At 70.0% G+C, this 56,941-nt stretch carries 51 protein-coding genes (1 of these 51 running past the window's edge); 26 read left to right on the top strand and 25 right to left on the bottom strand.

Translation table 11 applies throughout. From position 1 onward, the window contains the following. The first annotated feature begins 15 nt into the window (after nt 1-15). From RI211_RS00290 to RI211_RS00320, 7 genes are all read left to right on the top strand, one after another. Complete coding sequence (locus RI211_RS00290) at nt 16-2,988, top strand: Na+/H+ antiporter subunit A (RefSeq protein ID WP_315636803.1); 2,973 nt, start codon at nt 16-18, stop codon at nt 2,986-2,988. After that, nucleotides 2,988-3,578 (top strand): Na(+)/H(+) antiporter subunit C, encoded by a 591-nt coding sequence (locus RI211_RS00295; protein ID WP_232089137.1) that lies wholly within the window; start codon nt 2,988-2,990, stop codon nt 3,576-3,578. The genes RI211_RS00290 and RI211_RS00295 overlap by 1 nt, the downstream gene beginning before the upstream one ends. Then, on the top strand, nt 3,575-5,128 hold the full coding sequence (locus RI211_RS00300; RefSeq protein WP_259954137.1) for a Na+/H+ antiporter subunit D: 1,554 nt from the start codon (nt 3,575-3,577) through the stop codon (nt 5,126-5,128). The genes RI211_RS00295 and RI211_RS00300 overlap by 4 nt, the downstream gene beginning before the upstream one ends. Beyond that, nucleotides 5,125-5,718, top strand: coding sequence for a Na+/H+ antiporter subunit E (locus tag RI211_RS00305; protein ID WP_315636804.1), 594 nt, complete (start codon nt 5,125-5,127; stop codon nt 5,716-5,718). Before RI211_RS00300 ends, RI211_RS00305 begins: the two co-directional genes overlap by 4 nt. Beyond that, nucleotides 5,715-5,984: an MrpF/PhaF family protein gene (locus RI211_RS00310; protein WP_187662839.1), complete on the top strand. Its 270-nt coding sequence runs from the start codon at nt 5,715-5,717 to the stop codon at nt 5,982-5,984. The genes RI211_RS00305 and RI211_RS00310 overlap by 4 nt, the downstream gene beginning before the upstream one ends. Then, entirely contained in the window at nt 5,981-6,370 is a 390-nt protein-coding gene (gene mnhG, locus RI211_RS00315; RefSeq protein WP_071328007.1) for a monovalent cation/H(+) antiporter subunit G, read from the top strand. Before RI211_RS00310 ends, mnhG begins: the two co-directional genes overlap by 4 nt. 397 nt (nt 6,371-6,767) lie before the next feature. Then, nucleotides 6,768-7,550: an endonuclease domain-containing protein gene (locus tag RI211_RS00320; protein WP_315714461.1), complete on the top strand. Its 783-nt coding sequence runs from the start codon at nt 6,768-6,770 to the stop codon at nt 7,548-7,550. Nucleotides 7,551-7,591: 41 nt separating this feature from the next. Here the strand turns inward: RI211_RS00320 and RI211_RS00325 are convergent, their stop codons facing one another. The 5 genes from RI211_RS00325 to RI211_RS00345 all read right to left on the bottom strand — a co-directional run bounded on the left by RI211_RS00325 (nt 7,592) and on the right by RI211_RS00345 (nt 14,398). Next, complete coding sequence (locus tag RI211_RS00325; RefSeq protein WP_315636806.1) at nt 7,592-8,353, bottom strand: alpha/beta fold hydrolase; 762 nt, start codon at nt 8,351-8,353, stop codon at nt 7,592-7,594. Between the two features lie 35 nt (nt 8,354-8,388). Beyond that, nucleotides 8,389-11,028 (bottom strand): penicillin acylase family protein, encoded by a 2,640-nt coding sequence (locus RI211_RS00330; RefSeq protein ID WP_410505982.1) that lies wholly within the window; start codon nt 11,026-11,028, stop codon nt 8,389-8,391. A gap of 135 nt (nt 11,029-11,163) precedes the next feature. Further along, nucleotides 11,164-12,999: a YhgE/Pip family protein gene (locus RI211_RS00335; protein WP_187662843.1), complete on the bottom strand. Its 1,836-nt coding sequence runs from the start codon at nt 12,997-12,999 to the stop codon at nt 11,164-11,166. After that, on the bottom strand, nt 12,996-13,775 hold the full coding sequence (locus RI211_RS00340) for a hypothetical protein (protein WP_315636808.1): 780 nt from the start codon (nt 13,773-13,775) through the stop codon (nt 12,996-12,998). Before RI211_RS00340 ends, RI211_RS00335 begins: the two co-directional genes overlap by 4 nt. Beyond that, nucleotides 13,772-14,398 carry a TetR/AcrR family transcriptional regulator gene (locus tag RI211_RS00345; RefSeq protein ID WP_315636809.1) on the bottom strand — a complete coding sequence of 209 codons (627 nt, stop codon included), beginning with the start codon at nt 14,396-14,398 and terminating at the stop codon, nt 13,772-13,774. The genes RI211_RS00340 and RI211_RS00345 overlap by 4 nt, the downstream gene beginning before the upstream one ends. Before the next feature lie 202 nt (nt 14,399-14,600). Here RI211_RS00345 and RI211_RS00350 point away from each other — a divergent pair, with 202 nt between their 5' ends. Next, nucleotides 14,601-15,308 (top strand): GntR family transcriptional regulator, encoded by a 708-nt coding sequence (locus RI211_RS00350; protein ID WP_315636810.1) that lies wholly within the window; start codon nt 14,601-14,603, stop codon nt 15,306-15,308. Between the two features lie 42 nt (nt 15,309-15,350). Here RI211_RS00350 and argG read toward each other — a convergent pair whose 3' ends face one another. Next, nucleotides 15,351-16,796, bottom strand: a complete 1,446-nt coding sequence (argG, locus tag RI211_RS00355) for an argininosuccinate synthase (RefSeq protein ID WP_025105204.1) — start codon at nt 16,794-16,796, stop codon at nt 15,351-15,353. Nucleotides 16,797-16,911: 115 nt separating this feature from the next. Here argG and RI211_RS00360 point away from each other — a divergent pair, with 115 nt between their 5' ends. Then, on the top strand, nt 16,912-17,619 hold the full coding sequence (locus tag RI211_RS00360; protein WP_259954122.1) for a ZIP family metal transporter: 708 nt from the start codon (nt 16,912-16,914) through the stop codon (nt 17,617-17,619). 18 nt (nt 17,620-17,637) lie between these two features. Here RI211_RS00360 and RI211_RS00365 read toward each other — a convergent pair whose 3' ends face one another. The 10 genes from RI211_RS00365 to RI211_RS00410 all read right to left on the bottom strand — a co-directional run bounded on the left by RI211_RS00365 (nt 17,638) and on the right by RI211_RS00410 (nt 29,053). After that, nucleotides 17,638-18,045, bottom strand: coding sequence for a pyridoxamine 5'-phosphate oxidase family protein (locus RI211_RS00365; RefSeq protein ID WP_187662849.1), 408 nt, complete (start codon nt 18,043-18,045; stop codon nt 17,638-17,640). An 87-nt stretch (nt 18,046-18,132) separates the two neighbouring features. After that, on the bottom strand, nt 18,133-18,831 hold the full coding sequence (locus RI211_RS00370; RefSeq protein WP_315636811.1) for a phosphotransferase family protein: 699 nt from the start codon (nt 18,829-18,831) through the stop codon (nt 18,133-18,135). A 24-nt stretch (nt 18,832-18,855) separates the two neighbouring features. Beyond that, nucleotides 18,856-19,959 carry a DUF4064 domain-containing protein gene (locus RI211_RS00375; RefSeq protein WP_315636812.1) on the bottom strand — a complete coding sequence of 368 codons (1,104 nt, stop codon included), beginning with the start codon at nt 19,957-19,959 and terminating at the stop codon, nt 18,856-18,858. After that, nucleotides 19,953-20,702 (bottom strand): hypothetical protein, encoded by a 750-nt coding sequence (locus tag RI211_RS00380; protein WP_315636844.1) that lies wholly within the window; start codon nt 20,700-20,702, stop codon nt 19,953-19,955. Before RI211_RS00380 ends, RI211_RS00375 begins: the two co-directional genes overlap by 7 nt. 131 nt (nt 20,703-20,833) lie before the next feature. Beyond that, complete coding sequence (locus RI211_RS00385; RefSeq protein WP_315636813.1) at nt 20,834-24,337, bottom strand: PKD domain-containing protein; 3,504 nt, start codon at nt 24,335-24,337, stop codon at nt 20,834-20,836. 216 nt (nt 24,338-24,553) lie between these two features. Further along, entirely contained in the window at nt 24,554-25,606 is a 1,053-nt protein-coding gene (locus tag RI211_RS00390) for a vWA domain-containing protein (RefSeq protein WP_315636814.1), read from the bottom strand. Continuing rightward, complete coding sequence (locus RI211_RS00395; RefSeq protein WP_280565864.1) at nt 25,603-26,589, bottom strand: VWA domain-containing protein; 987 nt, start codon at nt 26,587-26,589, stop codon at nt 25,603-25,605. Before RI211_RS00395 ends, RI211_RS00390 begins: the two co-directional genes overlap by 4 nt. Then, the gene (locus RI211_RS00400) at nt 26,580-27,017 is read right to left on the bottom strand and encodes a hypothetical protein (RefSeq protein WP_315636815.1); all 438 of its coding nucleotides are present in this window, start codon (nt 27,015-27,017) and stop codon (nt 26,580-26,582) included. The genes RI211_RS00395 and RI211_RS00400 overlap by 10 nt, the downstream gene beginning before the upstream one ends. A 37-nt stretch (nt 27,018-27,054) precedes the next feature. Beyond that, entirely contained in the window at nt 27,055-27,942 is an 888-nt protein-coding gene (locus RI211_RS00405; RefSeq protein ID WP_315636816.1) for a DUF58 domain-containing protein, read from the bottom strand. 31 nt (nt 27,943-27,973) lie between these two features. Further along, complete coding sequence (locus RI211_RS00410) at nt 27,974-29,053, bottom strand: AAA family ATPase (RefSeq protein WP_186326348.1); 1,080 nt, start codon at nt 29,051-29,053, stop codon at nt 27,974-27,976. 319 nt (nt 29,054-29,372) lie between these two features. Here RI211_RS00410 and RI211_RS00415 point away from each other — a divergent pair, with 319 nt between their 5' ends. Together RI211_RS00415 and RI211_RS00420 are read left to right on the top strand one after the other, a co-directional pair. Continuing rightward, on the top strand, nt 29,373-30,491 hold the full coding sequence (locus RI211_RS00415; RefSeq protein WP_268777566.1) for a HesA/MoeB/ThiF family protein: 1,119 nt from the start codon (nt 29,373-29,375) through the stop codon (nt 30,489-30,491). Continuing rightward, on the top strand, nt 30,488-31,753 hold the full coding sequence (locus tag RI211_RS00420) for an MFS transporter (RefSeq protein ID WP_105948988.1): 1,266 nt from the start codon (nt 30,488-30,490) through the stop codon (nt 31,751-31,753). Before RI211_RS00415 ends, RI211_RS00420 begins: the two co-directional genes overlap by 4 nt. On the opposite strand, the gene RI211_RS00425 is transcribed toward RI211_RS00420, so the two are convergent. Next, a complete protein-coding gene (locus tag RI211_RS00425; RefSeq protein WP_315636817.1) occupies nt 31,680-32,654 on the bottom strand; it encodes a DMT family transporter in 975 nt (324 codons plus the stop codon). The genes RI211_RS00420 and RI211_RS00425 overlap by 74 nt on opposite strands. 214 nt (nt 32,655-32,868) lie before the next feature. Between RI211_RS00425 and RI211_RS00430 the strand changes: the two genes are divergently transcribed. After that, complete coding sequence (locus tag RI211_RS00430) at nt 32,869-34,230, top strand: trimethylamine monooxygenase (RefSeq protein ID WP_315636818.1); 1,362 nt, start codon at nt 32,869-32,871, stop codon at nt 34,228-34,230. Nucleotides 34,231-34,309: 79 nt separating this feature from the next. On the opposite strand, the gene RI211_RS00435 is transcribed toward RI211_RS00430, so the two are convergent. Beyond that, a complete protein-coding gene (locus RI211_RS00435; protein ID WP_315636819.1) occupies nt 34,310-34,993 on the bottom strand; it encodes a Pr6Pr family membrane protein in 684 nt (227 codons plus the stop codon). A 219-nt stretch (nt 34,994-35,212) separates the two neighbouring features. Here RI211_RS00435 and RI211_RS00440 point away from each other — a divergent pair, with 219 nt between their 5' ends. The 12 genes from RI211_RS00440 to RI211_RS00495 all read left to right on the top strand — a co-directional run bounded on the left by RI211_RS00440 (nt 35,213) and on the right by RI211_RS00495 (nt 47,946). Then, on the top strand, nt 35,213-36,352 hold the full coding sequence (locus tag RI211_RS00440) for a hypothetical protein (protein WP_315636820.1): 1,140 nt from the start codon (nt 35,213-35,215) through the stop codon (nt 36,350-36,352). A gap of 129 nt (nt 36,353-36,481) precedes the next feature. Continuing rightward, nucleotides 36,482-37,597, top strand: coding sequence for a hypothetical protein (locus RI211_RS00445; protein WP_315636821.1), 1,116 nt, complete (start codon nt 36,482-36,484; stop codon nt 37,595-37,597). A 220-nt stretch (nt 37,598-37,817) separates the two neighbouring features. Further along, nucleotides 37,818-39,104: an adenylosuccinate synthase gene (locus tag RI211_RS00450; protein ID WP_060922320.1), complete on the top strand. Its 1,287-nt coding sequence runs from the start codon at nt 37,818-37,820 to the stop codon at nt 39,102-39,104. A gap of 5 nt (nt 39,105-39,109) precedes the next feature. Further along, entirely contained in the window at nt 39,110-40,213 is a 1,104-nt protein-coding gene (locus RI211_RS00455; protein ID WP_315636822.1) for a lactonase family protein, read from the top strand. 67 nt (nt 40,214-40,280) lie between these two features. Beyond that, nucleotides 40,281-41,672 (top strand): MFS transporter, encoded by a 1,392-nt coding sequence (locus RI211_RS00460; RefSeq protein ID WP_315636823.1) that lies wholly within the window; start codon nt 40,281-40,283, stop codon nt 41,670-41,672. A 75-nt stretch (nt 41,673-41,747) separates the two neighbouring features. Beyond that, on the top strand, nt 41,748-42,326 hold the full coding sequence (locus tag RI211_RS00465; protein ID WP_280565884.1) for a biotin transporter BioY: 579 nt from the start codon (nt 41,748-41,750) through the stop codon (nt 42,324-42,326). 481 nt (nt 42,327-42,807) lie between these two features. Next, complete coding sequence (locus RI211_RS00470; RefSeq protein WP_315636824.1) at nt 42,808-44,244, top strand: dihydrolipoyl dehydrogenase family protein; 1,437 nt, start codon at nt 42,808-42,810, stop codon at nt 44,242-44,244. 135 nt (nt 44,245-44,379) lie between these two features. Beyond that, nucleotides 44,380-44,682: a DUF427 domain-containing protein gene (locus RI211_RS00475; protein ID WP_060922325.1), complete on the top strand. Its 303-nt coding sequence runs from the start codon at nt 44,380-44,382 to the stop codon at nt 44,680-44,682. A gap of 52 nt (nt 44,683-44,734) precedes the next feature. Further along, entirely contained in the window at nt 44,735-45,595 is an 861-nt protein-coding gene (locus RI211_RS00480) for an ABC transporter ATP-binding protein (RefSeq protein ID WP_259954095.1), read from the top strand. Beyond that, on the top strand, nt 45,592-46,275 hold the full coding sequence (locus RI211_RS00485; RefSeq protein ID WP_259954094.1) for an ABC transporter permease: 684 nt from the start codon (nt 45,592-45,594) through the stop codon (nt 46,273-46,275). The genes RI211_RS00480 and RI211_RS00485 overlap by 4 nt, the downstream gene beginning before the upstream one ends. Next, nucleotides 46,272-46,991 carry an ABC transporter permease gene (locus RI211_RS00490; protein ID WP_025104209.1) on the top strand — a complete coding sequence of 240 codons (720 nt, stop codon included), beginning with the start codon at nt 46,272-46,274 and terminating at the stop codon, nt 46,989-46,991. The genes RI211_RS00485 and RI211_RS00490 overlap by 4 nt, the downstream gene beginning before the upstream one ends. A gap of 34 nt (nt 46,992-47,025) precedes the next feature. Then, the gene (locus RI211_RS00495; RefSeq protein WP_268777556.1) at nt 47,026-47,946 is read left to right on the top strand and encodes an ABC transporter substrate-binding protein; all 921 of its coding nucleotides are present in this window, start codon (nt 47,026-47,028) and stop codon (nt 47,944-47,946) included. A gap of 159 nt (nt 47,947-48,105) precedes the next feature. On the opposite strand, the gene RI211_RS00500 is transcribed toward RI211_RS00495, so the two are convergent. Beyond that, complete coding sequence (locus RI211_RS00500) at nt 48,106-49,341, bottom strand: AI-2E family transporter (RefSeq protein ID WP_315636825.1); 1,236 nt, start codon at nt 49,339-49,341, stop codon at nt 48,106-48,108. A gap of 62 nt (nt 49,342-49,403) precedes the next feature. On the opposite strand from RI211_RS00500, the gene RI211_RS00505 reads away from it, so the two are divergent. Next, nucleotides 49,404-49,703 carry a chorismate mutase gene (locus tag RI211_RS00505; protein ID WP_025104206.1) on the top strand — a complete coding sequence of 100 codons (300 nt, stop codon included), beginning with the start codon at nt 49,404-49,406 and terminating at the stop codon, nt 49,701-49,703. A 9-nt stretch (nt 49,704-49,712) separates the two neighbouring features. Here RI211_RS00505 and RI211_RS00510 read toward each other — a convergent pair whose 3' ends face one another. The 4 genes from RI211_RS00510 to RI211_RS00525 all read right to left on the bottom strand — a co-directional run bounded on the left by RI211_RS00510 (nt 49,713) and on the right by RI211_RS00525 (nt 53,825). Further along, complete coding sequence (locus RI211_RS00510) at nt 49,713-51,419, bottom strand: long-chain-fatty-acid--CoA ligase (protein ID WP_315636826.1); 1,707 nt, start codon at nt 51,417-51,419, stop codon at nt 49,713-49,715. A 67-nt stretch (nt 51,420-51,486) separates the two neighbouring features. Beyond that, nucleotides 51,487-52,029: a GNAT family N-acetyltransferase gene (locus RI211_RS00515; RefSeq protein WP_315636827.1), complete on the bottom strand. Its 543-nt coding sequence runs from the start codon at nt 52,027-52,029 to the stop codon at nt 51,487-51,489. Continuing rightward, nucleotides 52,029-52,622 (bottom strand): short chain dehydrogenase, encoded by a 594-nt coding sequence (locus tag RI211_RS00520; RefSeq protein WP_315636828.1) that lies wholly within the window; start codon nt 52,620-52,622, stop codon nt 52,029-52,031. Before RI211_RS00520 ends, RI211_RS00515 begins: the two co-directional genes overlap by 1 nt. 105 nt (nt 52,623-52,727) lie before the next feature. Then, a complete protein-coding gene (locus tag RI211_RS00525; protein ID WP_315636829.1) occupies nt 52,728-53,825 on the bottom strand; it encodes an ROK family transcriptional regulator in 1,098 nt (365 codons plus the stop codon). 122 nt (nt 53,826-53,947) lie between these two features. Between RI211_RS00525 and RI211_RS00530 the strand changes: the two genes are divergently transcribed. Then, entirely contained in the window at nt 53,948-55,111 is a 1,164-nt protein-coding gene (locus RI211_RS00530; RefSeq protein ID WP_315636830.1) for an ROK family protein, read from the top strand. Between the two features lie 150 nt (nt 55,112-55,261). Here RI211_RS00530 and RI211_RS00535 read toward each other — a convergent pair whose 3' ends face one another. After that, nucleotides 55,262-56,188 carry a carbohydrate ABC transporter permease gene (locus RI211_RS00535; protein ID WP_025104200.1) on the bottom strand — a complete coding sequence of 309 codons (927 nt, stop codon included), beginning with the start codon at nt 56,186-56,188 and terminating at the stop codon, nt 55,262-55,264. Between the two features lie 2 nt (nt 56,189-56,190). Next, nucleotides 56,191-56,941, bottom strand: the 3' portion of a protein-coding gene (locus tag RI211_RS00540) for a carbohydrate ABC transporter permease (protein WP_060923387.1). It continues 221 nt past the right edge of the window; only the last 751 of its 972 coding nucleotides appear in the window; the start codon falls outside the window, past its right edge — the gene reads right to left on this strand; the stop codon is at nt 56,191-56,193.

A 56,941-nucleotide genomic window follows, 5' to 3' on the forward strand; every position in this document is an offset into this window, starting at 1 on the left:
CGAGGAGCCGCGTATATGCTGATGCTCCTCGCAGTGTTCCTTCTCGGGTCGCTCTTGATGCCCGTTCTGGTGCGCTGGTTGGGAGCTCAGGCTTTCGCCGTCGCCGCCCTCGTCCCGGCCGCCGCGTTCGTGCACGCCCTCGTGCTCACGCCGCAGGTGCTCGACGGTCCGGTCCCGTTCGTCTCGGTGCCGTGGATCCCGCAGCTCGGGCTGAACCTGTCCATGAACATGGACGTCCTCGGGTGGGTGCTCACGCTCATCGTCACCGGCGTCGGCGCGCTCGTGCTGCTCTACTGCCGCTGGTACTTCCACGACGAGGCGGCCGGGATCGGGCAGTTCGCGGGCGTCCTCCTCGCCTTCGCCGGCGCGATGTACGGTCTCGTCCTCACCGACGACCTCGTGATGCTCGTGATGTTCTGGGAGGCCACGAGCATCCTCTCCTACCTCCTCATCGGCCACTACCGACGCCGCGCCGCCAGCCGACGTGCCGCGCTCCAGGCGCTCCTGGTGACTACGCTCGGCGGACTCGTCATGTTCGTCGGCGTCGTGCTCCTCGTCGTCGACGCGGGGACATCGAGCATCCGGGAGATCCTCGCGATCGCGCCGACCGGTCCGATCGTCGATGCGGCGATCGTCATGCTCCTGATCGGCGCCATCAGCAAATCGGCGCTCTTCCCCTTCCACTTCTGGCTCCCGGGCGCCATGGCGGCCCCGACGCCGGTCAGCGCCTACCTGCACGCCGCGGCCATGGTGAAGGCCGGCATCTACCTCATCGCCCGCTTCGCACCCATCTTCGCGTTCAGCCCGACGTGGCGGCCGATCGTGCTCACCCTCGGCATCCTCACGATGCTCCTCGGGGGCATCCAGGCGCTGCGGGAGACCGACCTCAAGCGTGTGCTCGCGTTCGGCACGGTGAGCCAGCTCGGTTTCTTCGCTGTCGTCGTCGGCTACGGCACGCAGGCGGCCGCCCTCGCCGGCATCGCGCTGGTGATCGGGCACGCGCTGTTCAAGTCGGCGCTGTTCCTCATCGTCGGCGTCATCGACCGCCAGCTCTCCACCCGTGACGTGACCGAACTTTCCGGCGTCGGCCGGCAGGCGCCAGTCATGGCCACGGCCGCGTTCATCGCCGTGGCCTCGATGGCCGGGGTGGCTCCGACCATCGGATTCGTGGCGAAGGAGTCGACGCTCACGGCGCTGCTGGATGATGCGCTGGGCGGCTCCGTGTGGGGTCTGGTCGCCCTGATCGGCGTCGCGCTCGGATCCATGCTCACCGCGGCATATGGTGTCCGCTTCCTCTGGGGCGCGTTCTGGACCAAGCGCGACGCCGATGGACAGCGGCAGCCCGACACGGTCTGGCCCGATCCGCCGGTCGGCTTCCTCTCGGCACCGATCATCCTCGCCGGGGTGACGCTCGCCGCGGGCATCGGCGCCCCGGCCCTCGACGTCGCCCTGCAGCCCTATGCGCTGACCGCCACCCCCGGACTCGACCACGAGGGCGCGGCCGTCGAGGGCCCGGGACACCTCGCGCTCTGGCACGGCCTCGAACCCGCTCTCGGCATCTCGATCCTGTCGATCCTGCTCGGCATCGGCCTCTTCCTCCTCACCCGCCGGACCGGGTGGGACCGTCGTCCGCGACTGCTGCCGTTCACGGCCGCCGACGCCTACTACGTGGTGATGCGCGGCATCGACCGGCTCTCGGTGCTGAGCACCACGCTCACCCAGCGGGGTTCGCTGCCCGTCTACGTGGGGACGATCTTCGTCGTCTTCGTCGCCGCCGAGGTCACCGCGCTGGTGGCGAGCGACATCGACCGCTATCAGCTCTCGCTCTGGCACACGCCGGCTCAGCTCGCCGTGGCCCCGATCATGGCCGTCGCCGGCGTCGTGGCCGTGCGGGCCCGCAAGCGCTACACCGGCGTCGTGCTCGCCTCCGTCACGGGCCTGGGCATGGTCGTCCTCTTCGCGACCAGCGGAGCACCGGACCTCGCGCTCACCCAGATCCTCGTCGAGACGGTGACCATGGTGACCTTCGCCCTGGTGCTGCGCCGCCTTCCTGCGCGGATGGGCGAGCACAACGCCTCCGTCAGCCGCATCCCGCGCGCCCTCCTCGGGGTCGGCGTCGGCCTGACCATGGCGTTCGTCGCCGTCGTCGCGACCCAGTCCCGCGTGGCCGACCCCATCTCGGCGATCTTCCCGGAGATCGCGTACGAGATCGGCCACGGCAAGAACGTCGTGAACGTGGCGCTGGTCGACCTCCGCGGTTGGGACACGATGGGCGAGCTGTCCGTGCTCGTGCTCGCCGCGACCGGTGTCGCCTCTCTCGTTTTCGTGACCCACCGCGCCGACCTGCTCGCCGCCACGAAGACCCTGCCCCGCTCGGTGCGGAAGTCGGCACGGAGCCGGCCGCTCGTGGAGACCACGGACGGTGTGCGCTTCCAGACCGCGGAGAACCGCTCGGCACCGCGCGCCTGGCTCGTCGGCGGCCAGAAGATGAAGCCGGAGAACCGGTCGATCCTGCTCGAGGTGATCGTCCGGATCCTGTTCCACACGATCATCGTGGTGTCGATCTTCCTGCTCTTCGCCGGGCACAACCTCCCCGGCGGAGGCTTCGCTGGCGGGCTCGTCGCGGGCATGGCCCTCGTGATGCGCTACATCGCGGGAGGCCGCTGGGAGTTGGGCGCCGCCGCGCCGACCGATGCCGGAAGACTCCTCGGCGCGGGCCTCATCCTCGCCGTGGGCACCGCCGTCGTGCCGCTGTTCTTCGGCATGGCGCCGCTCACCAGCACCTTCTGGGAGTGGGAGATCCCCGGTATCGGGCATATGGAGTTCGTCACCTCGACCATCTTCGACATCGGCGTCTACCTCGTCGTGATCGGACTCGTCCTCGACGTGCTCCGCAGCCTCGGCGCCGAGGTCGACCGGCAGGCGGCGCTCCGCCCCGGTGAGAGCACCGCCGTCGACTTCTCCTCGAGGACCGGGGGGAACGGCTGATGGACGTCTCGCTCGCCCTCATCGCGATCATGGCCGTGCTCTTCGCCTGCGGCGTCTACGCGATGCTGGAGCGCAGCCTCACCCGCGTCCTCATCGGCTTCCTCCTGCTCGGGAACGCTACGAACCTGCTCCTGCTCATCGTCATGGGCGTACCGGGGAACGCACCGTTCTTCGGCACGGAGGGCGACCTGAGCGACCCGCTGCCCCAGGCGCTGACGCTCACCGCGATCGTCATCACGTTCGCCGTCTCGGCCTTCCTGCTGGCGCTCATCTACCGCTCCTGGCAGCTCGGTCAGGCGGACACGGTCGAGGACGACGAGGCCGACATCGCGCTGCGGGAGCGCACCGACGAAGACGAAGACCTCATGGACGACGAGTCCGAGACGGACGACGACGACGCCACGACCGACTTCGTGGGCGTGCAGACCGCGCCCATCACCGTCCTGCACATGCGCGACAACCCGGCGATCCACGATGACGCGCCGTACGACGCGCCGTACGTGCCCGAGCCGGAGCCGGAACCCGACGGCGCGGACGAGGCCGACGCGGACCGGGACGACGACACGACAGACGGGGAGGGCAGGCCATGACCACGCTCGTCCCCCTCCTCGTCGCCCTGCCGCTCCTCGGTGCCGCGATCACCCTCGTCTTCGGTCGCAACGCGCGCCTGCAGGTGTTCGTCACGGTCGCCACGCTCGCGGTCGTGTCCGTCATCGCGGCCGTGCTGCTCGTCGTCGTCGATGCAGGCTCCCCCCTCGCGGTCTCCGTGGGCGGGTGGCCGGTGCCCTTCGGCATCGTCCTCTACGTCGACCGCCTCGCCGCCCTGCTGGTGCTCGTCTCCAGCATCGTGCTGCTCGCGGTCCTCCTCTTCTCCATCGGCCAGGGCGTCGCGGACGGTGCGGACGAGACCCCGATCTCGATCTTCAACCCCTCGTACCTGATCCTCGCCGCCGGCATCTTCAACGCCTTCATCGCCGGCGACCTGTTCAACCTGTACGTCGGGTTCGAGATCCTCCTGGTCGCCTCGTACGTGCTCATCACCCTGGGCGGCACCGAGTCCCGCATCCGCACCGGGGCGGTCTACATCGTCGTCTCGCTCGTGTCGTCGATCCTGTTCCTCGCGTCGATCGCGATGATCTACGGTGCCCTCGGCACGGTGAACATGGCCCAGATCGCCGAGCGCATGTCGGAGCTCCCACAGGACACGCAGCTCGTCCTGCACCTCATGCTCGTGGTCGCCTTCGGGATCAAGGCCGCGATCTTCCCCGTGTCGTTCTGGCTGCCCGACTCCTACCCGACGGCCCCCGCGCCGGTCACCGCCGTGTTCGCCGGCCTGCTGACCAAGGTCGGCGTGTACGCGCTGATCCGGACCGAGACGCAGCTGTTCGCCTCGAACAGCATCGACACCCTGCTGCTCATCATCGCGCTGGCGACCATGGTCGTCGGTGTCCTCGGCGCCGTCGCGCAGGCCGAGCTCAAGCGGATCCTGTCGTTCACGCTCGTCAGCCACGTCGGCTACATGATCTTCGGTCTGGCGATCGCGACCCCGGCCGCCATCGGCGCGACCGTGTACTACATCGTCCACCACATCGTCGTGCAGACCACCCTGTTCCTCGCGGTGGGACTCATCGAACGTCGGGCGGGCAGCACGTCGATCCTGAGGGTCAAGGGCCTGCTGAAGATCGCCCCCGTCATCGCGCTGCTGTACTTCATCCCCGCCATCAACCTGGGCGGTCTGCCGCCGTTCTCCGGGTTCATCGGCAAGTTCGCCCTGTTCGAGGCCGCGGCCTCCGTGGGCACGCCGCTCATGATCGTGCTCATCTTCGGCGGCATCATCACCTCGCTGCTCACCCTGTATGCGCTCATGCGCGCCTGGAACCTCGCCTTCTGGCGCGAGGAGGAGGACTCGACCGAGACCGAGGGCCGCATCTCCTACCTCACCGGAGCCCCCGCCGCGGATGAGCAGCAGGAGCGCCGGCACATCCCGAGGATCATGACCATGGCCACCGCCGGCATGGTCACCGTCACACTGGCCCTGACGATCTTCGCCGGACCGCTGTACGCTCTGTGCGACCGTATCGGGGCGGGCCTGTTGCAGCCGGTCAACCTCGTACAGCTGGAAGACGAGGTGGAGGGATGAGGCCCGAGACCAAGCGCGTCTGGCGGGACATCGGCATGCAGCTGCCGTTCCTCGCCTGGCTGATCGTGCTGTGGATGCTGCTGTGGGCCCAGTTCACGGTGCTGTCCTTCCTCACGGGACTCGTGGTGGCGATCTTCGTGACGCGGGTGTTCCGCCTCCCCACGGTCGAGCTCTCGGGGCGCGTCAACCTCTGGTACGGGGCCCTGTTCGTCGTGCAGTTCCTGTTCGCGATCCTCCGCGGCGCGCTCTCCGTGACGGCGCAGGTGTTCGACTTCCGTCGCCAGCCGGGTACCGCCATCGTCGCGGTACCCCTCCGCTACGCCGACGACCTCGTCATGACCCACGTCGCCGTGGTGTCGTCGCTCATCCCGGGCTCCCTCGTCGTCGAGGCCGACCGCGACCGCGGGATCCTCTATCTCCACGTGATCGGCGTGCGCAGCAAGGAGGACGTCGAGAAGCAGCGGCAGGGCGTCCTCGGCTGGGAGAAGCGCATCGTCCGGGCGCTCGGCAACCCGACCCAGTACCGTGCGCTCAAGGCGGACGAGCGCGTCGGCCGCATCGACCCCGCGACGATCGGCGGTGCCCGATGAACACCCTGCTCCTCATCATCCTCGCCGTGTTCGCCGTGGCTGCGATCCTCGCCGTGATCCGCATCGTCCGCGGCCCCTCGATCCTCGACCGCGCCGTCGCTGCCGACGTGCTGCTGACCGAGGTCATGTGCGTGCTCGGCGCCGAGATGGCCATCAACGGCCACACCCGCAACATCCCCGTGCTCCTCATCATCGCGGCGGTCGGCGTGTTCGGGTCGATCGCGGTCGCCCGGTTCGTCGCGAGAAGGGACAACACGACACCATGAACGTGTTCGGTCTGATGATCCCGGATGCCGTCGTCGATGTGGCGGTGCTCGTCCTCATCCTGCTCGGGGCGATCCTCTGCCTCTCCGCCTCCGTGGGGCTCCTGCACTTCCGCGATGTGCCGACGCGACTGCACGCCGCGACGAAGCCCCAGGTGCTCGGGCTGCTGCTGATCTGCGTCGCGATCGCTCTGTCGCAGCGGTCGATCGGCGGCGTGCTGTTCGGTCTCGTGCTCGTGGCGCCCGTGGTGCTCATGCAGTTCGCGACCGCCCCCCTGTCCGCGCACATGGTCGGTCGCCAGGCCTACCGCAACGGCACGATCGAGCAGCGGGGTCTCGTCGTCGACGAGCTCGCCGAGTCGAAGCAGACCCCTCCCGCCGCCGGCTGACCGCCTCGGCGCCGACGTAGCCGGTCCGCCCGCTGTCGGTTCACAACTCAGGAGATCTGCGGCGTCATCGGGCCGCGCGTGCGCTCAGGTCGGATGGGGGACGGATTCTCCTGAATTGTGAACGCCGTGCGCGGCCCCCACTTCTCCTCCACCGCCTCGCGATCCGGAGCGGCCACTCCACATCCGGCCTCACTCCCCGTCCCGCCGTGTCGCGCCGGGCATCCTCCGGGATGTGATCGCCCACTCCGGACCCCAGCGCGCAGCAGAGGTCTTCGACTCCACGGTGTTCAGTCGAGCGGATCTTCGCTCCGCGGGGCTGAGGGGGCGCGAGCTGACCGCCCTGGTGCGGAGCGGGCGGCTTCTGCGACTGCGCCGGGACCGATACGCCCGCCCGGATGTGGATCCTGTCGTCGCGGAGGCCGTGCGGATCGGAGGTCGCGTCACCTGCGTCTCCCTTCTCCAGATGCTCGGGGTGTTCGTGCTCGCGGCCCACGGTGTGCACGTGCAGGTCGAGCCCCATCGCTCGCGGTTGGGGCGTCGAGACGCGGAGGCTCACAGGGTGCACTGGGCAGAGGACGGCGCAGCGAGTACGCTGCACGTCACGTCCCTGGATGCGGCCGTACGGCATGCCGTCCGATGCCAGTCGCCTCGGGCGTCGGTGGCCACCCTGGACAGCCTCCTCCATCAGCGCCTCGTCACGATGGACGAACTGCGCGCGATCTTCGCTCGGCTGCCGCCGCGGTTCGGCGCGGTGCTCGCCCTGGCCGACGCGTCATCCGAGTCGGGGCCGGAGACCTTCGTGCGGCTCCTCCTCCGGTCGCTCGGTGCCTCATTCGAGACACAGGTCCACATCCCCGGCGTGGGTCGAGTCGACTTCGTCGTCGATGGATGGCTGATCGTCGAGTGCGACAGCCGCGCCTTTCACGAGGGATGGGCGAAGCAGCAGCGGGATCGTGCGCGGGACATGGCGGCCGCTCGTCTCGGCTATGTCACGATCCGGCCGCTCGCCGCTGACATCCTCTCCGACCCCGCAGGCACGCGAGAGGCGCTGCGGGAGGTTATCGAGGCGCTCGGGCCCCGGCTCGTCGGCGCTCGCCGTTCACAACTCAGGAGAAAGGGCAGCCGCAGCCTGCCTCGGCCGCCGAACCGCCCCAACGCGCCGCGATCTCCTGAGCTATGAACGGTCGACGGACCCGAGGGGCGCGGGCAGCGATTCGAAGGCTAGGTGCGGGCGGCGAAGGCCTCGATCAGGCGGGCGGCGGGCTCCGAGTCGCTGATGAGGGTGCCGTGGCCGTGGTCGGGGATGACGGCGAGCTCCGCGCCGGGGATCGCGTCGAGGATGACCTGGCACCAGCTCATCGGCGCCAGCGGGTCGTCTTCCCCGCGCAGCACCAGCACCGGGCACTGGATGCGCACGAAGGCCTTCTCGGGCTTGTGCACGATGGTCGCGCGCATCTTGCGGATCAGATGCGGGCCGCCGCGAAGGTACTCCCGGGCACCGCGCCAGATGACGAGCGGTCGTTCGCCCACGAGGTCCTGCAGCAGGTATCGCGCCTGGGCGCCCACGTTCCGGGCGGCCTTGTCGACGGTCGGACCCGCCAGCACGACTCCGGCGACGAGGGTGGGATGCCGGGCGGCGAGCTCTGCGGCGATCTGACTCCCCATCGAGTGCCCGATGACCACCACCGGGTCCGCGTCGACGTACCGGAGGTAGGCGGCCACCAGATCGGCGTGCCGCTGCATGGTCAGGGTGCGTGTGGGCTCAGGCGCCTCGCCGAAGCCGGGGAGGTCGAGCGCGATCACCCGCCCCTGCAGTCGCTGGGTGAGGTCGAGGTAGACGCTGCGCCCCATGCCGATGCCGTGCAGCAGGAGGTAGGTGGGCGGTCCGTCGCCGAAGGTCTCGGCGATCAGGGTCGCTCCTCCGTGCTCGAACTCCAGGAGGGTGGCCGGCGTCCCCTTCGGGGCGAGGTAGCTGGTGGGCACCTGTCCACGCTAGCCGAGCACTCTCCACGCTCCTCTCAGCCGGCGGGCGTGAGCGTCAGGGTGTCGACCGCTGCCGCCTTGACGGCCTTCGGTGTGAACGCCCACGACCGCTGCACCCCCGTCGACCAGTCCGTGGTCTGATCGACGTAGTGCTCGTGGAAGGCGTGCCCTGAGGCTCCGGTGAGGTGGATCCACGTCGAGTCGTCGAAGTCGGCGAGATCGACGACCATCCGCATGGAGGGCACGGTGGTTGTGGCGTACGAGACGCCGAGCTGCCACCCGGTCGCATCGACCACGGAGGCGCCGCCGCCGACCGGATACGGACCACGGTTGAAGAGGGCCTCGATCGGGGCGATGCCTGACGAGCCGAACGTGTCGCTCGTGAGGGTGAGGGCATGCAGATCGCCCCAGTTCCACCGCGCGACGTCCGTGCCCTGAAGCGCGGACAGCTCGTCGTACGCCTCTTCGGCCGACAGTGCGAGCATCTCGTCCCGGCCCTCGACATCGAGCTGGGGGTTGCTCCACAGCGGGTCCGCCGGGTTCTCCAGCATCGCTCCGACGACGGTGAACAGCCGGCCCTGACCGTCGATCGGCAGCGGCTGCTCGCGCTCGGCGAAGATGTTCTGCACGAGGTTCGACCAGAGCACGTTCGCGTACGCGGCGCCCGCCGACGAGGCGCTGTTCTGCGCGTCCCAGCCGCGGAGCAGCTCGACGGCCTGCTGCGGACCCGCTCCCTCGACCTCGATGTCCTTCATCGCGGCGACGAGCTGCGTGCCGATCCACATCTCGCCGTCCATCTGGATGTCCCGCATGTCGTCGGCCGTCAGGGGCCCGGCCGCGGCCCGGCGCTCGATGAGGTGGGCGATGCGGGCGGCGCGGTATCCCTGGTCCCAGTCTCGGGAGAGGAAGTGCTCGTAGTCGTCGGTCACGATGGCGTTGTTGGCCGTGACGATGTATCCGGAGCTGGGGTTGTACGACACCGGCAGTTCCTCGAACGGGATGTACCCGGTCCAGTCGTAGCTGCTGTCCCACCCGGGCTGCGGCATCCAGCCGTCGCCGGCACCGCGGATCGGGAGGCGGCCGGGGGTCTGGTAGCCGATGTTGCCGTCGACGTCGGCGTAGATGAGGTTCTGCGCCGGGACGTCGAACAGGGAGGCCGCGCGGCGGAAGTCCTCGAAGTCCTGGGCGGTCGACAGCGCGAAGATCGCCGTCGCGGTGGTGCCGGGGTCGAGCGCCGTCCACCGCAGGCTCACCGCGTACTCGGCGGCATCCGAGCCGGGAGCGGTCGGAACGGCGCCCTCCGCGGTGAGCCCCGGCGTCGGGTCGTCCGCGATGCCGGTGAAGTCATCCGTGAGGCCGGAGATGATCGGTCCGTGCACGGTGGAGCGGATAGTGAGCTCGATGTCGTCCCCGCCGGCGACCTCGATGGTCTCCGTGCTCTCCTCCAGCGGCACGAGCTCGCCGTCGCGCCAGTAGGAGTCGCCCTCGATGCGCTCGACGTACAGGTCGGTGACGTCGGTGGTGAGGTTCGTGAAGCCCCACGCCACGCGCTGGTTGTGTCCGATGACGATGCCCGGAAGCCCCGAGAAGGAGAACCCGCCGACGTCGAACGGGCAGTCCTCGTCCACCGTCGAGCACTTCAGCTGCACCTGATACCAGACCGACGGGAGCGAGGCGCCGAGGTGCGGGTCGTTGGCCAGCAGCGGCATCCCGGATGCGGTGAGGTCCCCGGAGACGACCCAGGAGTTGGAGCCGATCCCCTCGCCGACGTCGCCGACGAGCACGCTCGCCGCTTCGATGACGGACGACGTCTCCTCCCACTCCACCGTGGTGAGCGCCTGCTGCGCCTCGTCGTCGCCCTCGGGCACGGTGAAGGCGGCGGGCTCAGCGCCGGTCTCCAGCGGCGGGACCGTGGAGATGGTGGGCACGATCACGGGGTTCCGGTCGAACGGGTAGTCCGGATAGAGCGTGCCGAGCAGAGCCTCCACATCGACCTGCGGGTCCTCGGCGAGCTGCCCCGCGAGGAGCGCCCGCTCGGTCTCGTCCTCGACGTTGGTGCGGAGGTCCCAGGCCATCGCCTTCAGCCACGCCACCGAGTCCGCGGGTTCCCACGGCTCCGGATCGTAGTCGGGGTTCTGCAGCCCGAGGACCGCGTACTCGAGCGAGAGCTCCGCGCCCGAGCGGGAGGACAGGTAGGCGTTGACGCCGTCCGCGTAGGCCTCGTAGTAGCCGCGGGTGACGTCGTCCATCGCCTCGACCTCGGCCTCGGCGGTCGTGCGCCAGCCCAGCGTGCGCAGGAACGCGTCGGTGCCGGCCTGGGAGGCGCCGAACAGCTCGGCGACTCGGCCGGAGGTGACGTGCCGGCGGAAGTCCATCTCGAAGAATCGGTCCTGCGCGTGCACGAAGCCTTCGGCGAAGAAGAGGTCGTCCGAGGAGTCGGCGGTGATCGTGGGGACGCCGCTGGCGTCGCGCTGCACCGTGACCTCCGCTTTCAGCCCCTCGAGCGTCGTCGAGCCGGAGGTCTGCGGGAAGGAGCGCTGGATCGTCCAGGTCACGAAGAACGCGCCCGCGACGGCCACCACCACGAGGGCGGCGACCACGAGGAACGCGAGGCGTCCGATGCGAGCGCCGAGGGAGGGGCGCGGGGAAACGGCGGACGCCGTCGAATCGGTCATCATCGTCGAGAACTCTTTCGGGTAGCCAGGTGAGACTCAGTCCCACCGAGCCCCAGTGCGCGTTTCACGGGTACGCGCTCTCGCATCATAGCCGCCCCGCGCTCGCCGCGGGATGGTCCGCGGCGAGCGGGAGGGTCAGCCGATGAGGCTGGGCTGCAGATCGCGCAGCGTGCGGCGGTGCGTCATGCGGGTGACACCGATCATCGCCAGCAGCAGGGCCCCGACGAGCCAGGCGCCCAGCACAGCCAGGTCCCAGCCGGCTCTCGCGTAGTCCCCGCCGTACATGAGCTGGCGCATGGCATCGACGACGTAGCCGAGGGGCAGCACGTGGTGCAGCGCGGCGAGGGGAGCGGGCAGTGTCTGCCAGGGGAACGTCCCGCCCGCTGTGACGAGCTGGAGCACCATGAGCACGAGGCCGAGGAACTGCCCCACGGACCCGAGCCAGACGTTGAGGGCGAGGATGATCGCGGCGAACGTGGCCGAGGCGAACATCATCACCCCGAGCGTGCCGAGCGGATGATCGAACGTGAAGCCGAGCGTGAGCGCCAGGATCCCCATGAGGCCGAGCATCTGCACCGCGCCGAGCATCGCCGGCGTCAGCCAGCCCGCGAGCGTGATCCGGATCGGGGAGTGCAGCGCCGTGACGGCCCGGCGGGAGATCGGCTTCACGATGAGGAACAGCGCGTAGATGCCGATCCACGCGGAGAGGGCGGCGAAGAACGGGGCGAGGCCGGCGCCGTAGTCCTCCGCGGAGGCGACCTTGTCGCTGGAGACCTTCACCGGGTCCGCGATCGTGTCGGCCTGCAGGGAGCGCAGGTCGGGGGTGGAGGCGGGGATCGCCTGCACACCGTCGGCGAGCCCGTCCCGCAGCTCCGCGGTCCCGGAGGACAGTGTCTTCAGGCCATCGCGGAGCTGGGCCGCGCCCGAGTTCGCCGCGGCCGCGCCCGTCGCGAGAGTGCCGGCGCCGCCGGCGAGCTCGCTCGCCCCCGATGCCAGCGAGGCGGAACCGGCGGCGAGCTGGTCGACCTTGCCGACGGCGTCCTGCACCTGCGCGTTGCCCTCCTCGATCCGGGTTCCGAGCGGATCCAGGCGGGCGAGCACCTCGTCGATCTCCTCGGGCGCGAGTCCCTGCTCCGTCAGGAGGTCGGCGATGTCCGAGCGCACCTGCGGCAGCGCGTCCGTCGCCTCCTGCACCGCGGCTCCGGCCCGGTCGGCGACGTCGGCGAGCTGGCGGTTGCCCGCGCTCACCTGCTGCGCGCCGTCGGCGAGCGTCCGGGCCCCGGAGGCGAGCTGCGCGGAGCCGTCGGCGAGCTTCGCCGTCCCGTCGGCGAGCGTCGTGCTCCCGGAGGCGGCGCTGCGCGCGCCGTCGACGAGCTGCGTGGCGCCGTCGGTCGCGGAGACCAGGTTGTCGCGCACGTCGCTGAGGCCGGTCAGCAGTCGCTCCGCGGCCTCGCTGCCGACCATCTCGGCGACGGAGCTGCGGATCTTCTCGACGGCCTGCGATCCCATCGACGACGCGAGGTAGTTGTTCGCGTCGTTGGTCTCCAGCTCGATCCTGGCCTGGTGCGGGTCGTCGCCCGCCGCGGAGGTGAGGGCGGTGGAGAAGTCGGCCGGGATCGTCACGGTGAAGTCGACCGCGCCGTGGCGCAGGGCGTCGGCGGCTTCGTCCTCGGTCATGCGCTGCCAGTCGAACGCGTTCCCCTCGATCAGGTTCTCCGCCACGTCCTCCCCGTAGTTGACCGTCTCGTCGCTCGCCGGTTCGGTGCCGGTCGTGGGGGCGGGAGCGCCCTCGTCGTCGACCACCAGGGCCACGGGGACCTCGGAGAACTTCGCGTACGGATCCTGGTTCGCCCAGAGGTAGAGGCCGCCGTAGAGGATCGGCACGCAGATGAGGGCCACGAGGGCGAGGATGCCCATCCGGCTCGCGGTCAGGCGGCGGAGTTCGGCGGCGATCATGGCGGGGACCTTCATCGCGTTTCTCCTTCCTCGTCGGACGGGGCTTCGTCCTCGGACCGTACTTCGTCTTCGGTCAGCGGTTCGTCTTCGGCCAGCGGGTCGTCGTCGGTCACGGCCTCGTCGTCGGTCACGGCCTCGTCGTCGGGACGCTCGAGGACCAGCGGCTCGACGGGACCGGACGCGTTGATCGCATCGAACTCGTGCATGCGCTCGAGGGCGACGGCGGCGGAACCGCCGACGATCACGAGCATGGCGTAGCCGCGGTCCGCGAACTCGGCCGCGATGCGCCACCATCCGTCCGGGCTGCCGCCGTGACGATCCGGGGCGACGAGGACGATGCCCTCGACGCCCTCGCGGAGCACCGCGAGCTCGCACAGGATGCGCACGCGGGCGGCCGGGTCGACCGAGCCGATGGGGACGGAGGCGAGCTCCTGGTATCCCACCCGGCCGAGCCAGCGTCGGGCGTGGAGCGGGGTCGCACCGCGCCCGGCGAACATCAGCTCCTCACCGACCACCCCGGCGAGGGTGATGTCCGGATGCGGGTCGCTGACGTCCGGCGCGTCCACGAGGGCGACCCGGCGACGCAGTTCCTTCGGGCTCGCCGCCGCATCGATGGTGACGCGGCCCGTGTCCGGGCGCATCCGCCCGCTCGCGATGAGGCCGAGCACGGTCGGCCGCTGCTCGGTCTCCGCGAGCGCGTAGCGGACCGCGCCCGAGTGGAACTCGAGGCTCATGGAGGGAAGCGCCTGTCCGGCGCGACCCTTGCTGACATCGTGCAGTGTGATCCTCATGCGCGGACCTCCTGGTCGTCGGCGGTGATGTCCGGGTGAGTGGTGAGCAGCTCGTCCGCCTCGCGCCAGGAGAGTCCCGCGATGCTGAGCACGACACGGACGGCGACGTCTCCGGCGCCACTGCTCTGCGCGTCGGTGCGGGAGACGACGGTGCGCGCCATCTCCTCGATCAGTCGGGCGAGCGTGGGGGCGGCGAGGTCCGTGCGGAAGCTGCCGTCCTCCTGTCCCCTCCGCACGAGGGCGGCGACGCTCCGGCGCAACGGCGCGAGGGCGGCGGCGGTGTGCTCGACGTGCGCCTCGTCGAGGGCGAGCGCGGCGGCGACCTGGATGTGTGCCGCCTCCTCCCAGAGCCGGGCGGCCAGTCGGGCGAGGGCGAGGCGGGCGTCGGGGTCGTCGATGGAGGCGGCGATGGCATTGAAGCGCTGGGCGCCGGTGGAGACGAGTTCGCGGATCAGGGTGTCCCGATCCTCGAAGTGTCCGTAGAGGGTGCGGCGCGACAGGCCGGCGGTCCGGGCGATCGCGTCGAGGGAGGCGTGCGGGTCGGAGGCAAGGGCGCTGCGAGCCGCGGACAGGATGCCGGCGCGGTTCTCTGCAGCGTCGCGACGGAGGGCGCGAGTGGTCATCCCTCCATGGTAATAACATGCACAGCACTGTGCAAGATAACTCAGCAACCTCGCAGCGTACCGACCGCGAGGCCGGGCGCCGAGGCTCCTCCGGGGAAGGTCGTGTTATGTTACGCGTCGCGCTTCGGCGCATTCTCAGTGGAGAGACCGGTCCGGACCGGGGCTCCGGCGGGATCGGTCCATGCAACGGCGGGGGGACGCCATGATCGAGAAGAAGGATGATGCACGCGCGGTGAGCGGGACATCGGCGGGAGGGGATCGGCACGGCGGCCTGCAGGGCAGGCTGACGGATGCGATCGTCTCGGGGGCGCTCGCGCCGGGCACGCGGGTGGACGAGCGGGGGCTCGCAGCCGCCCTCGGTGCCGCGCCGGCGGATGTCCTCCGTGCCCTGGACGGCCTCGCCGCTGTCGGACTCATCGCGGTGCGCCGCGACGGCACCCGGTGGGTGACCGCCTTCGACGGCGACCGCGCGCGCGACGTGGTGGCCCTGTTCGGCGACGTCTGGATCGGCTCCGTCCGACGCACGATGGCAGTGCTCCACGCGGACGACCTCGACTACCTGGACGAGCTCGACGAGGACGTGGCACTGGCGGTGCGGTGGCGGGACGGCTCCGCGTTCGGCGACGGCCTGCGCGCTCTCGCGGTCGCCTTCGCGCGGATCGAGGGCAACGCGGAGCGGGCCGAGCTCGTCGGGAGCCTGGGGACGCTTCTCGCGTGCGTCGCCCGTCGCGCGGGGAGTGTCTTCGACTGGTCGGACGTGCGCGCCGCGGTCGTACGGATCGCCGTCGTGCTGCCGGGACGCGACGCGGCGGCGATGCGCACCGCCCTCATCGCGCTGTTCGACGACGTGCTGCCGGGGATCGTCGACCGCGCGGTGGCGCCGGCGCATCCGCTCGCCGCGGCGTCCTGATCACGGGGGCGGGTGCACGGTCGCCCGCGGCGCCCCGTGCGCTCAGTCGGTGCCGGAGTCGAAGGCCGCGCGCTCGGAGGCCGTGTCGACCGCGTCCGCGAGGTTCTCGTCAGCCTCCGAGATCGAGCCGTGCACGGACTCGGTGATCTCGGCGGACTCGCCGGCGGTCACACGGCCGACGAGCTCGCCGGTCGCGCCGCCGACGAGGCCGAGGCCCGCGTACTGCTCCAGGCGCGCGCGGGAGTCGGCGATGTCGAGGTTGCGCATCGTGAGCTGGCCGATCCGGTCCACCGGGCCGAACGCGGCGTCGCCGACGCGCTCCATCGACAGCTTCTCCGGCCCGTACGACAGGTTCGGGGAGACCGTGTCGAGGATCGTCCAGTCGTCGCCGCGGCGCAGGCGGATCGTCACGGTGCCCGAGATCGTCGAGCCGACCCAGCGCTGGATGGACTCGCGGAGCATGAGCGACTGCGGCTCGAGCCAGCGGCCCTCGTACATGAGGCGGCCGAGGCGGCGACCCTGCTCGTGGTACGTGGCGAGGGTGTCCTCGTTGAGGATGCCGTTGACGAGGCGCTCGTACGCGATGAAGAGCAGCGCCATGGCCGGGGCCTCGTAGATGCCGCGTGACTTCGCCTCGATGATGCGGTTCTCGATCTGGTCGCTCATGCCGAGGCCGTGGCGCCCGCCGATCGCGTTCGCCTCCTGCACCAGGGCCACCGGGTCGCTGAACTCGACGCCGTTGATCGCGACCGGACGACCGCCCTCGAACGTCACCGAGACGTCCTCGGTCTCGATGGCGACGGACGGGTCCCAGAACTTCACGCCCATGATCGGGTCGACGGTCTCCAGCGAGACGTCGAGGTGCTCGAGCGTCTTCGCCTCGTGGGTCGCACCCCAGATGTTCGCGTCCGTCGAGTACGCCTTCTCGGCCGAGTCACGGTACGGGAAGCCGTGCGCGACGAGCCACTCGCTCATCTCCTGGCGACCGCCGAGCTCGGTGACGAAGTCCGCGTCGAGCCAGGGCTTGTAGATGCGCAGGCGGGGGTTGGCGAGCAGACCGTAGCGGTAGAAGCGCTCGATGTCGTTGCCCTTGTAGGTCGAGCCGTCGCCCCAGATGTCGACGCCGTCCTCGCGCATCGCACGCACGAGCAGCGTGCCGGTGACCGCGCGGCCGAGGGGAGTGGTGTTGAAGTAGGTCTTGCCGCCGGAGCGGATGTGGAAGGCGCCGCAGGAGAGCGCGACGAAGCCCTCTTCGACGAGCGCCGTCTTGCAGTCGATGAGACGAGAGGCCTCGGCGCCGTACTCCAGCGCGCGGCCGGGGATGGAGGCGATGTCGTCCTCGTCGTACTGGCCGAGGTCGCCCGTGTAGGTGAAGGGGACAGCGCCCTTGTCGCGCATCCAGGCGACGGCGACGGAGGTGTCGAGTCCTCCGGAGAAGGCGATGCCGACGCGCTCGCCGACGGGCAGGGACTGGAGGACCTTGGACATGGCCCCCAGTCTATCGGCGCGCGACCCACCCCCTTTCGTGTGTTCCGGCCCCTTTCGGACGCACGCAGAGGGGTGGCTCGCGCAGAAAGGGGTGGGTCGGCGGGAAGATGGGCGCATGGGTGGAGCGATTCTGTGGGGAGCCGTCGCGGCGGCTCCGCTGTTCGTCGGCGCGGTGCTCGCGATGCTGCGCACGTGGCCGCCGCGGTGGCTGGGCATCGTGCTGGGCTTCGGCGCCGGAGCCCTGATGGCCTCCATCGCCTTCGAGCTCTGGGAGGAGGGGCTCGACCGCGGTGGTCCGATCCCCCTCGTCACCGGCGTCGCGCTCGGAGCCCTCAGCTACTACATCGCCGCCCGCATCCTCGACGCCAGAGCCGCCAGGAAGAAGGGCGAGGCCGGGGGAGGCCAGCTCGCAGTGGGGGCGCTCCTCGACGGGATCCCGGAGCAGCTCGTGCTCGGCATCGGTCTCGCCTCGGGGGAGCCGGTGAGCATCGCGCTCGTCGTCGCCATCCTCGTCTCGAACCTCCCGGAGTCCATCGGCTCCGCCGCCGACCTGCTCGACGGCGGCATGCGACGGAGCAGGGTGCTGCTGCTGTGGGCCGGGGTCGCCGTGCTGTGCGCGGCGGCCACCGTCGCCGGATTCGCCCTGGCGAGCGTGACCGGCGAGGTCTTCCGCTCCGGGGCGAGCGGTTTCGCCGCGGGCGCCCTGCTCGTCATGCTGGTGGATTCGATGGTCCCGGAGGCGCAGTCGAAGGCGAAGGAGTCCACGGGGCTGGCGACCGTCCTCGGATTCGCGCTCGCCGCCGGTCTCGCCTTCGCCTCCTGAACGGGACGGCGGGCGCGTTCAGACCCCGCTGGTGCGGGGGTCGCGGCGGACGCTGCGTCCGGTGATGCGCTCGATGCGGAACGACAGCGGGAGATCACGGTCGTCTCCGGCCCACGGGTGCACCCGCGCCGCCGCCCCGGCCGCCTGATCCTCCGGAACCGGCGACAGGACCCCGTGCATCAGCACACTCCACCCCAGGCCGCCGATCGGATCGTGGTAGTCGACCTCGAAGGAGACCGTGGCCGCCTCGCGGGACAGCGCCGCCAGGTGGCCGTCCGGTGAGGTGCGCAGGAGCAGCTCGTGCCCCGAGACGACGAAGTTCACCGGATGGATCTGCACCAGGCCGTCGTCGACGAATCCGATCCGGCCCACCGTGGTGGTCGCCAGCAACTCGTAGGACTGCTGCTCGTCGAGTTCGTTGATCATGCGGACACTCCCTCCCCCTGTGCGGCCAGTGTAGCCACGCCGCTGCCGATCATCGAGGGGATGGACCCGGAATCACCGGGTGAGGTGTCAGGCCGACCACCTCTCCAGGTCCGCGGTGAGCGCGGCGAGGTACTCCGGAGGGCCGGCTTCCGCGAACCACAGCCACAGCTCGGCGGCGTGCACGGGGTACCACGCACGGACGCGGGCGGGATCCGCACCGTACCCGTCGATGAGCGCCCGCTCCGAGCGCGGATCCTTCCGTGCGGCTCCCCACGCGGCTCGCGCCAGCTCCCGCAGCGGATCGCCGCGGTGTGCGGCCTCCCAGTCCACGATCCCGGAGATGCGTCCGTGCTGCGCGAGCAGGTTGCCGTCCGTCCAGTCGCCGTGACAGAAGACGCTTCCGGACGAGGGTGGGATGAGCAGGGGGAGGCGTGGCGCCTCGGCGGCGCGATACCGCTCGATGATGGCCGCGTCGTCCGGCGCGGGAAGCAGGTCGTCCGGCGGGTCGAGCCGGTGCAGGGCGCGCAGCAGGGGTGCCGAGGCCCGGAGATCCGCGATCCGGACGTCGGCGTCAGCGTCGTCGAGACGGGCACCGGGGAGGGCGGTCATGAGGATCACGCCCGACCGCTCCTCGACCACCTCGGGCACGGGGAGCCCGGAGTCGACGAGCCCGCGAAGGGCCCGCACTTCGTTGAGGTGTCGCGCCGGATCGGAGAGGCGCTTCTCGACCAGCCGCCGCCCGCCGTGCTCGACGAGCCGCACCGTGCCGACCGCTCCCTGCCTCATCCCGTCATCCTCGCACCGGGCCGGTCACTCGAAGCCGGGGTAGTCCTGCAGCCGCTCCTCGAACTCCGCGCGGTCGTCCTCGCTCAGCACCTTGCCGGCGATCACGACGAGCTGGAGCCCCTCGATCGGTTCGCCGGTGCGCGCGCTCTGCGCCTCTCGCGAGCTGCGGAAGCCGCCGTCGGCATCGTTCGACAGGTCGTAGATGTTCGCGTAGAAGCGCAGCGGGTCGGGGTAGTTCTCCGTGTAGTACTCCCACGTCGTCTGCGTGCGAGGGTCATCGCTGCCGTAGAGCTTGGCGATCATGGACGGGTCGATGCCGGAGTTCGTCGGATCGTTGAACGAGTACAGGTTCCACAGGCCGTGGGACGCCACGACCTCATCGATCGCCGCCATCACGTCGAGCTTGCGCGCGTAGCCCTGCACGGGCTGCTCGGTCGCCCAGGCCGCCGACGTGTACTCCGACAGCATCGACTCGCCGCCGTAGCCGTTCCGCTCCGGCCGGACATCCTCGTCGCCGACCTGGACCCACGTGAACCCGAAGTCCGCGGTGAGCCGTTCACGGATGTCGGTGAAGAGGGAATCAGCCTCCGCGCGCACCTCCTCCATGGACTGCTGGGTGAGCGCCTCCTGCGGGGAGGTGCCCTTGATCCCGGGGTAGGCCTCCGCGTGCCGCTGTTCCGCGGTCTTCACGCCTTCGTAGTTCCCGGATGCCGAGGTGCGCAGAGCGCTGAGTGCCCCCACGGTCGCGACGTTGAACAGGACGGTGAGGACGAGCGCGATGACCCCGAGCCGTCGTCCGCCGGGGGTGAAGAGCGCGGCCACGATCACTCCGAGCACCACGAGCTGCAGCGTGATCATCGTCACTCCGTACAGCAGGTCGGTGCCGCCGACCACGAGCGTGCCGAACAGGATCAGGGTGAAGAGGATCGCGGCGACCAGAGCGATCCAGCCGAGCGCATTCGTGGAGGTCTTCTTCTCCTCCGTGGGCAGCTGTGGATCGACCGGTGGCGTGAGGTCGATCGGCTGCTGCCGCCGGGCACCGCGGTAGCCCCCGGGCGGCGGGACGGGCGGGGCGCCCTCGGTACCGCCGACGTAGCGGGCGCGCTGCCGCTCGTGATCACTCACCATGGCCTGTCCGTCCCGGTGCCGCCGGGGTCGTCCCCCTGTTGCTGGTCCCGCTCCTGCGTCCCCTGCTCGAGCTTGTCCTGGAGATCCTGCAGCTTGTCCTCGGACGGCTGCGGTTCCTCCTGATCCTTTTGCGGCTCCTGCGGCTGCTGTTCCTGCTCCTGCTCCTGTTGCTTCTGCTTGAGGCGGTCCTCGGTGTTGTCCAGGGTGTCCGACATGTCGCGCTCGGGGTCGGGGGACTGCTGCTGCGCCTCGTCGCTGCGGCACTCCTCCGGGGTCTCGACCGTGACGGTCAGCGCCTCGCCGTAGAGGGCGGTCGCCCCGGCGCCATCGCCATCGGCCCTGGCGGCGTCGCCCATCCGCTCGATGACGAGAGCGAGGTTGATCCGGACCGGGCAGACCTCCAGGCCGGTCGCGAGGTCGAGGGAGCGCTCCAGCTCCGCACGGGAGGCGGGGAGCTCGTCGGCACCGGCCAGTGCGGTGCCGATGTTGTAGGGGGCTTTGTACGGCTCGAACCAGTTCAGGACGTCCTGTCCACGCGCCGAGGCTTCGGAACCCGCGAAGTCGTCGACGACGTAGGCGGTGATGGCCTGGTGGGCGAACGCGTACATGCTCAGCAGTTTGCCCACGAAGAGCAGGGCCGCGAGGGTGAGCGGGATCGTCCCGATCGCGACCCACCGGCGGATGAGCCGGCGACGGCGGTTCGAGCGGAGGAGGGCTGCGGCGGGGTCGTCCTGCGCAGGCATCACGACCCACCTCCTCCCCTGTCGTCGGCGTCTGAACATCCTATCCGCGACGATCCGGCGCGACGGATACGGCGATGCGACGGACGCCGACCCCGGCTGGTCGAGGTCGGCGTCCGTCGCGTGCGGTCCGGTTACTGCGCAGCCTTGACGCGGAACGTGTCGAAGGACACGCCGAGCGGCGCGGTCGCGCTCGCGGAGCGGCTGCCGCTCAGGCCCACACCACCCGCCGGCAGCGGGGTGGGGTCGCTCGCCCGCAGCTGCCAATCGGCGGGCTCCGCGGCGTCTGTGACCCAGAGCTTCGCGACGAGCGACGTCTTGTCCGTTCCGGTCACGGACGCCTTCAGCGTGTACGTGGTGCCAGGGGTGACTGTGACGCCGTTCAGTGCCCGGGTCGCGAGGACGGTGCCGTCGCGGTGCGCCACGAGCCAGACCGTGCCGTCAGGGCGAAGCCAGGCGCGGACGAGATACCGACCAGCGGACGAGTCGCGGGCGATGACCCCGATGTAGGAGCCTCCTGTGCTCGGCGGCTGATCGACGCGGAAGGTCGTCTCCAGCGCCGGGTCCAGAACCGACGGCGCGTTCAGCGTCGCGTGGCGGGTGTCTCCCGCGGCCAGCTTCAGCTGCCCGAAGCCGTCGGCGACGCTGGCCGCGGCCGCGGACCCGCCGGCGATCTTCCAGGCGCCGCCCGTGAGGGCTTCGCCCCACCCCGGGCCGGCGGTCCGGTCGAACTCGTCGCTCGCGAGCGGCGCGGGCTCCGCCACCACGGCCTCCCGGGTGGTGGTCGCCGTGCCCCCGACGTCGTCCGTCACCGTGAGGGTGACCGTCCGCGTCCCGGCCTTCGGGTACGTGTGCGTCGCCGTCGCGCCTTCGCCTGTCGTGCCGTCACCCCAGTCCCAGCGGTAGCTGCGGATGCTGCCGTCGGCATCGGTCGATGCCGACGCGTCCGCCGACACTGTCAACCCCGAGGCGGAGAGGGTGAACGAGGCCGTGGGAGCCGCGTTGGCTCCCTGCACGACGACCGATTTCGTGACGGACCCCACGAGATTCTGGCTGTCGGTGACCGTGAGCTTGACCGCGTACGTGCCGGGCTTCGCGTACGTGTGCGACGGCGTCTTGCCCGTACCGGTCGTACCGTCCCCGAAGTCCCAGCGATAGTCCGAGATCGTGGTGGTCCCCGGCGGCACCGAGGCGCTCGCATCGAAGGCCGCATCGAGCCCGGTCGTGGTCGCCGTGAAGGCTGCGACAGGTGCCGTGGAACCCCTGCCGACCCCGTAGTGCGTCTTGACCTGTGCGGCGCTCAGCCCGTACGGGTACACGGCGAACTCGTCGATGTTACCGGTGAGGGACACCGACTTCGGGACGTTCGGCCAGTTGGCCAGCTTGCCGCTGCCGACCTTCCAGAAGCCCTCGTAGTCCTGACCCTTGGTCACACCGGTGATCTGATCGTTGAGCTGCCCGTCGACGAAGAGCTTCATCCCCTCAGGGCTCACCGAGGCCACGACGTGGTGCCACTGGTTGTCGTTGTAGGCCGACGTGGTCGTGATGACCCTCGTGCCGTCGCTGTACACCCCGAAGTTCAGGCGTCCGTCGTTCGACATGTAGACGTTGCGATCGTAGTTCCTCGAGAAACCGGCGGCCGAGCTCTCGAAGTCGAAGAGCAGGCCCCCGGAAGTCGTCGACGTCTGGAACCACATCTCGGCCGAGTACGCGCCGGGCGCCGGCATCTTGGTGGTCGTGTCCACGCGTCCTGTCTCGGTGCCGTCGAGGCTCGTCGCGCCCGCGACACCCTTCGGAACGCCCGACGACAGCGGCTTCGCCCCCGCGCGGAAGAGTGGGCTGTTCGTCCCGGCGACGTCCTGGCCGATCGTTCCCAGGGGGTAGTAGAGCTGCGGTTCGTCGGCGAGCACGGCGTCGGAGTACGGCTGGCCGGATGCGGCGACCGTGACGGTCGCCGTCTTGCTCGTGACCGTGTTGCCGTCGCCGTCCGTGGCGGTGAAGGTGTACGTCTGCTGCGAACCGGCCGGAGCCGTCGTGTCCTCGAAGGTGACGGCGGGCAGGTTCCACCAGGTGGAGTCGACCTTCGTGGTGAACAGCGGAGTGGTCGAACCGGTGCGACGCAGCTCGTAGGTGAGCGTGAGGTCGTCACGATCCCAGTTGGCCGGGATCGACACCTTCACCTGGCCGGGGACGAGCGAGGTCGCGGTCGGCTCCCACCTGTCCCCGGAGAGCCGAGGTCCGTCCTTGGGCCCGCCGGGAGGAGTGGTCGAGAAGCGCACGAGCCCCTCGAACTGTCCGTTGTTGACCGAGCGGAACTCGCCGCCGATGGAGATCATGTTCCCCGTGCCGGTGATGGACAGCCCCGCCTGCCCCAGACCGGTGGTCACGCCGACCGCCCAGTCCGGGGACCAGGCGTACGGCGACGGCGCCGGAGTGCCGCCCCAGTCCTTGCGGCCCGGTGCCGCGGGCTGGGGGGCCAGCGTCCCCCTGGCGTCGGCGGTGTACGCCTCGGAGTACCGGTGGACGCGCGGAGCCTGCTCCGGGTGGAGGCCGAGGGTCAGGCAGGTGTGGGTGTGACTGGTCGTGTAGACGACCTTGCCGGTGGAGTAGACGCCGTAGTGGTCGCCGATGCAATCCGCGATCCAGCGGACCTTGCCGGTGCCGGCTTCGGCGGCGAAGGTGCCTTCGAGGCTGCCGGTCGCGGCGTCGGCGAAGCCCCAGCCGGTGCCGTAGACACCCGTCGCGTCGGTGGCGAGACCGAACGTCCCGGCCTTGCCGGCGTAGATGCCGGATCCGGCGCCGTTCTTGACGGTCTTGGCCAGCCCCCAGTCCGTGTTCAGCGCTCCGGTGGTCTTGTCCACGGAGGCGCTGCCGCGCATCTCGGTGTTGCCGTTGACCTGGGAGAAGCGTCCGCCGACGATCGTGTCCGCGCCGGCCGGGTCCATGACCATGGCATCGACCTGGAGGTCGGTCTGCGGAGCCCAGGGTCGGAGGGCACCGTTGGTGGTGTCGAAGGCGGCCAGGTTCTTCCGGGGCGTGCCGTTGGCCTGCGTGAACAGCCCGCCGGCGTAGACCGTCGTCCCCGACGTCGCGAGGGCGTACACGCCCGAGCCGCCGATGGACGGGACGAATCCGGGGACGAGCTCGCCGCTCTTGGCGTCGATCGCGGCGATGTTCCAGCGGTCCTTGCCGTTGACCTTGTTGAACGAGCCGCCGATGTAGATCCGGGTGCCGTCGGGCGAGGCGGCGACGGCCTTGATCACGCCGTTGACCTTCGGCGCGAACGGCAGGAGCGCGCCCGTGTCGATGTTGTAGGCGAGCACGTTGGAGCGCGCCGTCAGCGCCGTCCCCGGAGCGGCCTTCGGCTCGCGCGCGTTGTCGAACTTGCCGACCGCGTACACGATCGAGCCGATCGTCGTCTGCGCCCAGACATACCCGTTGTCGATCTGCACGGTCGGGATCGGATCGGACGTGACCACGTTCTGATCCCGCTGCAACAGCGGAGGCAGGCCGCCCGGGGCTTCGGCGGCCACGGCAGCACCCCCACCGAGGGCGACCAGCCCCGCGGCGACCATCACCCCCGCGATCGCTCCGGCCACGCCCGTGCGCGCGCGCTTCCAGACAGCACTGTTCCCCATGTGTGTTCCCCAGTCTTCTGATGGCCGACCCCACGTCGGCACGACATCGCCGGACGACCGGCCGCGAGAGCTTCCCCCAGAGATGCTCGTATCGCAGTCGTCCGCCTCGGCGAACCCCCGTCGAAGGCATAAGAGCCTGCGACGGGTAACACAATACCATCGAAAGGCGCGGCACACACGCCGTATCTGCAGGGAAGCCCGGGGCCTCGGGTGCCGTCAGGGGGTGTGGGGTGGAACCGACCGTCCGGCGCGAGGGACGCGGAGGCCGCGGAGCCGGGCGACCAGGATCGTCGCGCGGGTGAGCTCCACCGCGAGCGCGGCGAGGATGACCAGTGCGGCGACCCAGTACAGCTCGATCACGTTCCCCACCTCGCCGGCGTCGGAATAGGCGGTGGTACTCGACGGTGCGGCGGGGAGCGACGGGGCGACGCCCGCCTCCCGGTGCTCGTATTCGACGCCGAGCTGTCCGGCGATCGTCTCGAGGTTCCCCTCGTCGATGACGGAGAGTGCATCGGCACCCTGGTACTGGATGTACTCGGAGCCGTTCTGATCGAGGCCGCCCGTCGTCACGCGCATCGGACCGCCCTCGGCCGTCCCGTACCCGAAGACGGCTCCGGCGTCGGTGTAGCGCGCGCTGTCGGCGAAGGACTCCGGCGCGGAACCCGTCGTCTGCTCGCCGTCGCCGAAGTAGAAGACCATGCGCGAACGGTCCGGCGACGACTCTGCCGCGGCGGCGAGGGTCTCGCTCAGCAGCGGTGCGGCCACGCCGATCGAGCTGCCGCGCGACTGGCTCGTGACCTCGGGGCGCAGCACGTCCAGCGATCCGAGGAGGGCGGTGGTGTCGGTGGTCAGCGGAATCCGCAGCTCGGCCGCCGCATCCGAGGTGACCAGGGCGAAACGGGCTCCGGGGTACTCCTCCACGAGGGCCCGCACGTCCGCGCGGACGCCATCGAGCCGGGGAGAGCCGTCGTCCCAGTCCTCGGCGACGATGCTCGCGGTGGTGTCGACGACGAGCACGATGTCGGTGTCGGTCGCCAGCGTCTGCGTGGATCCTCCGGGGAGCCCCGGCCGCAGCAGCATCACGGCGCAGGCGAGGACCATCACGAGCCGCAGGGCCCACAGCGACCGGTGCACGGCGAGAGCGCGTCGATCGGTCACGACCTCGCCGCCGACCCGCGGGGCGCGGACGAGCATCCAGACGCCCACCGCGGCGACGCCGGCGCACAGCAGCAGGATGAGGAACACGGGGAGGACGGGCTGGAAGATCACAGGCGCACCCTCCACACCAGGACGACGAAGCCGAGCGCGAGGACCGAGAGAACGGCGATCCACAGGTTCGGGGTGTCCGTCCAGACCACCTGCGCCTCGCCGCGCAGCGCCGTGGCCTCCTGCTTCTGCACCTCGTCGATGATGTCGCCGACCGTGGTCGTGTCACGGAGTCCGTACGCGGCGCCTCCCGTGGCCTCGGCGGCGGCCGCGAGCTCGGCGCTGACGTCGGCGTCCTTGCCCTCGACCGGGTTGATCGCGAACACCCGCACGTCCTGGGAGGCCGCATACGCCGCGGCCTCGTCGAGCGTCACGATCGAGGCGCCGTTGATCTCGTTGTCCGTCGCGAAGATCACCGACCGCGACCGGTCGTCGTCCGGGTGGTCGAAGCCCATGGTGCACGCCGCGAGCCCGTCGCCGATGAGGGAGGCGCCGTCGCCGTTGAGGGTGCCGAGCCAGTGCTCCGGGATCTCGTCCACGTAGTCGAAGCTCGACATCATGCTCGCGAGGTGCTCGCGGATGAAGTCGTAGTCGTCGGTAAGGGGGAAGATCTGCACGGGCGAGCTGTTGAAGATCGTCAGGCCGATGCGCTCCCCCTCGAAGCCGTCGAGCAGCTCGTCGAACACGGAGAGCACCTCGACGTCGACCTCGGACATCGAGCCCGACACGTCCAGACACAGCATGATGTCTCGGCTGGTGTCGACGGGCTGCACCGTCTGGGCGGACATCGGCCGTGCGGCCACGACGCCGGCGGCCAGTGCCGCTCCCGCGCCGAGAGCGAGCAGGCCGGTCAGGGCGACGGCGCGACGGGACAGCGCCTGACGGAAGGACGGGAGCGCCCGCAGCCGCTCCGCCCTGGCCACGCGGGCCGTGTCCGCCGCACGCCGGTCCCGATGGCGGCGCAGCCCCACCACGAGACCGATCACCACCGCGGCGACGACGACAGCGGCGGCGAGGACCAGCATCCAGACGTTCGCTAGTGCCATGCGCGCACCACCGTCCTGGCGGCTTCGGCTCCGGCGACCGGGTCGATCGCGGGCCCCTGCCGGAAGATGCTCGGATAGTAGTGACGACCCATCGCGTCGATGAGCGCAGGGTGCACGCCGCGGGACACGAGATCGTCGAGGGCGAGCACCGGTGCCTCCAGACCGCTGTACTCGTTGACGAACGTGCGTACGACGCGGCTCAGCTCCAGGTTCGCCTGCCGTGCGGAGAGTCGGCGGTCCCGGTAGTCGTGCTCGACGCGGTCGATGCGGTCGAGGTACTCCGAGCGCAGAGCGGACAGCACATCGAGCGTGGACGGCTGCCCGGCATCCGCGGACCCTCCGGAGGCGGCGGTGCGGGGGCGGGTGAGCCGGAACAGCAGCCAGGCGCCCACGATCAGCAGCGCCAGGACGCCGAGAGCGAGTAGCATCCATCCCCACCCGTACTGCGCCGGGGGGTAGAGCTCGTCAGAACCGGGCATCGGACCTCCGGTTCAACAGGTGCAGCAGCTGCGGAACGGCGTGGTCCTGACCGTCGAGCGCGGCGTGGCTGATCTCCATCCGTGTGAGCAGGTCGGCGCGCCGGGCGGCATCCGCCGCCCGCTGCGCGCTGAGCTCGTTCACGATCGTGCGGTCGCCCTGGATGAAATCGGGAACCTGCCAGAGGCTGTCGACGTCGGCGCGCAGCCGCGCGGACCGGTGATCGAGCACCGGTTCGGCGTCGCGCAGGGTGATCCAGAGCACGTCGTGCTGCACGCGCAGTCGGCGCAGCAGCCGCTCGGTCTCCGTCGTCACCGGGGCCTCGTCGGTGACGACGACGACGATCATGCGCCGCGCGATCGTCCGCGTGACGAAGGAGAGCAGGGCGTCGCGATCGCTGGGGGCGGCCGCGTCGTCGACCGCGCGGTCGATCGTCCGCAGCGCGTGTTCCAGGGCGCCTTCGCTGCGCCCCGGCGCCAGGCGACGGACGCGCGAGGAATCGCCGTAGACGACGGTGAAGTCGTCGCCGTGCCGGAGCGTCAGCACGCCGAGCGCTCCGGTCGCCAGGATCGCCAGGTCCTTCTTCGAGCGCTCGTCCGCGGCGAGAGCGGTCATGGAGCGCCCCGTGTCGACGACGAACATCACGGTGTGCATGCGCGTGGCCCGTGACCGCTTGACCAACGGCGTGCCGAGGCGGGCGGTCGCGCGCCAGTCGATGTCACGCACCTGGTCGCCGTACTCGTACTTGCGCAGGTCCTCGAAGTCGAGGCTCCGCCCGTGCAGCAGCGACGCATAGGCGCCGTCGAGCGCGTGCAGCGACTTGCGGTTCGAGTGGATGAAGAGCTTGCTCTTCACCTGCGTGATGAGGCTGGGCATCTGGCGCGGGGTCCCTGAACGTGTCGACGGGTCAGGGCGTGGGCACGGCGGCGAAGATCTGGTCGATGATCTCCTCGCTGCGGATGCCCTCGGCGTCGGCCTCGAACGTCAGCAGCACGCGGTGCCGCAGCACGAGGTGGCGCAGGGCGCGGATGTCCTCGGGAAGGACGTGGGTCCGGCCGCTGAGGAGGGCGAGGGCGCGCGAGGCCTGGAGGAAGGCGATGCTGGCCCGCGGGCTCGCGCCGTACTTGATGAAGCGGGCGCGCTCGTCCCCGATGTACGGCGCGGGATTCCGGGTCACGTACGCGATCGACACGATGTAGTTGCGGATCGCGGGGTCGACGTAGATGCGGCTCGCGACGTCCTGCAGCAGGTGCACGTCGTCCAGCGTGACGGCGCTGTGCACGTGCCGGTCGGGGTCGAGCACGCCCGAGTCGATGCGGCTGAGGATCTCGAACTCCTCCGCCGGGCTCGGGTACTCCACGATCTCCTTGAGGAGGAACCGGTCCATCTGCGCTTCGGGCAGCTCGTACGTGCCCTCCTGCTCGATGGGGTTCTGCGTCGCGATCACGAGGAACGGCTTCGGCAGCGGGTGGATCTCGCCGCCGATGGTGGTCTGGTGCTCCTGCATCGCCTCGAGCATGGCGCTCTGGGTCTTGGCGCTGGAGCGGTTGATCTCGTCGAGCAGCACGAAGTTCGCGTGCACGGGGCCGAGCACCGTCCGGAAGCTGCCCGTCGCGGCGTCGTAGATCTGGTTGCCCGTGATGTCGCTCGGCAGGAGGTCGGGCGTGCACTGGATGCGCTTGAACTTCGCCTTCACGGTGTCCGCGAGCGTGCTGGCGGCAGTGGTCTTGGCGAGGCCGGGCACGCTCTCGAGGAGGATGTGACCGCCGGCGATGAGCGCCACGAGCAGGCTGGTGCGCAGGCGCTCCTGGCCCACCATCTTCGCGGAGTACGCGTCGGAGATCGTCTGCAGCACGGAACCGGCGCGCGCCATCTCGGCGTCGGTCGGAGCGGCGGCGGGGGCCGCGGCGGCGATCGGCGCGGCGGACGCGGGCGGTGGCGGGGGTGCGGAGATCGTCGGCGGGGTCGGCGCGTCGGCGTCGGTCATCGGTCTTCGTCTCCCTCGGTCACACGCGGGCCCGCACGGCGCGCCCCTCCGCCGACCAGCGTAATCGCAACCTGCGCGGAGGTTGCCGCTAAGCGGCCGGATGAGTCTGCTCCAACGCCTCCATTGACATGCAACGTTTTACCCGCTGATACTTGGCTCGTTCGATACCGACCCGACTATGCGAGAGGAGGAGCTATGTCGTTCACAGTTCGGGCAACCAAGGAACGTGACATCAGCTGGGGTGTTCTCTGAGAACGCGTACGCCACCCCGTATCGCTCGGCCTCCTCGGTCGAGCGATACGGGGCCGGAAGGAACTTCATGCGACCGCAGATCAAAAGAGCGCTACCCATCTATTGGCTCGCTGACGATGTCGTCCGCATCGGCGCGCAGCAGGGGATCACGAAGGAGCTCACCGACCCGCAGGGCCAATTGCGCGTCCTGTTACCGCTGCTCGACGGCAGGCGTGAGTACGGCGACGTCCTTCGAGAGGCGTGCCAAGCCCTCGGCGACCTGTCTGAAGACGACGTGCGCGAGGGGATCCAGTATCTCGACGCAAGCGGCCTCATCGAGGACGCGTGCTCTTACGACAGCCTGCCCGTTCGGCTGGAGGCCAATCAGACGTTCTTTGCGGCCGCCGCCGAGAATACGCAGGCAGCGGCGAATCGTGCCCAGCACGTTCTCCGCGAGTCTCATGTCGTTCTGCTCGGGCTCGGAGGGGGCGGAAGCGCAAGCCTCCCGCAGCTTCTGGCGTGCGGCCTCCGTAAGCTCACCATCCTGGACTACGACGTCGTAGATGAGAGCAACCTCAACCGGCAGACTCTGTTCCGGACGAGTGATATCGGGCGGAAGAAGACCGACGTAAGCGCAGAGTATTGTCGAGCGTTCGCTCCGGACGTCGATGTCGAGGTGTTCGATCTGAAGGTCGCCTCGGTGGACGACATCGTTCGGGTCGCGCGGGGAGCCGACGTCATCATCTGCGCCATCGATGAGCCTCGGTTCATTGCCCAACGCCGTGCGAACGCCGCGGCGGTGCGACTCGGAATCCCCGTCGTCATCATGCTCACTCAGCACACCAGCGGCCGCTTCTTCTCGGTGGTTCCGCGAGAGTCCGGCTGCCTCGATTGCTTGCACATCTTCGACGAACTCAACACGGATGGCTTCCTGCGGCAGTTCCATGCACTGATGTCGCCGGCGAGAGACGCGGCGACCGCGGCGATTGCGCCGCACATTCAGAGGCTCACGTCCTTCGGCGTGGACGAGGCGATGCGCCTGATCACCGGATACGCGGCCCCTTTGGGTCTCGGCCGACAGGTCGAGGTGAACTACATCTCAGGAGCGCTCCGCATCATCATGAACTGGGATCGACACCCGGGCTGCCCGACGTGCGGATCGGGCGACTCCCAGTTCGACTACATCTTCGATGCCGACCCGCTGTGAATCCGCCTCGGCTGGGTCTCTGGCGCGTCCGCGACTATCGGGCGTGGTTCGCCGGTGACACGCTCACCCAAGTCGGCCTGAGCATCGGGGCCTTCGCCTTCACTCTTCTCGGCTACTACGTCACATCCGACGCCTTTCTCGCAGGGCTGATCGGCACTGTCTCGGCCGTCGCGCGGGCGGTGTCGACCCTTCCTGGTGGCGTTCTCGCCGACAGGTTCGACGCCCGAAGGCTGATGATCTGGTCGGGCGCGTCCGCGTTCGCAATCTACGCAGGGCTGTCGGCGATGTACGTCACGGGCACGCTGACGACAGCTGCGCTTATCGTGATCGCGGCAGGAGAGGGGCTCGTCGTGGGGCTCTTCTTCACGGTCACGGACGTCGCGCTCCCGCGCATCGTCGGGAAGCGATTCCTGGCCGAGGCATCCGCAGCCAACCAGTCTCGCGACGCAGCCATCCGGCTTGCGGCGGCACCGGTATCGGGGCTGCTCTTCGGTGTGCACCCTTCGTTGCCGCTGATCGTCTCGGCGGTCGCTCGGCTCGGGGAAGTCGGATCCGCCCTCGCGATACGCAAGGACCTCAGCCCCGAGGGCCTCGGTGACGAAGCGGGGGTGCGATCGCTCGCCGCAGGTCGTCGTTGGCTGGCGGTGTGGCGTCAACCGCGAACCCTCATCGGTCTGATCGTGCTGGTCAACTTCTGCCTGGGTGCCTGTGGAATGACCATCGTGCTCAGCCAGCAACAGACAGGCACCCCCGCGTGGCAGATCGGAACCATCCAGACCATGCAGGGCGCCGGCGTGCTCGCAGGTGGAGCCGTCGCGGGATGGATACTCCGCCGATACAGCGGGCGCGCGATCGTGCGCCTATCGATCTGCATGATCACTCTGGCGTTCACCGCTCTTCTCGTTACTCAGAGCGTTCCCGCTGTGGCGGTCATCGGCTTCGTCGCCTCGATGCCGTTGATACCTCTCAACGCCGTGCAGGGGTCGTACCTCGCGTTGATCATCCCCGACCAGATCCGCGGTCGCGTGCTGTCGCTTTCGTCCTTGCTCGGAGCGCTCGCCGGCGGTGCCGCGCCTCTGCTGGCCGGAGCGCTTCTGGAGTACGCCGGTTACTACCTTGCGGTCGGGGTGCCTCTCGCCATCCTCGCGGGGACGGCGGTGGCCGCTGCGCTCTCCAGGGCGGTCGGAGCTATTCCTCGGAGGAGCGAGTTCGACCAGGTCGAACCGCTTCCCCTGTCCGCGGGTGCCATCGCAGACGCGTGATGAGCACGCCGAGCAGGCACAGCGTGCCGCCCACGAACATGAGCGGGGTGGGCACCTCCCCGAGGATCAGCCAGGACAGCAGGATCGCGAGGGCCGGGACCACGTACGTCGTCGCGGAGGTCTTCCCCGCGGTGCTGCGCTGCAGCACGTACGCCCAGGTGGTGAAGGCGATCGCGGTGGGGAAGATACCGAGGTAGACCACCCATAGCGTTGCGTCGAGGGGCGCCGTCTGTACGTCGGCGATCAGGGCGCCGAGCCAGGGAAGCAGGGCGATCGTCCCGGCGGCCGCCCCGAGCCAGGTCAGCGTGGTGGCGTCGACCCCCGAGGTGAGCAGGTGTTTCTGCAGCAGGGTGCACCCCGCGTACATGACCGCGGCGAGAAGGGCCAGCAAAAGGCCCGTGAGGTCGGGGCCGGTGCTGCTGGTGGAGTTCATGCCGATGAGGACCACCCCGAGGAAGGCGATGGGAGCGCCGATCACGAGGGGTCGGGGGAATCCCTCCCGGAGGAAGAGACCGCTGAAGACGACGACCATGAGCGGCGCCAGGTTCACGACCATCGCGGCGGTCCCGGCGTCGAGGGTGCGTTCGGCGCTGTTGAGGGCCAGGTTGTAGATGCAGAACCATCCGACTCCCCACACGGCGATCAGCAACCAGTGGCGGCGCTCCGGGAGCCGGATGCCGTGCCGCAGCGCGATGATCGTCAGCACGAGGGTGCCCACGGCCATGCGCAGCAGCGCCAAGGCCCCGGGGTCGTAGTGCGGCCCCGCGCCACGGATCCCGATGAAAGCCGACGCCCAGAGTACGACGGTCACGCCGGCTGCGAGCAGCACGAGGGCGCCGCGCGATCGCGCCGGCGAGCCCTGTGGGTCGAGCCGCTCTGACGCCCTGATGTCCTGTCGCACCGTTCGATCCTGGCACCGGCCGCCGACATCGGCGATGCGGGGAAGCGACAGTCGTCGTCGCATTCCCGCCAGCGTGGCGCTGAGGCACTGCTAACGTCGAAGAGCAGCCACTGTCCGGGCGGGTCGAGCGTTCCGCTCCCACCGGGGAAGAACTGTCCTCCTCTCCCGGATACGGCTGCGCCCGATACATGACGGAAGAGTTTGAGGACGATACGTGACGAACAGTGAACGAGTAGCGATCATCGGCGCCGGCCCCTCGGGGATGGCGCAGCTGCGGGCCTTCGAGTCCGCGGCCCGTGCGGGGGCGGAGATCCCCGAACTGGTCTGCTTCGAGAAGCAGGCCGACTGGGGCGGCCAGTGGAACTACACCTGGCGCACCGGGCTGGACGAGTACGGCGAGCCCGTGCACTCCAGCATGTACCGCAACCTGTGGTCGAACGGGCCGAAGGAGGCGCTGGAGTTCGCCGACTACACCTTCGACGAGCACTTCGGACGGCCGATCTCGTCGTACCCGCCGCGTCCGGTGCTGTGGGACTACATCGCGGGGCGTCTCGCGAAGACGCAGGTGCGCGACCTCATCCGTTTCCAGACGGCGGTGCGCTGGGTGGAGTTCGACGAGGAGCGTGAGGTGTTCCGTCTCACCAGCGTGCACCTGCCGACCGGGCGCACGACCACGGAGGAGTTCGACCGCGTGGTCGTGGCCAGCGGTCACTTCTCCTTCCCGAACGTGCCGCACTTCGACGGCATCGAGACCTTCCCCGGATCCGTCGCCCACGCGCACGACTTCCGGGGCGCGGAGGCCCTCGCCGGGCGGGACGTGCTCGTGATCGGGTCGAGCTACTCGGCGGAGGACATCGGCAGCCAGGCGTTCAAGATGGGCGCTCGCTCGGTCACCGCGAGCTACCGGACCGCGCCGATGGGCTATGACTGGCCGGAGGGCTTCGAGGAGCGTCCGTGCGTCGAGCGCTTCGAGGGCCGTACCGTGCACTTCGCCGACGGCACCTCGAAGGAGGTGGACGCGGTCATCCTCTGCACCGGCTACCTGCACAAGTACCCGTTCCTGCCCGCGGAGCTCGCCCTGTCCTCGCCGAACAACGTCTACCCCGACGGGCTGTACCGGGGGGTGCTCTGGCAGGGCAACCCGCGCCTCGCCTACCTCGGCGCGCAGGACCAGTGGTTCACGTTCAACATGTTCGACGCGCAGGCCTGGTTCGTGCGCGACGTCATCCTCGGCCGGATCGCCCTCCCCGACGAGGCCGAGCGTGCCGCGTCCATCGCCGCGTGGCGGAAGCGGTTCGCCGAGATCGACTCGGCGGCGACGGAGATCCGCTTCCAGGCCGACTACATCCGCGACCTGCTGGAGTGCACCGACTATCCGGCGTTCGACCTCGATCGCGTCGTGGAGATCTTCCTCGCCTGGAAGAACGACAAGAAGGCCGACATCATGGGCTACCGCGACCGCGTGTACCCCTCGGTGATGACCGGGACGCTCGCCGCCGCGCACCACACGCCGTGGCTGGACGAGCTCGACGACTCCCTCGAGCGCTACCTCGAGGCCGACGCGCTCCTCGTCTGATCGCCGACCCACCCCCTTCCGGCCGTCCCACCCCTTTTCGTACGTTCGCAAGGGGGTGGGGCGCACGGGAAGGGGTGGGTCACCGCCTGGCCCGACGCCGCCCGATCCCCACGACGACCGTGGCAGTGGCGAGGATGATCGCGGCGATGAGGACCACCCAGAGTGCGACGCCGCCGTAGCCGCCGTTCAACGAGGGATCGAGGAAGGGGTACGGGTACCACCAGGCGTTGCCGGTCGCGGGAGCGATGACGAGGTTCGCGCGGAGCAGTGTGTAGATCACCCACACGATCGGGAAGATCGCGGCGATCCCCACCGTGCCCCAGCCGAGTGCACGACGACGCGGCGCGAACAGCACGTCGGCGAGCAGGACGAGCGGGATGACGACGTGCAGCACCTCGTTCGACCAGGCGACCGTGGCTCCCTGCGGCAGCGCGATCCCCCGGAGCAGCGTGTTGTAGACGACGCCCGTGACGATCATGTAGGTGCTCGCGCACACGAGCAGCGTCGCCAGCCACGTCGGCTCGACCCGGGCATCTCGGTGGATCAGCCCCCAGATCCCGCCGACGGCCAGCACGACCGCGGCCAGCACGTTGGAGAGGATCGTGAAGAAGCTGAAGAAGTTCACGACGACGGTGGGCAGATGCGCGCCCCACGCGGTGTCTGCGGCGAGGGCGATCTCCAGGGTGCGCACGAGCTGCGCGACGATCGCCGCCATCGCGAGCGCCGCCGCCGCGAGTCGGACGTAGGGCCACCACCGCGTCATCGCCACCTCCGTCGCCACTGTAGCGGGCACGAAACCGCGCCCTCCCGGCGCGGTGCGGGATCGAGAACGTGCCTCCGCCCGGGTGTGGGATCGAAACCGTGCCTCCGGCGACTCGGGGAGGAGCGTATTCCGTCCCGTATCGCGCTTCCCCGGCGGAGAAGCTTCGGGAATGATGGTCGAGATGGCGTCACGAAAGCCACGGACCCGCCGGAGGTAGTCATGTCGTACGACATCGAAGTGTATGGAAAGCTCCGGCTCGCACCGTCCGAGGTGCAGACCGGGACGGGTCCAGTCACAGCGAGCGAGATCGCTGGCGAGGCGCTCGTTCAGGCCTTCACTCATGAGTCAGGGGAGTACTGCTTCATCGTCGACGGGCCCCACGACGTCGGAGGCGAGGACATGGACAGTGTTCCCACCGGTCTCCCCGACAACGTGCGCTTCCGGTACAGAGTCGTCGTCGAAGGTTCTGCGCAGCCGCATATCGGACACGCGCTGCGTTTCGCGGATGAGCTTGCCGGGGCGGTGGGAGGGGTCGTGCACGATCCACAGGTCGTCGTGGAGGAGACGTCCGACCCTCGATACGTGTCACGGAGGACCGGGCCCAGCCGCGAGAAGTTCCTGCACGTCGAGTGGTTCCGGTGCTTCGACGAGGAAAGCCCTTCGCTTGCTCAGATGTATCTCGAGTCAGCGAAGGAGCATCTTCCGGCCGCACTGCCCACCGTGTTCGGGGTCAGCGAGCCACTACGAGGAAAGCTCGCCGAGGACGGGGTGGAAGGGGCCGACCGCATCTACCGCGAAGATAGTCACCAAAGCAGACTGGTCCTCCGAGGGCGGAAGCCGCTCATCTCGGGATTCCTGGATTCGTGGTCCGATCAGTTCGTCGCTGAACACCAGTCCGCACACCTACTCTTCGACGCGGCGGCGCTCTCCAAGCCTCGATTCGTCAGCGCCTTCGAGAGCTTCTTCGTCGATTTCGCACAGCGTTCGAGCAGCTTCTTCTCGTACGCCGAGGTCACGCAGTCCCGCTTCTCACCGACGATGGCGCTGCCGCAATGGGGTGAGTGGCCGGGGCTGCCGCAGAGCCCTCCGTGGCTGAGCTGGTTCTCCACGGAGTACGCCGACCTCGTCCGCCCGCATCTGACCGCGGGTGCGCATCGCGAGCTGAGCGGCGGCATGCTCTATCGCTCGAACATGCCCGCGACGAGCGTCAGCGCTTCATGGACGGAGCCGGGGGCCTGGGTCCCCTCCGAGTTCGTGCCTGTTCAGGCGGATCCTGACAATCACCGCAAATCGACGGCTCGCGCGAGCGAGATGCCCGTCGCGCTCCTGTCATCGGACTACTTCGTCAAGGTCCGGTGAACGCGAGTATTCGCACGATAGCGTCGGTGGGGCCGCTCGGAGGTCAAGCTTCCTGGCCAGTGCGAGGGGAGAAGACAGGTGTCATACGATCTTGACGTTTTCGGGAGCGTGAGATTAAGCCCTCGTGAGTTGGCGAAGATCGCCGCGCCACCGGGAATGCGCCTGAAGCGCGCCCTCGGCTGGGGGGTGAAAGACGTCAGGGCCCTCGATTCCTCGGGCGAAGTGGCGTTTTCTGTGGAAGGCCCGATGCGCGTGGAGCGTGACGACCTTCCTGTGGTCGTGGCCCGCACCCTCCCCGGATCGACGTGCGTCTATCACGTTCGCGTGCCGTACGACGTGAAGTCCGTGGGCGACGAGTTCCGTGCCGAGTCCAACGATCACCATCTTGGCGCGGCGAAGGAGTATGCGGAGGATCTCGCCACCACGGTCGGCGGGCAGGTGGTCGATCCTCAGGTGATCTCCTCACCTGAGGACGAGGAAGCCGACCCTTCACAGCGGACGGCGGAGAAGCTCTACGTTCACCTCCGGTGGTTCCGAAGGTTTGGCGAACTCGCGGACGCCACTGCGCTTGCCGAACGGTACCTCCAAGCGGTCCGGGAGAGCTTCCCGCTCGCTGTGCCTGTTCGCTTCGGGTCGCATGAACCCTTTCAAGGACGCCTTCCCCGCGACGGTGGCGCCGCCTTCGATGCCCTGTACCGGGCGGAATGTCGCGCCGACAGCCTTGCCATGACGAGCAAGGACTTCATCTCGGCGAGCATCTCTCCATGGACCCCGATCGGTGGCGACTATCAGACGATCTCGATCGATTTCGAGCTCGACCACTTGGTGGAGTCGGACGCGCTAGGCGCAGTCGCGGGGTTCCTCGTGGATGTGGCACGTCGCGTCGGCAGCTTCTTCGCCTTCGCCGAGCTCAACGACACTCGGTTCGCGACAGCGCGTCCGCGCGGTTTCGACGGAGCGTGGGGAGGGCTGCCGGTCGACCCTCAGTGGGCCACCTGGTACGACGCGGAGTACTCCACGCTGGTCCGGCCCCGTCTCCGAGGTGGCGAGATCCAGGAGTTCCCGGAGGGGCTCATGCACCGATGGTCCACCACACCGGCAAGGGCAGACGCGATACGCCGGGGGCTCAGCACCACATGGCCGCCACCCGATCTCGTGGGCTCGGTCCACACCACACCGGGCGGTCCCCGTGGGATCGCACAGGCGAAGGTCGTGCCGGAATCGCTACGAGTCCCTCCCTCGTGAACGGGGGGCCGGTCCTCGGTGAGCCTTCGTCGACGAACGCGCGCCACCGCCTGATACGGGATCGAAACCGTGCCTCCAGGGCCCCGGGCCGGTGTGTATTCCGTCCCGTATCGCGCTTCCGAGGGCTGTCGGAGGCCTGCCGATAGGATGGGAGAGCCCGATCGGGCCAGCTCATCCGCCGGTGGAATCCCGGCGAGAGGCATCATCCAGGGGGTTACCCATGCCAGGAATCGTGATCGTCGGCGTGCAGTGGGGCGACGAAGGAAAGGGCAAGGCCACCGATCTGCTCGGTGAGCGCACCGACTGGGTGGTGAAGTTCAACGGCGGCAACAACGCCGGGCACACCGTCGTCGTCGGCGACGAGAAGTACGCCCTGCACCTGCTGCCCTCCGGCATCCTGTCGCCCGGCGTGAACCCGGTCATCGGCAACGGCGTGGTCATCGACCTCGAAGTCCTCTTCTCCGAGCTGGAGGCCCTGTCCGCCCGAGGCATCGACGTCTCGCGGCTCAAGGTCAGCGCCAACGCGCACATCATCACCCAGTACCACCGCACGCTCGACAAGGTCACCGAGCGCTTCCTCGGCAAGCGCAACATCGGCACGACCGGCCGCGGCATCGGTCCGGCCTACGCCGACAAGATCAACCGCGTCGGCATCCGCGTTCAGGACCTCTTCGACGAGAACATCCTGCGCCAGAAGGTCGAGGGCGCCCTCGACCAGAAGAACCACCTCCTGGTGAAGGTCTTCAACCGCCGCGCCGTCACCTGCGACGAGATCGTCGACGACCTGCTCTCCTACGCCGAGCGTCTGCGTCCGATGGTCGCCGACACCGGCTACCTCATCGACCAGGCACTGAGCCGCGGCGAGGTCGTCGTGTTCGAGGGTGGCCAGGCCACGATGCTCGACATCGACCACGGCACCTACCCGTTCGTCACGTCGTCCTCGGCCACGGCCGGCGGCGCCTCGACCGGGTCCGGCGTCGGCCCCGGCGCACTCGACCGCATCGTCGGCATCGTCAAGGCCTACACGACCCGCGTCGGCTCCGGCCCGTTCCCGACCGAGCTGTTCGACGAGCAGGGCGACTGGCTGCGCAAGCAGGGCTTCGAGTTCGGCACCACGACCGGGCGCCCGCGCCGCGTCGGCTGGTACGACGCCCCCATCACCCGCTACGCCACGCGCATCAACGGCATCACCGACCTCGTGCTGACCAAGCTCGACATCCTCACCGGGCTCGAGAAGATCCCGGTGTGCGTGGCCTACGACGTCGACGGGGAGCGCTTCGACGAGGTGCCGGTGAACCAGACCGACTTCCACCACGCGAAGCCGATCCTGGAGTACTTCCCCGGGTGGAGCGAGGACATCTCGACCGCGCGCACCTTCGAGGATCTTCCGCAGACGGCGCAGGACTACGTGCTCGCGCTGGAGGAGATGAGCAACACCCGTATCTCGGTGATCGGCGTCGGCCCGGAGCGCGATCAGGTGATCGTGCGCCACGACCTGCTCGACTGATCGGCATGACACGGTTCTGGCTCGGGGGCTACGGCCCGGCGATGGAAGGCTCCGCCGAGGGGATCGGCGTGCTGGCCGGTGACGAGGGCCGTGAGGCCACGACGCTCGCCTACCGCGGACCCGTGACGCAGACGCCGTCGCCGTCGTGGTTGGCGGCGCATCCGTCCCTCGACGTCGTGTACGCGGCGCTGGAGGGCGTTGCCGCGGTGCAGGCGTTCGTGCGCACGGGCGAGATGGCGCTGTCCCCGCTGGGCGATCCGGTGCCGACGGGGGACGGCGTCTGCCATCTCGCGGTGTCGCCGAACGGCCAGACGCTCGTCGCCAGCTGCTACGGCGACGGGCGGGTCGTCCGCTTCGGGCTCGCCGCCGATGGCCGGCTCGTCCCGGCGAAGGAGGATGCGGCCGCGGCCCTGCGTGCCGCCCTGTTCGGCGACGGTGATCCGGATGCGGCTCCGAAGACTCCCGCCGGTGACGGCGTCGCCGCGGTCGATCCGTACGGCGCCGCGGACCGCGCGTCCCACGCGCACGCCGCCGCCTTCCTCCCGGACGGCCGCGTGGTCACCACCGATCTCGGGTTCGATCTCGTCCGGTTCTGGCGTCTGCAGGGCACCGGGCTCGTCCTCGACCAGGAGGTCGTGCTCCCGCGCGGCACCGGCCCGCGGCACATGGTCGTGCATCCGAGTGGCCACCTGCACATCGTGACGGAGTACTCGTGCGAGGTCTTCACGCTCGCAGCGGCCGCCGACGGCACCTGGAGCGTCGTCTCCTCGGCTCCGGCGAGCCCCATCGCACAGGTCGGCGTGGACTTCCCCGCCGAGCTCGCCCGCACCAAGGACGGTCAGTTCCTCTACACCGCTCTGCGCGGCAGCAACACCATCGCGGCGCTGCGGGTGCGTGGCAGCGGCGAGGCTCTGGAGCCCGTCGCGCTCGCCGATTCCGGTGTCGACTGGCCGCGGCATCACCTCGTCTACCAGGGCAAGCTCCTCGTCGCAGGGCAACGTTCCGACACCGTGACGCTGCTCGACCTCGATGACCGCACGGGAGCCCCGCTCGGAGTTCGGCACGAGGCGCAGGCTCCCGCACCGACGAGCATCCTCCCGCTCCGCTGAGCCTGTGCGGGGCTCCGCGTACCCCGGGCTTGACCTCAACCATTCTTGAGGTTCTAGCGTCGTCCTCATGACGACCGAGACCGGGCGCGCTGCGCCGTCCACGCCCGCCCCGCCCCGCATCCTCGGTGGCGAGTACGTCTGGATCACGATCGGCGCGTGCGCCCTCGTGTTCCTCGGCGCCTTCGAATCACTGGCGGTCACCACGGTGATGCCCGCGGTCAGCGCCGACCTCGACGGCGAGCGGCTGTACGCGCTGGCCTTCGCCGGGCCGCTGGCGACGAGCGTGATCGGCATGGTGATCGCAGGAAACTGGTCGGACCGGCGGGGTCCCGTGGCGCCGCTGTACGCATCCGTCGCGCTGTTCACGGCAGGGCTGCTCGTGGCGGGACTCGCGCCGACCATGGAGATCCTCGTCGCGGGACGCTTCGCGCAGGGGCTCGGCAACGGCGGGCTCATGGTGGCGCTCTACGTCGTCGTGGCCCGGGTGTATCCGACGTCCCTGCATCCGGCGATCTTCGCGGGGTTCGCCGCCGCGTGGGTCATCCCCTCCCTCATCGGTCCGACGATCGCAGGAGCGGTCACGGAGGTGTGGAGCTGGCACTGGGTCTTCCTCGGGGTCGTGGTCCTCGTCGTGCTCGCACTGCTGATGGTCGTCCCGGCTCTCCGGGGACTCGCCCGCAGCGGGGACGCGAACACGCCCTGGGCGCTCGGACGGCTGGGATGGTCTGTGCTCGCCGCCGTCGCGGTGCTCGCCCTCGACCTCGTGGGAGAGGTCCCGGTCGCCGGTCCGTTCCTTTCGGCGGTGGCGGTGGTGGTCGCGGTCGCGGCGGTGCGCCCACTCGTTCCTCGGGGCACCCTCGTCGCCCGTCGGGGGCTGCCGTCGGTGATCCTGGCCCGCGGTCTGGGGGCGGCGGCGTTCTTCGGGGTGCAGATCTACCTGCCGTACCTGCTCACGGATCGATACCTGCTGTCGCCGACCCTCGCCGGGCTCGCGCTGACCGGGGGTGCGCTCGCCTGGTCGGCGGCGGCGACCGTCCAGGGCCGGATGGGCGAGCGCCTGTCGAGCGTGACGGCCGTGCGGGTGGGGACGATCCTCGTGGTCGTCGGGATCGCGCTCGTCCTGGTGATCACCGTGATGCAGGCGCCCGCGCTGCTCGCCGCGTTCGCCTGGATCGTCGCCGGCGCCGGGATGGGGTTGATGAGCCCGCGCACGAGCGCTCTCGTCCTTGCGATGTCGTCCCCCGCGGAACAGGGGTTCAACAGTGGCGCCATGACCGTGGCCGACTCGTTCGGCAGTGCGCTCGCCCTCGCCGTCACGGGCTCGCTCTTCGTCGCCCTCGGGGCTGCGGCAGGGGTGGATCCGTTCGTCGGGGTGTTCGCCCTCGCCGCCGTGGTCGGGGCGGGAGCGGCCGTCCTCGCTCCGCGGACGAGGGGTGTCGACCCGGCCGCCGCGGGGTGATTTGCGCCCCGCGTGGCCCGCCCTCTAGCCTGATGAACGGTGTTCAGGTGAACACCGTTCAGGAAGGATGGATCGATGACCCCCACGACCCGCGACACCTCGGCGACCCTCGGCCGCGTCGCCGTCTTCGCCGCGCTCATCATCGTGCTCGGCACGGTCGTCGTCCCGCTGCCCGGCGGGGTGCCCATCACCGGACAGACGCTCGCCGTCATGCTGGCGGGTCTCGTCCTCGGACCGCGTGTCGCGCCGTGGTCGGTCGCACTCGTCCTCGTGCTCGCGGCGATCGGTCTCCCGGTGCTCGCGGGCGGGCGTGGCGGACTCGGGGTCTTCGTCGGCCCCACGGCGGGATATCTGCTCGGGTGGGTCGCCGGTGTCGTCGTCATCGGACTCCTGATGCGCACCGGCCGCCCGACCTGGTGGCGCGCCGCGATCGCGGCGTTCGTCGGCGGCGTCCTCGTCGTCTACGCCTTCGGCATCCCCGTGCAGGCCCTCGTCACCGGCGTCCCGCTCGACCTCACGGCCCTCTCGACCCTGGCCTTCCTTCCCGGCGACCTCATCAAGGTGACCGCGGCCACCCTCATCGTCATGGCCCTCCGTCGCGCCTATCCCCGGGCCTTCGCCGACCCCCGCCGCGTCCCCTCCGTCGTCGCCTGATTCTCGGGCCGTCCTTTCCGGTCCCGTCGACTCCGTCCGTTCCGTCGACTCCGTCCGTCCCGTCGACTCCGTCCGGTTCCGTCTGTCCCGCGGTCCCGTTCCGCATGCACGACCGTGGCACGTCTGCCGGCGGATCGCCCCGTCCGGATCGTGCGACCGTCCCCACGTCGTGCATCCGGAACCTCGGACCCGGCTCGCCGACCCGGATCCGGACCCGTAGCCCGCCGTGACGAGTCCGTGGTTCCTGGTCCGGATACACGACCAGGTCACGTCTGCCGGCGGATCGGTCCCGTCCGAGTCGCGCAGCCGCACTCGGGTCGTGCACCCGGAACGTCGTCGGAAGGAACGTCGTGCATCCGGGACGGGAACCCCCCCCGGGGAAGACGGGCATATCGGCCGACGGGAACAACTCACCCGTGACTCGACGTTCCTCATGAGCGAGACTGGGCCACGGACCGATGCGGCCACGAGAGGGGCGAGCATGACTGCTGCCGAGAAGACCGACGAATACGACCTCATCGTGCTGGGCGGTGGTCCGGTCGGGGAGAACGTGGCGGACCGTGCCGTGCAGGGCGGTCTCAGCGCGATCATCGTGGAGAGCGAGCTCGTCGGCGGGGAGTGCTCGTACTGGGCCTGCATGCCGTCGAAGGCCCTGCTCCGTTCGGCCCAGGCGCTCCGTGCCGCGCAGCACGTCGCCGGCGCCGCGCAGGCCGTCACCGGGACCCTCGACGTGCGGGCAGTGTTCGAGCGCCGCGACTCCTTCACGAGCAACTGGTCCGACGACGGACAGGTGAAGTGGCTCGAGTCCGCCCACATCGACCTCGCCCGAGGCCACGGCCGGCTGACCGGGGAGCGCGAGGTGACCGTGACCGACCAGGACGGCGGCACCCGCGTGCTGCGCGCCCGTCACGCGGTCGCCGTCAGCACCGGCTCGGACGCGGTCATCCCGCCGATCGAGGGTCTGCGGGAGGCTTCGCCGTGGACGAGTCGCGAGGCGACCAGTGCCGAGGAGCTGCCCGAGAGCCTCGCCGTGATCGGCGGCGGCGTGGTCGCGGTCGAGATGGCCACCGCGTACGCCGCGCTCGGCTCGTCGGTGACGCTCCTCGCGCGCAGCGGGCTCCTGGGCGGGATGGAGCCCTTCGCCGGGGAGCGGGTGGCCGACGGCCTGCGTGAGCTCGGCGTCGACGTCCGCACCGATACCGGTACGACCGCGGTGCACCGCGACGGCGACCGGGTGACGATCACGCTCGACGGCGGGGAGACCGTGACCGCCGCCGAGGTGCTCGTGGCGACCGGACGCTCCCCGCGCAGCGCCGACATCGGTCTCGAGGTTGTCGGTCTCGAGCCGGGCCGCTGGATCGAGACCGACGACACCCTCCGCGTCCCCGGACACGACTGGCTCTACGCCGTGGGCGACGTCAACGGCCGCGTGCTGCTGACCCACCAGGGCAAGTACCAGGCGCGCGCGGCGGGCGACGTCATCGCCGCCCGCGCGAAGGGCGACGCCGTCGACGACGCCCCCTGGGGGCGTCACGCCGCCACGGCCGATCACGCCGCGGTGCCCCAGGTCACCTTCTCGATCCCGGAGGTCGGATCGGTCGGACTCACCGAGGCGGCGGCCCGCGAGGCCGGCACCGCCGTCCGGGTTGTCGACTACGACCTCGGCTGGGTGGCGGGCGCGAGCCTGTACGAGGACGGCTTCGCCGGGCAGGCGCGCCTGGTCGTCGACACCGACCGCGACGTCGTGATCGGGGCGACCTTCGTCGGCCCGGAGGTCGCCGAGCTCGTCCACGCCGCGACCATCGCGATCGTCGGGGAGGTCCCGATCGCCCGACTCTGGCACGCGGTGCCCTCCTACCCCACGATCAGCGAGATCTGGCTGCGGCTGCTGGAGGGCTACGGCCGCGACTCGGCCTGATCCGGGCAATCCGATTCCGGACGCGTGACGAACAGAACGCGCAATATGTCCCAGATTGACGACCCCGCGCGCAACCCGGTGCCGGATGTCCCACCCGTCTTATACGCTCGAACCCACATCCGAGGAGGCAGGACCATGAAGGCTGTACTCGCAGGAAACGTCATCGCCGAGGCCGACCAAGACGACCTCATCCGCATCGAGGGGAACTGGTACTTCCCGCCGGCATCCGTCGCGCCGGACGCCCTCGTCGAGAGCCCCACCCCGTACACGTGTCCGTGGAAGGGCGAGTGCCAGTACTACTCCGTCCAGGTCGACGGAGAGCTGCACAAGGATCTCGCGTGGTCGTACCCGCATCCGTACCCGTCGGCGTTCGACCGGGTCGGCAAGGACTTCTCCGGCTACGTCGCCTTCGCCCCTGGCGTCGAGGTCTCGGCCTAGTCCCGCACGACGCACGACCGCACGTCCGAACGACCGTCGGAGAGACACCCTCATGATCGAGTTCCGCAACGTCACGAAGCGCTTCCCCGACGGGACGCTCGCCGTGGACGACTTCAGCCTCGTGCTGCCCTCCCGCAAGACCACCGTGTTCGTCGGATCCTCCGGCTGCGGGAAGACCACCCTGCTGCGGATGATCAACCGCATGGTCGAGCCGACGTCGGGGGAGGTCGAGATCGACGGGGAGAGCGTGCTCTCGGGCGACCCGGTCGCCCTGCGCCGGCGCATCGGCTATGTGATGCAGAACTCCGGGCTCATGCCGCACTTCACCGTCATCGACAACGTGGCCACCGTGCTGCGGCTGAACGGGGTGAAGCGCACACAGGCGCATGAGCGTGCTCGCGAGCTGCTCACGACCGTCGGCCTCGACCAGGCGCTCGCCGAGAGGTACCCGAGCCAGTTGTCAGGCGGTCAGCAGCAGCGCGTCGGGGTGGCCCGCGGGCTCGCCGCCGATCCGAACATCCTCCTCATGGACGAGCCGTTCGGAGCGGTCGACCCCATCGTGCGCGCCGACCTCCAGCAGGAGACCCTGCGGCTGCAGCACGAGCTCGACAAGACGGTCGTGTTCGTCACGCACGACATCGACGAGGCGTTCCTCCTCGGCGACCAGGTCGTCATCCTCGACAAGGGCGCCCGGATCGTGCAGGTCGGCAGCCCGAGCGAGATCATCGAGAACCCGGCCGACGACTTCGTCTCCTCGTTCATCGGAGCCGACCGCGGCCGTCGCGCGCTGCACCTCAAGCAGACCCCGCGCGGGACCGTGGTCGTCGACTCCGAGGGCCGCACGCAGGGAGCGATCGTCGATGCGCCGGAGGGCGTGGTCGACGGAGCAGATGCGATGAAGGCGGCCCCGTGAACTGGGTCGGCGACAACCTCGGGCTGATCCTCGAGCTCACTGGCGTTCATCTGCAGCAGAGCGCGATCGCCATCGTGCTCGGGTTCGTGCTGGCGCTTCCGCTGGGCTGGGTCGCCTGGCGGTATCAGCTCGTGAAGGGTCCGGTCATCGTCCTGACCGGACTGCTGTACACGATCCCGTCCCTCGCCCTCCTGATCTTGCTGCCGTCTGTGGCGGGCTACCCGGCGCGCAGCCCGGCCAACCTCGTCATCGGTCTCACCATCTACGCGATCGCGATCCTCGTGCGCGCGGTGTCCGACGGCCTGGACTCGGTCGACCCCGCGATCCGGCAGTCCGCGGTCGCGATGGGCTACGGCGGGTTCCGCCGCTTCTGGACGGTCGACTTCCCGCTCGCCGGGCCGGTCATCCTCGCGGGCCTCCGCGTGGCGGCGGTGAGCACCATCTCGCTCGCGACGGTCGGCATCCTCGTCGGCGTCACGAACCTCGGCTACCTGTTCACGAACGGCCTCCAGCGCCGCATCCTCGCCGAGGTCTTCACCGGCATCGTCGCCGTCGTCGTCATCGCTCTGGTCATCGACCTCCTGCTCGTGCTCCTCGGGCGTGCCCTCATGCCGTGGACGCGGGCGGCGGCCACCCCCGCCGCCGCGCGTCGGACGATCACGTTGAGGACGGCCGCATGAACGTGTTCACCGAGGCCTTCGCCTGGCTGTTCTCCCCCGACCGCTGGGTCGGGACGTACTCCCTCCCCGTCCTGTTCGGCCAGCATGTCTTCTACACGGTGGTCTCCGTGCTGATCGCCGCGGTGATCGCCGTACCGCTCGGCTGGCTCATCGGGCACACCGGGAAGGGGCGGGAGATCGCGGTCGCCGTCTCCGGAGCGGCCCGCGCCATCCCGTCCTTCGGACTCATGGTCCTCCTGGTGCTTCTGCTGGGCGTGCTGCGCACGCCGCTGGCGGCGATCATCACCTTCGTCGTCCTGGCGATCCCGTCCCTGCTGGCCGGCGCCTACACAGGCCTGGAGGCAGTCGATCGCCGAACCATCGATGCGGCACGGGCGATGGGGATGACCGGCTGGCAGGTGTTCTGGAAGGTCGAGGTGCCGCTCGGCATGCCGCTGCTCGTCGGCGGCCTCCGTTCGGCGCTGCTGCAGGTCATCGCCACGGTGACGATCGCGGCCTACGTGAACCTCGGCGGCCTCGGCTGGCCGATCATCCAGGGCATCCCGCTCCGCCGTTTCGACCAGGTGCTCGGCGGCGCGATCCTCGTCGCGGTGCTCGCGCTCCTCGTCGACCTCCTGCTCGCGCTCGCCCAGCACGCCGCGGTGCCCCGCGGTGTGCGCACCCGTCCGCAACGCCGCCGCGCTCGGGCGACCGCCCCCGCGGCCGCACCCGCCTGACCCACAGCATCGTCCCCCAGAGAAGAGGAAGTCCATGTTCACCGCACGAAAGTCCCGCCTCGCCCTTGCCGGCGGCGTCGCGCTCGCCGCCGCCCTCGCCCTCTCCGGCTGCGCCAACAGCAACCCCCTGGACGCGCCCACCGACGACTCCGGCGACGGTGGGGGCAGCGACACCATCGTCATCGGCTCGCAGGCCTACTACTCGAACGAGATCATCGCCGAGATCTACGCGCAGGCGCTCGAGGCCGCCGACTTCGACGTCGACCGTCAGTTCAGCATCGGCCAGCGCGACGCCTACATGCCGGACGTCGAGTCCGGGGCGATCGACCTGTTCCCGGAGTACACGGGCAACCTGCTCGAGTACCTGGACAAGGATGCGACCGCCACGAGCCCGGACGACGTCTACGCCGCCCTGAAGGACGCGCTCCCGGACGGCCTCACCGCGCTCGACTACGCCGAGGCGTCCGACCAGGACACCTACACGGTGCTCAAGAGCTTCGCCGAGGAGAACGACCTCACCTCGATCGCCGACCTCGCGGACGTGACCACCCCGGTCACGATCGGTGCGGCACCCGAGTTCGAGCAGCGCCCGTACGGTCCGGCTGCGGCCAAGGAGGTCTACGGCGTCGACCTGGCGTTCTCGGCCACCGGTCCCACGACGCTGGAGTCGCTGCTCGCCGGAGAGATCCAGGTGGCGGACATCTACTCGGCCGACCCCGCATTCCAGACCGAGGACATCGTGGCGCTGGAGGACCCGGAGAACATCATCCTGGCCTCCAACGTCGTGCCGATCGCGTCCAGCGACGTGGCCGACGAGATCGCCGACGTCATCAACGGCATCAGCGCCAAGCTGACCGCCGAGGAGCTCGTCGCCCTCAACGTGCAGAGCACGGTCGACCAGAAGTCGGCGGAGGACATCGCGAAGCAGTGGCTCACGGACAACGACCTCATCTGAGTCGTCTTCCCGCGAAGCGCCCGGCCCTCAGGGCCCGGGCGCTTCGTCGTTCTCGCCCGCCGGCGTGCACAACTCCGGAGATCTCGCCCGACACGCCGCGGAGTACCCCCGGCTGACGGTGTGTCGTCCCGAATCTCCGGAGTTGTGCACGGGGCGGGGTCAGGTGCGAGAGTCCTGCTTCGGCACGACCACCTGCTTGACGATGATGAGGATCGAGGCGGTGACGGGCACGGCCACCAGGGCGCCGAGCAGGCCGAGGAGCGTGCCGCCGGCGAGAGCGCCGATGACGACGAGCGAGCCCGGCACCGCGACGGCCTTGTTCATGACCCGCGGCGTGAGCACATACGCCTCGATCTGCATGTAGACGAGGTAGATCGCGGCGAAGATCAGCGCGGCGATCGGGTTCGTGAACAGCGCGAGGATGGTGCCGATCATCCAGAACAGCACCGAGCCGACCAGCGGGATGAGCGTGACGCAGAAGGCGATGGCGGCCATGAGCGGCGGGAACGGCAGACCGAGGACGGTGTAGAGGATGAGGGCGAGGGTCGCGTTGCAGAAGGCGAGGACCACCATCCCCATCACGTAACCACCCACGGAGTCGGTGATCTGCTGGGAGATGTCGTCCGCGCGGCCGCGGTCGCGAGCCGGGACGAGGCGCAGCAGCCCCTGGCGCATGGCCGGGAGCGTCGCGACGAAGTACAGGGTCAGCACGAGCACGACGATCGCGCCCGAGATGCCGCTCGCGATGGAGGCGCCGACCTGCAGCGCGCCTCCGCCGATCGTCGCGAGGTTGCCGAAGTCGGACAGGAACTTCTGCACCTCCGACACGAGGTCCTGGAACTGGTCGCCGAACTGGTTGTTGAGGGTGGCATAGAGGTCGGACTTCGTGAAGTCCTGGATCATGCCGGGGACCGACTTCACGAAGCCCGCGATCTGGTCGACGACGATCGGAACGATCATCCAGAGGACGAGGGCGACGACGACGATGAGGGCGAGGATCGTCACCACGACGGAGAGCGCGCGGGACAGCCCGCGGCGCTCCAGGAAGCGGACGGCCGGGTCGAGGCCGAGCGCGGCGAACAGCGCGAGCGCGATGTAGATGAGCACGGTGGAGAGGTTGTAGAGCGCGCTGCCGATCACGAGCGCCCCGAGGCCGCCGAGCGTCACGAGGAACCCGAAGACGAACGGCCGATCGATCCGCGTCCAGAACGAGCGACTCGGCGTGGTCGGCTCGATCACGACGGGGCGGGGCGGGCCGGGCGCCACCGGCGTGTTTCCCGGCGCCTCCACCGCGGCGCCGACGAGCGCGGCATCGACGGGGGAGGGGGCGGGTTCCGGGGCGCGGCTGCCCTGGTCGTCCTGCGGAGCGGAGGCCGGCGACTGGTCGTTGCTCATGAGCACACGATAGCGGTGCCCCTCGTCGGGGGCAGGGTGAGCTGCGGCTCTAGAGTAGGGGCATGACTGCCGCTGAGGATCCGAAGGCCGAACTGCTCCGGCTGCGTGCGAGCATCGACAACATCGACGCGGCCCTGATCTTCCTGCTCGCGGAGCGGTTCCGCGCCACACAGCAGGTGGGACACCTGAAGGCCGAGCACGCGATGCCGCCGTCCGACCCGAACCGCGAGGAGCAGCAGGTCGCCCGGCTCCGGGCGCTCGCCGAAGACGCCCACCTCGACCCGGAGTTCGCGGAGAAGTGGTTCAACTTCGTCGTCGCCGAGGTCATCCGGCACCACACCGAGGCCGCCGAGGGACGCTGACTCCGCTGGTCAGGCCCCGCGCGCCGCGAGCAGCCGATCGCGCACCTCGCGCCGCAGCACCTTGCCGATGAGCGACCGTGGAAGGTCGTCGACGGCGGTGATGCGCCGCGGCACCTTGTAGGCGGTCAGCCGCGTACGGCAGAAGTCGCGGAGCCCCTCCATGTCCTCGGCGGCGCCCTCACGGAGCACCACGGCCGCCGCGACCTCTTCGCCGCCGCTCGACCGGGGCAGCCCGACGACGGCCGCCGCCACGACGTCCGGGTGGGCTTCGAGCGCGTTCTCCACCTCGCTGGGCGCGACGTTGAAGCCGCCGGTGATGATGAGCTCCTTCCGGCGGTCGACGATGGTGACGAATCCGTCCGGTGAGACCTCCGCGATGTCGCCGGTACGGAGCCAGCCGTCCGGCAACAGGGCCTCGGCCGTCTCCCCCGGCCGACCCCAGTAGCCCTGGAAAACCTGCGGTCCGCGCAGCAGCAATTCGCCGGGCTCGCCCGTGGGCACGTCGACGTCGGGGTCGTCCGGATCGACGACGCGGATCTCGGTGCTCGGGAACGGCACTCCCACCGTGCCGGGCCGCCGGGTCGGACCCATCGGGTTGCCGAGCGCGACGGGGGAGGCCTCGGTCATCCCATAGCCTTCGACGAGCAGCCCTCCGGTCGCCTCCTCCCAGCGCCGCACGGTCTCGACGGGGAGGCTCATGGCCCCGGAGATCGCGAACCGGACGCTCGACAGGTCGACGGTGCCGCGTCCCGCCGCCCGCGCCAGCTGATCGTAGATCGGCGGGACGGCGGGGAGGAAGGTCGGCGGGCTCGTGCGGGCGGCGTCGGTCACGAGGCCCAGGTCGAACGTCGGGAACAGCACGACCTTGGCCCCGATGCTCAGGGCGAACGTGAGGCACAGGGTCAGCCCGTAGGCGTGGAAGAGCGGAAGCACGGCGTAGAAGGTCTCCTCGCCGTCGCGGAGCCCGGGCACCCAGGCCCGCCCCTGCATCGCGTTGGCCCGCAGGTTCGCATGGGTGAGGATGGCCCCCTTGGGAATCCCTGTCGTGCCGCTCGTGTACTGCAGGACGGCGGTGTCGCCGAGCGACGGCGCGGGCGCCCGTCGGGGAAGCCGCCGGTGGGACACGAGCTTCTTCCACGGCGTCAGGTGCCGCGCGCGCGGCGTGCCGGTCAGCTTCGCCCGGGACGCCCGGGCCTTCGGGACCGGGAGTCGCAGCAGGAGGCGCTTCGTCAGGGGCATCGCCGCCGTGAGGTCGACGCTCACGATGTGGCCGACCCGGAGGTCGTCGGGGAAACCCGCGACGGTATCGGCGACCTTGTCCCACACGATCGCGACGCGGGCCCCGTGGTCCTCGAACTGGTGGCGCAGCTCCCGCGCGGTGTAGAGAGGGTTGTGCTCGACGACGATCGCGCCGAGACGCAGGACCGCGTAGAAGGCGACGACATGCTGCGGGCAGTTCGGCAGCACCAGCGCCACCCGGTCGCCCTTCGTGACCCCGAGGTGGCGGAGTCCCTCCGCGGCGCGGTCGATCTGCTCACCGAGGTCCCGGTAGCTCGTGACGGCGCCGAAGAACTCGAGGGCGGGCCGCCGCGCGTACTGCCGGATGCCGGCGGCCAGCATCTCCGGCAGCGTCTGCGTCGGCTCCTCGATGTCGGCCGGCACGCCCTCGGCATAGGAGCGGAGCCAGGGACGGGAGGACAGCGGCGCGTCGGTCATACCCTCATCCTCCGACACGGACCTGTGCTCCGCCTCCCCCCTTGCGCTCACCGCCGTTCGGCGGCAGTCACCCGTCCGCGAGCATGCCCATGACGATCGCGTCGACCCTTTCGCCGTCCCAGTGCAGCGCCTCCCGGCGCCGGCCTTCGACGACGAACCCGGCCTTCTCGTAGGCGCGCTGTGCCCGCGGGTTGAACGCGTACACCTCGAGCTCCACACGATGCAGCCCCACCGCGTCGAAGGCGTGACGGAGCACCGCGCGCGTGGCCTCCGTCCCGTATCCGGCGCCGAACCACCGCGGACCCGCGAGCGCGATGCGGAACCCTGCGGAGAGGTTCTCCTCGTCCAGGTCGCTGAGGACCACCTCGCCGATGTGCGCGCCGTCGTCGCGACGGATGATCGCCCAATCCGCCCGGTCCTCCCGGTCGGCGAGCGACCGGAGCCAGGTCTCCACGCCCTCGCGCGTGAAGCGCGCGTGGGTGCCGGTCAACCGCAGCACCTCGGGCTCCTGCAGCGCCGCCCAGGTGCCGTCGAGATGCTCGGGCCCGAGCGGCACGAGGTCCAGCCGCTCGGTGGACAGCGCGGGGACGGGAGTGAGAGAGAGCGCCATCAGACGGTGAGCACCCGCGCCGTGACGATGCCCTCGACCGCGCGCACGTACGCCTGGCCGACCTCGTCGTCGGTGACCGGGCGGTGGCCGGGGAAGGTCGAGAAGTACCCGGGGGAGTTCGCCAGCACGTCGGGGGAGACCGCGTTGATGCGGATCCCCCGCGGGGCCTCGGCTGCCGCCGTGATCACGAACGACTCCAGGGCGCCGTTGGCCATCGCCGCCGCCGCTCCCGACGCGATCGGCTCTCGCGCGAGCACGCCGCTGGTGAGGGTGATCGAGCCGCCGTCGGTCACGTGGTCGAGGGCGATCCGCACGACGTCGAGCTGCGCGAGGGTCTTCCCGGTGAAGGCGGACAGGTAGTCGTCGCGGTCGAGATCGGTGAGCGGCTTGAAGGGCACGGAGCCCACGGCGACCACGACGGCGTCGACCGGGCCGACCCGCTCGAAGAGGCTGCGGATGGAGGCGGGATCGGTCACGTCCACGCTCTGCTCGCCGGAGCGGGACGCCCGCACGACCTCGTGTCCGCGGACGTCGAGGGTGGCGGCGACGACCCCGCCGATGCTGCCGGTCGCGCCGATCACGAGTGCCTTCATGCGGATTCCTCTCCCAGGACGGATCGAGGCGACGGACCGGCCGCCCCGCGGGATCGAGTCTCCCATCCCTTCCGAGCGGGAGGGAGCGGATGACGGGCGCGTCCGTCAGCGCGGGCTGAACTCGGCGGCCACCACGCGGGTCGCCGCGCCCAGGAGGACGGCGTCGGTGATCGCACTCGGCACCACGGTGGGCCCGAGAGAGGGGTGCGAGGCGGCTCGGACCGCGGTGGCCGTCGCGTCGACCAGTGCGGCTCCGAAGATCTCGTCGGGACCGCTCAGCACGATCGTCGGCAGGTCGACGGCGGCGGCGATGACCGAGAGCGACGTGCCGAGCCGCGCACCCGCGGCGGCGAGCACCTGCGGGCGGTCCGCTCCCGAGGCGTCCAGGCGCCGGGCGATGGCGGGAGCCGCGGCCCACGCGTGGACGCAGCCCTCGCGGCCGCACAGGCAGGCCTCGCCGGGGTCGCCGCCGGCACCGACGTGCGCGAGCTCACGGGCCCCGATGGAGCGCTCGACCGGGGCGCCGTCGTCGCCGACGACGCGGATCGCGGTGCCGATGCGGGTGCCGAGGCGGACGAGGAGGAAGTCGGTGCCGACGGAGCCGAACCGCTGCTCGGCATCGGCCACGAGATCGGCGTCGTCGAAGAGGTGCACGGGGGCGTCGAGGATCTCCGCGAGTCGTGGCCCGAGACCGAGCAGCGCGGAGGAGCCGGTGGGCACACCGATGCCGATGCCGAGCGCGGGACCGTCGGCGAGGCTCCGCAGCTCCGCGACGACCCCGGCGACGGCTTCCGCGGCGTCCGGGGTGCGCGGCCGGTGGAGGCGGTGCGAGAGGCGGCCGTCGGGCGAGGCCAGCGCCCCGATGACCTCACCGGGCACGGAGAGGTCGAGCGCGATGACCTGCACGGCGCGCTGGTCGAACTCGAGCATCACGGCGGGCTTTCCCGGCCGGGACTCCTGACTGGGTCCGCTCTCCCGGATCACGCCGTCGACGAGCAGGTCGCGCACGACCTCCGACACGGTGGGGCGGGCGAGGCCGGTGAGCCGGGACAGATCGGCGCGGCTCAGGGCGGACTGCTCCATGAGGGTGCGCAGGACGAGGGCGCGGTTGCGTTCCCGGATGCCGCGGGCGTGGCCGTTGGACGACGCCTGCGCGGCTCGTGCCCGATCGGCGGGGCGCTCTAGGATCTGGGGGTAGCGCATGATGCTCCTCCCGATCGACGCTCGGGCTGACTAAGTTCAATGAATAAACTAACGGACCGAGCGTACGGAGCGGTACGCGCGCTGTCAATCGACGGACCTCGGCCCCGAGAAGGAACTCGCAGATGTTCACCCACGACGACGCGCTGGACACCCAGGCGGCGGTTCGGCGAGCGAACCTGCGGCGGGCGCTCCAACTCGTCTTCCAGGCTCCCGGCTCGCAGACACGCGCCGGCATCGCGCGGGCGACCGGTCTGACGGCGGCGACCGCGTCGTCCCTCGTCGCGGAGCTCATCGACAACCGGCTCATCGCGGAGGGCGAGCAGGCGGTGAGCACCGGGGGCAAGCGCGCCACGACGCTCAGCATCGATGCGGAGCACCATCTGATCCTCGTGCTTGTCGTGCAGCCGACCAGTGCCTACCTGGCCCTGGTCGCTCTCGACGGCTCCGAGGTCGCCCGCCGCAGCATCTCCTACACGACGCAGACCCGGGACCGCGTGCTGGACGAGACCGTCGCGGAGGTGGTGGCCACCTACGGGGCGCGGCTGCTCGCGGTCGGCGTGCAGATCCCGGGGACGACGGACGGCCGCACGGTGCTGGAGAGCGTGCAGCTGGAGTGGCACGAGGTCCCGCTCGCGGACCGCTTCGAGACCATTGCGGGCGTCCCGGTCCTCCTCGTCAACGACGTCGACGCCGAGGCCATCGCGGAGGCCGGTCTGGACGCCGCTCCTTCGGGCTACCGGCTGTTCATCCACAGCGGCGGGGGCATCGGCGCGGCGGTCACCCTCGACGGGGAGCTTGCGCCGGGGCCCCGTGATCGCGCCGGAGAGATCGGGCATGTGCAGGTGGTGTTCGGCGAGGCCGCGCGTCCGTGCCGCTGCGGACGCCGCGGCTGTCTGGAGTCGGCGGCCGCGATGGGACCGATGCTGGGGGAGGAGTTCTCGGACGCGCTGGACGTGCCGGCCGTCCGCGCCCTCGTCTCCCGTGCGGATCAGACGCTGATCGACGACGGCGCGCGCGCATTGGCCCGTGCCATCAAGCTCATCGGGGCCCTGCTCGATCCCATCGAGGTCGTCATCGGCGGTCCCGCGACGGAGCTCGGCCCCCGGTTCCTGGAACGTGTCCGCGCCGAGAGCGGCTATCCCGCCCGCGGCACCGCCGACGTGCCGATCCGCTACGCCGATCCCCGCGTCGCTCCTTCCGCCGGGGCCGCGCAGGCCGCCCTTACCGCGGTCCTCGGCGTGCGATGGAGCCCCGAGCAGCTCCGTGCCGGCGGCCCGCGCCCCTGAACCCGCCCCTCACCTCGGCCGGCGGATGTTCCGGCTGCACGACCCGGGTACGTTCGCACGACTGGATCCGTCTGGAACCCCTGCACGCGCGCCGCGGTCGTGCAGGTGTGCCGGACGGGAACCCGGGGGGTGGACCGGAAGCCGGGTGGGTTACTTCACGCTGCCGGCGGTGAGGCCGCCGACGAGACGCTTCTCGATGAGCATGAACAAGATGATGACGGGCAGGATCGCGACGATCGAGACGCCGAACACGTACTGCCAGCTCGTCTCGTACTGACCGACGAACTTCGTGAGCGCGACCGACAGTGGCTGGTTCTTGTCGGTGGACAGGATCACCAGCGAGGCGGCGAACTCGTTCCAACAGGCCACGAACGTGAATACGATCGCGGTGACGATGCCCGGCCAGACGAGCGGGAGGTTGATCCGGAACAGGACCGTGAGGCGCCCGGCGCCGTCGATCTGCGCGGCCTCGTCGACCTCCTTGGGGATGCCGGCGAAGAACGAGTGCATGATCCACACGGCGAACGAGAGGTTGAAGGCCGCGTTGATGAAGATCATGGCGGTCCAGGTGTCGCCGAGGCCGAGGACGGTGAACTGCCGGAACAGGCCCGAGGTGAGCACGGCCGGCTGCAGCATCTGCGTCACGATCACGAGGAACAGGAACACCATGCGGCCGGGGAAGCGGAACCGGGCCGTGTAGTACGCCGCCGGGAGCGACACGAGCAGCACCAGGAGCGTCGCGAACACGGAGATGACGATGGTCGAGACGAGGTTGTACGGCAGCGGCGTCTCGGGCGTCGACCACATCGTGAGGTAGTTCTCCCAGTGCCACTCCACCGGGAGGTAGGTCGGGTCGACCGAGCGGATCTGCGCCTTCGTCTTCACCGAACCGAAGAACATGATGAGGTACGGCAGCACGAAGATCGCGAGCACGAGGAATCCGGCGGCGGTGCGCAGGATCACCCGGGGCAGCGTCACCTGGTCGGCGGTGTAGCGGCGCCGGCGGCCGGGGATCGGCGGGGTGCGTCGTCCGCGGGAGTCGGCGGTGGTCACGAGGGCGGTCTCGGTCACGGTCATGATCAGACCTCCTTCATGGGCTTGACGATCTTGACGTAGGCCGCGACGATCGCGATCACGATGAGGAAGGCCACGACCGACAGCGCGCTCGCGACGTCGACCTTCTTCTGCAGCTCGATGTACTTGAAGATCAGGGTCATGATCGTGTCGGCGCCGTAGCCCGGGATGGACCCGGTCATCACCTTGAGGATCGGCAGCGAGTTGAAGACGTTGATGATGTTGATGAGGATCGCCACGGCGAGGGCGCTGCGCAGCTGCGGCAGGACGATCGACCAGTAGGTGCGGGCGGCGCCGGCGCCGTCCATCTTCGCGGCCTCGATCGCGTCGGCGGGGACCGCCTGGAGCCCCGCGAGGATCGTGTAGGTGGTGAAGGGCAGCGACACGAACACCGCGATGACGATCGACCAGGCGAACGCCGTCGTCGGGTTCTTCGTCCAGCCGTAGCCCACCGCGTCGTCGGAGAGCCCGATGTCGTAGAGGAACTTGTTGAAGACCCCGAAGTACGGCTCGAGGCTGTAGTAGAAGACCATCGTGGTCATCACCACGGACGCGGCCCACGGCACGATGACCGCCATCCGCACGAGCTGGCGCCCCGGGAACGCCTTGTTGAGGATCTGCGCGAGGCCGAGCGAGATCACGACCGTGAACAGCACCACCGACACGACCCAGACGATCGTGCGGACGAAGATCGGCCAGAACTCCGGGAACGTGAAGACGGTCACGAAGTTGTCGAAGCCGACCGAGCCCTTGTCC

The organism is Microbacterium meiriae, assembly GCF_032364335.1.
Lineage (GTDB): Bacteria > Actinomycetota > Actinomycetes > Actinomycetales > Microbacteriaceae > Microbacterium > Microbacterium meiriae.

Coding starts and splice junctions, on each gene's coding strand:
- RI211_RS00290 (WP_315636803.1), top strand. CDS start 16: ATGCTGATGCTCCTCGCAGTGTTCCTTCTCGGGTCGCTCTTGATGCCC.
- RI211_RS00295 (WP_232089137.1), top strand. CDS start 2,988: ATGGACGTCTCGCTCGCCCTCATCGCGATCATGGCCGTGCTCTTCGCC.
- RI211_RS00300 (WP_259954137.1), top strand. CDS start 3,575: ATGACCACGCTCGTCCCCCTCCTCGTCGCCCTGCCGCTCCTCGGTGCC.
- RI211_RS00305 (WP_315636804.1), top strand. CDS start 5,125: ATGAGGCCCGAGACCAAGCGCGTCTGGCGGGACATCGGCATGCAGCTG.
- RI211_RS00310 (WP_187662839.1), top strand. CDS start 5,715: ATGAACACCCTGCTCCTCATCATCCTCGCCGTGTTCGCCGTGGCTGCG.
- mnhG (WP_071328007.1), top strand. CDS start 5,981: ATGAACGTGTTCGGTCTGATGATCCCGGATGCCGTCGTCGATGTGGCG.
- RI211_RS00330 (WP_410505982.1), bottom strand. CDS start 11,028: ATGACCGATTCGACGGCGTCCGCCGTTTCCCCGCGCCCCTCCCTCGGC.
- RI211_RS00335 (WP_187662843.1), bottom strand. CDS start 12,999: ATGAAGGTCCCCGCCATGATCGCCGCCGAACTCCGCCGCCTGACCGCG.
- RI211_RS00340 (WP_315636808.1), bottom strand. CDS start 13,775: ATGAGGATCACACTGCACGATGTCAGCAAGGGTCGCGCCGGACAGGCG.
- RI211_RS00345 (WP_315636809.1), bottom strand. CDS start 14,398: ATGACCACTCGCGCCCTCCGTCGCGACGCTGCAGAGAACCGCGCCGGC.
- RI211_RS00350 (WP_315636810.1), top strand. CDS start 14,601: ATGATCGAGAAGAAGGATGATGCACGCGCGGTGAGCGGGACATCGGCG.
- argG (WP_025105204.1), bottom strand. CDS start 16,796: ATGTCCAAGGTCCTCCAGTCCCTGCCCGTCGGCGAGCGCGTCGGCATC.
- RI211_RS00360 (WP_259954122.1), top strand. CDS start 16,912: ATGGGTGGAGCGATTCTGTGGGGAGCCGTCGCGGCGGCTCCGCTGTTC.
- RI211_RS00365 (WP_187662849.1), bottom strand. CDS start 18,045: ATGATCAACGAACTCGACGAGCAGCAGTCCTACGAGTTGCTGGCGACC.
- RI211_RS00370 (WP_315636811.1), bottom strand. CDS start 18,831: ATGAGGCAGGGAGCGGTCGGCACGGTGCGGCTCGTCGAGCACGGCGGG.
- RI211_RS00375 (WP_315636812.1), bottom strand. CDS start 19,959: ATGGTGAGTGATCACGAGCGGCAGCGCGCCCGCTACGTCGGCGGTACC.
- RI211_RS00380 (WP_315636844.1), bottom strand. CDS start 20,702: ATGCCTGCGCAGGACGACCCCGCCGCAGCCCTCCTCCGCTCGAACCGC.
- RI211_RS00385 (WP_315636813.1), bottom strand. CDS start 24,337: ATGGGGAACAGTGCTGTCTGGAAGCGCGCGCGCACGGGCGTGGCCGGA.
- RI211_RS00395 (WP_280565864.1), bottom strand. CDS start 26,589: ATGGCACTAGCGAACGTCTGGATGCTGGTCCTCGCCGCCGCTGTCGTC.
- RI211_RS00400 (WP_315636815.1), bottom strand. CDS start 27,017: ATGCTACTCGCTCTCGGCGTCCTGGCGCTGCTGATCGTGGGCGCCTGG.
- RI211_RS00405 (WP_315636816.1), bottom strand. CDS start 27,942: ATGCCCAGCCTCATCACGCAGGTGAAGAGCAAGCTCTTCATCCACTCG.
- RI211_RS00410 (WP_186326348.1), bottom strand. CDS start 29,053: ATGACCGACGCCGACGCGCCGACCCCGCCGACGATCTCCGCACCCCCG.
- RI211_RS00415 (WP_268777566.1), top strand. CDS start 29,373: ATGCGACCGCAGATCAAAAGAGCGCTACCCATCTATTGGCTCGCTGAC.
- RI211_RS00435 (WP_315636819.1), bottom strand. CDS start 34,993: ATGACGCGGTGGTGGCCCTACGTCCGACTCGCGGCGGCGGCGCTCGCG.
- RI211_RS00440 (WP_315636820.1), top strand. CDS start 35,213: ATGTCGTACGACATCGAAGTGTATGGAAAGCTCCGGCTCGCACCGTCC.
- RI211_RS00450 (WP_060922320.1), top strand. CDS start 37,818: ATGCCAGGAATCGTGATCGTCGGCGTGCAGTGGGGCGACGAAGGAAAG.
- RI211_RS00455 (WP_315636822.1), top strand. CDS start 39,110: ATGACACGGTTCTGGCTCGGGGGCTACGGCCCGGCGATGGAAGGCTCC.
- RI211_RS00460 (WP_315636823.1), top strand. CDS start 40,281: ATGACGACCGAGACCGGGCGCGCTGCGCCGTCCACGCCCGCCCCGCCC.
- RI211_RS00465 (WP_280565884.1), top strand. CDS start 41,748: ATGACCCCCACGACCCGCGACACCTCGGCGACCCTCGGCCGCGTCGCC.
- RI211_RS00470 (WP_315636824.1), top strand. CDS start 42,808: ATGACTGCTGCCGAGAAGACCGACGAATACGACCTCATCGTGCTGGGC.
- RI211_RS00475 (WP_060922325.1), top strand. CDS start 44,380: ATGAAGGCTGTACTCGCAGGAAACGTCATCGCCGAGGCCGACCAAGAC.
- RI211_RS00480 (WP_259954095.1), top strand. CDS start 44,735: ATGATCGAGTTCCGCAACGTCACGAAGCGCTTCCCCGACGGGACGCTC.
- RI211_RS00490 (WP_025104209.1), top strand. CDS start 46,272: ATGAACGTGTTCACCGAGGCCTTCGCCTGGCTGTTCTCCCCCGACCGC.
- RI211_RS00495 (WP_268777556.1), top strand. CDS start 47,026: ATGTTCACCGCACGAAAGTCCCGCCTCGCCCTTGCCGGCGGCGTCGCG.
- RI211_RS00500 (WP_315636825.1), bottom strand. CDS start 49,341: ATGAGCAACGACCAGTCGCCGGCCTCCGCTCCGCAGGACGACCAGGGC.
- RI211_RS00505 (WP_025104206.1), top strand. CDS start 49,404: ATGACTGCCGCTGAGGATCCGAAGGCCGAACTGCTCCGGCTGCGTGCG.
- RI211_RS00510 (WP_315636826.1), bottom strand. CDS start 51,419: ATGACCGACGCGCCGCTGTCCTCCCGTCCCTGGCTCCGCTCCTATGCC.
- RI211_RS00515 (WP_315636827.1), bottom strand. CDS start 52,029: ATGGCGCTCTCTCTCACTCCCGTCCCCGCGCTGTCCACCGAGCGGCTG.
- RI211_RS00520 (WP_315636828.1), bottom strand. CDS start 52,622: ATGAAGGCACTCGTGATCGGCGCGACCGGCAGCATCGGCGGGGTCGTC.
- RI211_RS00525 (WP_315636829.1), bottom strand. CDS start 53,825: ATGCGCTACCCCCAGATCCTAGAGCGCCCCGCCGATCGGGCACGAGCC.
- RI211_RS00530 (WP_315636830.1), top strand. CDS start 53,948: ATGTTCACCCACGACGACGCGCTGGACACCCAGGCGGCGGTTCGGCGA.
- RI211_RS00535 (WP_025104200.1), bottom strand. CDS start 56,188: ATGACCGTGACCGAGACCGCCCTCGTGACCACCGCCGACTCCCGCGGA.